This window comes from Burkholderia sp. BCC0397 (assembly GCF_902832865.1).
Lineage (GTDB): Bacteria > Pseudomonadota > Gammaproteobacteria > Burkholderiales > Burkholderiaceae > Burkholderia.
The window spans coordinates 172156-228639 of sequence record NZ_CADFDL010000002.1 but is presented as its reverse complement, the minus strand read 5'-3'; the positions used below and the strand labels follow the sequence as shown (position 1 = coordinate 228639).

The window sequence follows — 56484 nt, the reverse complement described above, 5'->3', positions numbered from 1 at the left end:
GGCAACGAGCCGTGCCCGGATTGCCACGGCACGCGGCTGAACCCGTCGGCGCGCGCGGTCACGTTCGACGCGCATCCGATCGTCGAGGTCGCGCAATGGACGGTGTCCGATACGCGCCGCTGGATCGATACGCTCGAACTGACCGGCCGCGACGCGCAGATCGCGCGCGACATCGTCAGCGAGATCGGCAGCCGCCTCGCGTTCCTCGAGGAAGTCGGGCTCGGCTACCTGAGCCTCGACCGCGCGGCGCCGAGCCTGTCGGGCGGCGAAGCGCAGCGTATCCGGCTAGCCGCGCAGCTCGGCAGCAACCTGCAGGGCGTCTGCTACGTGCTCGACGAGCCGACGATCGGCCTGCATTCGCGCGACAATCAGATTCTGCTCGACGCATTGCGCAAGCTTGGCGACAAGGGCAACACGCTGGTCGTCGTCGAGCATGACGAGGACACGATCCGCCGCGCGGATCACATCATCGACGTCGGCCCGGGCGCCGGCAAGCGCGGCGGCACGCTGGTCGCGCAGGGCGCGGTCGCCGATCTCGCCGCACAGGCCGATTCGGTGACGGGGCGCCTGCTCGCGCAGCCGATGCTGCACCCGCTGCAGCCGCGCCGCAGCGTGAGCCTGCCGGGCAAGAAGGGCGGGGCGGCCGTGCCGGAAGCCTGGCTGACCGTGCATGGCGCCCGGCTGCACAACCTGCGCGACGTCACGGTCGGCATTCCGCTCGCGCGGCTCGTCGCGGTGACGGGTGTCAGCGGCTCGGGCAAATCGACGCTCGCGCGCGACGTGCTGATGACGAACCTGCTCGACGCGGTTGGCCGCTCGGTACTGTCGTCGCCGGCCACGCGGCGTGCGCGCAAGGCTGCGCAGCAGGACGCGCCGGCCGCCAACCGCCGCTCGAGCGTGCTCGCGCGCAGCGCACCGCGGCCGTCGCTGAACGTCACGCATGCGTGGCAGGGCTGCGAGTCGCTGAGCGGCTGGGAGCAGATCGATCGCGTGCTCGAGGTCGACCAGACGCCGATCGGCAAGACGCCGCGTTCGTGCCCGGCCACCTATATCGGCGTGTGGGACACCATCCGCAAGCTGTTCGCCGATACGCTCGAAGCGCGCGCACGCGGCTATACGGCATCGCGTTTCTCGTTCAATACCGGCGACGGGCGCTGCCCGGCCTGCGAAGGGCAAGGCGTGCGCACGATCGGCATGAGCTTCCTGCCCGACGTGAAGGTGCCGTGCGACGTGTGCCACGGGCAGCGCTTCAATCCGGAAACGCTCGCCGTCACGTGGCGCGGCCGGAACATCGGCGACGTGCTGACGATGGAGATCGACGAGGCGGTGGAATTCTTCGCGCCGATTTCGAACATCGCGCATCCGCTGCAATTGATGAAGGATGTCGGGCTCGGCTATCTGACGCTCGGCCAGCCGTCGCCGACGCTGTCCGGCGGCGAAGCGCAGCGCATCAAGCTCGTCACCGAGCTGACGAAGGTGCGCGACGACATCACGCGGCGCGGCCAGAAGGCGCCGCACACGCTGTACGTGCTCGACGAACCGACGGTCGGCCTGCACATGGCGGACGTCGCGAAGCTGATTCGCGTGCTGCACCGGTTAGTGGATGCGGGGCATAGCGTCGTCGTGATCGAGCATGACCTCGACGTGATCGCGGAAGCCGACTGGATCATCGATCTCGGGCCGGAAGGCGGCGTGGGCGGCGGCACGATCGTCGCGGCGGCGTCGCCGGAAGCGCTCGCGCAGGTGAAGGCAAGCCATACCGGGCAGGCGCTGAAGCCGGTGCTGGCGCGAACGGCCAGCGAAGGCGCCGAAGCGGAGCAGCAGGGCGCGGCGCGGGTCGGCTGAACGCGGTGCTTCCGGCGAGCGGCCCCGGTGCCTCATGAGGCATCGGGGCCGCTCCTGGTTCGTCATTCGTCGTTCATGTCGACGCCGCTCATTCCCCCTTCACGCCGATCGTCTCGATGATGGTCTCTAGTTGCGGGCTCATCGGCAGGTTGAGACTCAAGCCCGACGGAAGCGGACGCAGGAACCAGCGCTTGTATTGACGTGCGATCTCGCCATCGGCGGCCAGTTCCTGGAGCGTGCTTTTCACGAGCTGCGCAAGCTGTGGATCGTCCTTGCGGAACATGATTCCGTACGGGTCGTAGGACAGGAAGTCGCCCACCACGTCGTACTGGCCGCCCTTGGCCGCATTTTCGGCGATCAGGCCATACAGCAGCACGTCGTCCGTCGCGAACGCGTCGGCGCCGCCGTTCGCGACGAGCGCGAAGCCCTGCGCATGGTCCGGCACCACCTGTAGCTGGATCCCGAGCCTGAACCGTTCGTTCAGGTCGCGCAGCGCCTTCTCGTTGGTCGTACCGGCCGTCACCGCGACTTTCTTGCCCGCGAGATCGCGGAACGAGTGGATCGGCGCGCCTCGTTTCACCATCACCTTCGTGCCGGCCACGAAGATGATCGGCGAGAACGCCACGCGCTTCTGGCGCTCGAGGTTGCTGGTCGTGGAACCGCATTCCAGATCGACCTTCCCGCTGACCACCGCGTCGATGCGATTGTCGGACGTGACCGGCACCCAGCGGATCGTCAGGCTCCGGTTGATCGCATCCTCGATCGACGATACGAGCGCCTTGCACAGCTCGATCGAATAGCCGATCGGCTGGTTGCGCGCGTTCAGGTACGAGAACGGGATCGACGCGTCGCGATAGCCGAGCGCGATCGTGCCGCTGCCGCGCACCTTCGCGAGCGTGCCGGTCAGTTGGGCCGGCACGAAGGGCTCGACGCGCGGCTGCGTCGACGGCGCATCTTCCGCGCGCGCGGCCGCGCCCGTGGCGAGCAGGCCCGCGAGCGCGAGCGCACGCCAGAATCGCTGCATCTTCATCGCCGAGCCTCCGTCAGACTTCCGTCGGATGTGCGATCGTCGCGTCCTGTTCCGCTTCGATGCGCGCCGCGTTGGCTTCGGCTTCCGCTTCCGACAGGAGCTGGCCTTCCCATTTCGCGACCACCGCGCTCGCGATCGAGTTGCCCACCGCATTGGTGGCCGAGCGGCCCATGTCGAGGAACGTGTCGACGCCGAGAATCAGCAGCAGCCCGGCCTCCGGAAGCCCGAACTGGTGCAGCGTGGCCGCGATCACGACGAGCGAGGCACGCGGCACGCCGGCCATCCCCTTCGACGTGAGCATCAGGACCAGCAGCATCGTGATCTGCGTGCCGAGCGACAGGTGCATGTTGTATGCCTGCGCGATGAACAGCGACGCGAACGTGCAGTACATCATCGACCCGTCGAGGTTGAACGAATAGCCCATCGGCATCACGAAGCTCGAGATCTTGCGCTTTACGCCGAAACGGTCGAGCGCATCGAGGATCTTCGGGTACGCGGCTTCGGAGCTGGCCGTCGCGAACGACAGCATGAACGCTTCCTTGATCAGCGCGAGCAGCTTGAACACGCGAGGGCCGAGGAACACCAGCCCGGCACACACGAGCAATGCCCAGAGCAGGAACAGGCTGAGGTAGAAGTCGCCCATGAACACCGCGAACTTCAGCAGTACCGACAGCCCGTTGACCGCGACGGTGGCGGCCATCGCGGCCATCACCGCGAGCGGCGCGAGCTTCATCACGTAGCCGGTGATCTTGAGCATCACGTGCGACAGCTGGTCGATCGCGGCGATGAGGATCTTGCCGCGTTCGCCGAGCGCGGCGAGCGCGACGCCGAAGAACATCGAGAACACGACGATCTGCAGGATTTCGTTGTTCGCCATCGCCTCGGCGAACGACCTCGGCACCATGTGGCCGACGAAATCCTTCAGCGTGAACTTGGACGTCGCGAGGTTCGCGGATGCGCCGATGTCCGGCAGCGGCAAGCCGAGATTGTCGCCGGGCCGCAGCAGGTTCGCCATCAGCAGGCCGAGCAGCAGCGAGACCAGCGACGCGGTGATGAACCAGCTGATCGATTTCGCGAACACGCGTCCGACCGAGGCCGCGTCGCCCATGTGCGCGATGCCGACGACCAGCGTGGAGAAGACGAGCGGCCCGATCACCATCTTGATCAGGCGCAGGAACACGTCGGAGACGAGCGAGATGTACCCGGCGACTTCGGCGGCGGCCTTCTTGTCCGGAAAGCTCGTGAAGACCATGTAGCCGATCGCGATGCCTGCCGCCATCGCGATCAGGATCCAGACGGCTGCAGCATTCTTTTTTCGCATCGTAAGCCTCCCATGCAGCGGTTTCGCAATCGGGGATGGGAGGACGATACAGGACCAGAATGGCGATGAACAGTGCAACCGGGTCCGGGTTTGCGCTAGCGATGGCGATTGCGCCGGTGGCGCTTCGTGCCTGCGCGCCGGCGCAACCGGATGCTGATTGGTGCGGCGCAGCACATCGCCTGCTCGATGGCCGCCGAGTGGCAGTGACCGGCGCCGCGTCATTCGCCCATGTCCTAATCATGCGCCCGCGGATCCAGCAGGCTCGTGCTGAAATCGCACGCCTGCGCCGCGAGCCCGACGATTTCGGCGGTCAACGAATGGGCGCGTTCGGCGCGATGCAGCGCGACGTAGCGAACCGGCGGCAGTGCCGGCTGCGTGCGCACGATCTCCAGCGCGTCGCAAGCGACGAGATGCGCGACGCACGCCTTCGGCAGATAGCTGATTCCCAGGCCCGACAGCGTGAGGCCGATCTGCGCGAGCAGGCTGTTGCTCGACAGCACGCGCTGAGTCCCGACGCCGTGTTCCTGCAGAAAGCGCGTGTACAGGTGCCCGGTGCCCGACAGGTTCCCCTGCAGGATCAGCGGAAACCGCGCGAGGTCCGTCAACGAAAGGGCGGCCCGGGACGTCGGCACGAATCCGGCCGCGCACATCCACGCGTTGTCGACCTCGCCGACCGCCGTCGCCGTGAACGCGTCCGTCGCATGAATCTGCGGGACCACGATCAGATCGATCGTGTCGGCCGCGAGCCGGTCGCGCAGCGTCGCGGTCAGGTCCACCTCGGCCTCCACGTGCACGCGCGGATACGCGGCCTGGATCGCCGCGATCAGGCGCGGCAGCCACGTCAGCGCGGTCAGTTCGGTCACGCCGATCCGGACATGCCGCACCAGCGCCTCCTTCGAACTCATCCGCTCGACCACGCGGTCGCGCTGCTCGAGCAATGCCTTCGCATGGTCGAACAGCTCCGCGCCCTTGTCGGTGAGCCGCGCGCTGCGATGCGCGCGATCGAACACGGTCAGGTCGAACGCGCGTTCGAGCTCCTGGATCCGCTTCGAGACGGCCGACTGCGTCGTGTTGAGGCGCGTCGCGGCCGCGTCGAACGAGCCGAGCTGCACGATCCAGTACAGCGCTTCCATCTGCTTGAACGTCAGCATCGCGTGTCACTCGATAGATGAATAAAAGCGATATGTTCTCATGTCTAAAAATCGCTTTTTTTACATATTTCGGCTGTTTAAGGTGCTCCCGTTGCGTCGCCTTGGCGAGTGCGTTCACCAGAAAACGCACCGCATCGCACCCATCGTTCAATCGAACCCCCATTTTTGGAGATTGCATGGACACCGTCATCGACTCCCCGCCCGTCGCCGGCGCGGCCCGCAAGCCGCGCGTCGGGCTCGCGTGGCAGATCGTCATCGGCCTCGTCATCGGCATCGCGACCGGGCTCGTGCTGAACCGGTTTCCGCAATTGCGCGACACGGCCGTGTCCGGGTTGCTGCAGCCGGCCGGCGACATCTTCATCAAGCTGGTGCGGATGATCGTCGTGCCGATCGTGTTCACGAGCATGGTGATCGGCATCGCCGGCGTCGGCGACGGCAAGTCGCTCGGCCGCCTCGGCATCAAGACGCTGCTCTATTTCGAGGTGATCACGACGATCGCGATCGTGCTCGGGCTCGTGATCGGCAACGTGCTGCAGCCCGGCGTCGGCACCGACATGTCGCAACTCGGGCACACCGACATTTCCCGTTACCAGCAGGCCACGCAACAGGTGCAGCAGGCGCACCACGGGCTGATGGCGCTGGTGCTCGGCATCATCCCGGACAACATCGTCGCGTCGATGGCGAAGGGCGACCTGCTGCCGGTGATCTTTTTCTCGCTGCTGTTCGGGCTCGGGCTGCAGTCGGTGCCGGAAGAACATCGCAAGCCGGTGCTCGCGATGCTCAAGGGCGTCGCCGATGCGATGTTCAAGGTGACGAACATGGTGATGCGCTATGCGCCGGTCGGCGTGTGCGCGCTGATCGCGGTGACCGTCGCGAGCTTCGGCTTCGGATCGCTGCTGCCGCTGCTGAAGCTGGTCGCCGTCACTTACTTCGCCATCCTGCTGTTCGCGATCGCCGTGCTCGGCGTGACCGCGCGGCTGTTCGGGTTCCGCCTCCTGACGCTGCTGCGCGTGATCAAGGACGAGCTGATCATCGCGTTCTCGACCTGCAGCTCGGCGACCGTGCTGCCGCAACTGATGAAGAAGATGGAGGACTACGGCGTGCCGAAGAGCATCACGACGTTCGTGGTGCCGACCGGCTACACGTTCAATCTCGACGGCGCATCGATCTATCTCGGCATCGGCACGCTGTTCGTCGCGCAGCTCTATGGCGTGCACCTCGGCTGGCAGCAGCAGGTGCTGCTGACGCTGACCATGGTCGTCACGTCGAAGGGCGCGGCGGGTGTGCCGGGCTTCATGTTCGTGATCATGCTCGCGACGCTCGCGAGCGCGGGATTGCCGCTCGAAGGGCTCGCGTTCATTGCCGGCGTCGACCGGATCATGGACATGGGCCGCACCGCGCTGAACGTCGTCGGCAACGCCCTCGCGCCGCTCGTCATCGCGAAATGGGAAGGCCGGTACGACGCGGAAAAGGGCCGCGCGTACGTCGAATCGCTGCGCGGCTGACTGGCGCCATGCACGCATTGCACAACATTCCGAAGCAAACAGGAGCATCGAAGATGAGCAGTTCCCGTGGGGCACTTTTTCCCGACGCGTTGATGCAGCAGATCAAGTCGCGCTTTCATCACGTCGATCGCGACGTCGACGGCCGGGAGCGGCTGTTCTTCGACAACGCGGGCGGGTCGTTCCGGTTGAAGGCGGCAGTGGACGCGTACGCACGGGTCGATGCGCTGCCCGACTGCCCGGAGCGCATCCACGCGCGCGCGCTCGATCTGCAGGCGATCCAGTCGCGCGGCGAGGACGACGTTCGCACGATCCTGAACGCGCAGGGCGGCACCGTGTATGCGTCGCTGACCGCATCGGGCGCGATGTTCGACATGGTGCGCGCGATCATGGAGAACGTGCCGGGCACCAATGCGGTGACGACCGTGCTCGAGCATCCGTCGTCCTACGACGCGATGACGTATTACGCGGAACGGACCGGCAAGACGCTGCGCATCGCGCCGAGCAACCCGGAGACCGGCGGCGTGGACGTCGATGCGATCGTGTCGCTGGTGGACGCGGATACCGCGCTGCTCAGCGTGATGTTCGCATCGAATATCTCCGGCGCGAAATTCGACATCGAGACGATCGTCGCGCGTGCGCGCGAGAAGAAACCCGATCTGTTCATCGTCGTCGACGCGGTCCAGCATGCGCCGCACGGGATCATCGACCTGCAGCGCACGCCGGTCGACGGGATCAACTTCGCGCCGTACAAGTTCTTCGGATGCCGCGGCTCGGGCATGTCGTGGCTGTCGCCGCGTGCGGCCGCGTTGCCGCATCACCGGCTCGCCGCGAAGGAGAGCGGCGTATGGGAACTCGGCAGCCCGGCGCCCGCGCAGTTTGCGGTCGTGTCGGCGATCGTCGATTACGTGGCCTGGATCGGCCGGTATTTCATCGATTCGGACGACCGGCGCACGCTGTTCGTCGAGGGCATGCACCGGATCGAACTGCATGAACGCGCACTGCTCGCCGCGTTGCTCGACGGTTTGCGCGCGATCGACGGCGTCGACGTCTACTGGGATCACGACGACCTGACGAAGCGCGACCTGATCGTCGGGATCGGCTTCGCGCATCTCGAACCGACGCAGGCGGTGCGGGAATACGAGAAGCACGGTGTGATCGTCTATGAGCGCGTCGCATCGAGCCTGTATTCGGGCCGGATGCTGAAATCGTTCGGGCTCGCCGGCGCGGTGCGGATCTCGCCGCTCCATTGTCACGCGCCGGACGATATCGCGCGATTCCTCGCGATCACCGAAGCGCTCGCGGCGCACCGCTGATCGACGACCCGGCCCGGATCATCCGGGCCGTGTCGCGTCCGGCGCGACTTTTCGATCAGGCTGCCGGCGCGACCGATGCGCCCGTGATGCCGTGCCGGCGCAGCGAATCGGCGACGAAGCCCGACGCCTTCATGTCCTCGACGAATGCGGCCAGTTCCGCGGCGGCCGCGTCGCCGCGACTCTTCGACACGCCCATCGCCTGCCGGATCACCATGAAGCGCTCGTCGAGCAGGCGCAGGCCGGGCGTTTTCGCGGCGTCGGCTTCGAGCTGCTGCTTCACGCCGGCCGCCACTTCCAGCTGCTGCTCGACGAACGTCGACACGACGGCCTGCGACGTCGGGGCGCGCACGATCTGCGCGGCCTTCAGTTCGCGGGTGAGGAACAGGTCGTACGCGCTGCCCTTGCCGACGGTCACGCGATTGTGCGGCTGGTCGACGTCCGCGTTGGTGCGGATCGGCGAGGCGTCCGGCACGAGATAGAAGCCTTCGATCAGCACGTACGGCGCGGTGAACGCGACCGTTTCGCCGCGCAGCGGATCGATCGCGAAGAAGCCGAAATCGGCGCGCTCGTCGGTCAGCGCCTGCACCGATTTGCCGGCAGCGTCGAACACCACGAGTTCCAGGTCGGCCGACAGGCGCTCGGCGAATGCACGGGCGAGGTCGATCGATACGCCGAACGGTTCGCCCGTTGCCGGGTCGCGGTTCGCGAGGATCGGGTTGCCGAGGTTGATCGATGCGCGGAGCTTGCCGGTGGGGGTGAAGGCGGAGACGACAGCGGGAGCGATGGGCATGAGCGGACTCGTGGGCGGCGTGGGGTCGGTAGGGTGACGGGATGCGCGACAGCGCGTCGATGTCGAGCTTATCACCCGGGCGTTGGGTGGAGCGTGTCGCGGGGCGTGCCGGCGCCGAAACGTCGCGCCGGCGCGCGGCCCCGTGGTCGGCCGCTGCACCCTGTCCGGAGCCGCATGACGGCCCCGCTATGCGTTCCGGCTCCGGTCGGCAGCGAGATGCGCGGACGGTTCGACCGCAATCGCGATTTTTCCGCGAATGCCGTTGTCGGGGCGCTCCAGCCGGGCATGGGCGAGCGGAATATCGGCAAGCGAATAGACGGCGCCGACGTGCGGCCGCAGCTGGCCGCGCTCGACCAACGCGCTCAACTCGTCGAGCTTGCCGCGGTTTTGCCGCGTGAAGACGAAGTGATAACTCGCGTTCTTGCCCCACGCGTGAAGGAGGTTTTGCGGCTGCGCGATGTCCACGATCGTGACGACGCGGCCAAGCTGGGCGAGTGCGTCGGGGCTGCGCGACAACGTGTTGCCGCCGATGGTGTCGAACACGACATCGACGCCGCGGCCGCCCGTTTCCCGCATGATCGCGTCGACGTAGTCCTCGTGCTGGTAGTCGATGACCCCATCGGCGCCCAGGCTTCGTGCGAACGCGAAGTTGGCTTCGCGCACGGTCGTGAACACCCTGGCGCCGATCGCTTTGGCGAGCTGGATCGCCACGTGGCCGACGCCGCCCGCGCCGCCGTGCACCAGAATGCTTTCCCCCACCCTGAGCGCCGCCCGCACGACCAGGGCTTCCCACGCCGTTCCGCCCACCAGCGTCAGGCTGGCCGCCTCGAGATGGCTCAGCGACGCGGGCTTCTTCCCGACGATGCGTTCGGCCGCGACGTGGTACTCGGCATAACTGCCGGGCCCGTCGAAGATTTGCGGGGTGTACCAGACTTCGTCTCCCGGCGAGAAACTCGTCACGCCCGGCCCGACTGCTTCGACCACGCCGGACACGTCATGCCCGGTGATGGCGGGCAGCGGCACCAGGTCCGGATAGTCGCCCCGTCGGACCTGGTAATCCAGCGGATTGATCGAGGTCGCATGTACCCGGACCAGGACTTGTCCCGCATGCGGCACGGGCGTGGGCACATCGCACAGTTCGAACGCATCCGGACCGCCAAATGACTTGAGTCGCATTGCTTTCATTGCATGTCCTCGTTTCGATAAAAAGGGATATCGGGAATTATCGATATATTGGGGTAAAAAATTACAGCTCCGTGCCGATGCTCTCGGCCAGCGCACGGATGGCCGCTTCGTTGCGCTTGTAGTACGTCCACTGGCCGATGCGCCGGACTTCGACCAGGCCGGCGCGTTGCAGCGTCGCAAGATAATCGGACACCGTCGACTGCGACAGCCCGACGCCTTCCTGAATGCTGCTGACGCAGACGCCCACCGTGTGAACGTCCCCTTCGTCCTGCGGCGGGAAGTGCTTCTCGGGATCCTTCAAACCCCGCAGGATTTCGAGGCGTGTCCGGTTCGAGAGGGCTTTGAAGATGTCGAGCAATTCCATGGCGTGATCATATCGACATTTACCGATATGTCAATACGACCGCTGGCCGCCTCTGCGTGACACGCCGGACGCACCGATTGATGCATGCAATGCAGATATAAGCTGCAATTTGTGCGACTGGTGCTCCGCATTCGCGTAATTAAACTACGCTGACACCACACCGGGAGATCACGATGGTACGTACGGTCAGCATCCATGAAGCGGGCGGGCCCCAGGTATTGCGTATCGAACAGGCTGCCGTGCAACAGCCGGGGCCGGGAGAAGTCTGGCTGGAGCAGGCGGCGATTGGCGTGAATCCGCTGGACGTCAGTCAACGGACTGGTGCCGTCCGGATCGCGTTGCCGTCAGGTCTGGGTCTCGAAGGGGCGGGCCAGGTCGCCGCGATCGGTCCGGGCGTGACCGCGGTCAAGGTCGGCGACCGGGTCGGGTATGCGACCGGTCCGCTCGGTGCGTACGCGACGGGCCGCCTCTATCCTGCCAACCGGCTCGTGAAGCTGCCGGATGACCTGAGCTTCGACGAAGCGGCGGCCGTGCTCTTCAAGGGCATCACGGCTCAATACCTGCTGAAGACGACCTATCCTGTCGGGTCGAACTCGAACGTGCTGCTTTACGGCGCAGCGGGTGCGTTGGGGCAGATCATGGTGCCGTGGGCGAAGGGGCTCGGTGCCTTCGTGATCGGCGTCGTTTCGCGGCAGGAGAGTGTCGAGCGCGCGAAGGCGGCGGGTTGCGACGAGGTGATCGTGTTCGATCCGGCCACGCTGGCCGGCCGGGTGGCCGACGTGACGAACGGCAAAAAGGTCGATGTCGTCTACGATCCCGTCGGTCGCGTGTCGTTCGACGCGTCGCTGGACAGCCTCCGGCCCCGCGGGTTGCTGGTGTCGTTCGGGATGACGTCCGGCGCGCCGCCTGCCGTCGAAGTCGGTGTGCTCAATGCGAAGGGCTCACTGTTCCTGACGCGGCCGTCGCTCGCCGCGCACACGGCGACGCCCGACGAATATCAGGAGCGGGCGCAGGAGGTCCTGCGGGCGATCGCCGACGGTATCATCCAGCCGCGCGTCTGGCGTCGCTATCCGTTGGCCGACGTGGCCGATGCGCATACCGATCTCGAGCACGGCCGATCGCAAGGCGCGATCGTGCTCACGCCCTGAGCGGGCCGCCACGTGCCTGTTCGCCCGGGTCGCCGCCGGACACAGTGTGCTACTGATTTTGCGAGGCCCGAAAGCGGCATGGATTTTCTCGATAGTCGACAGGCGGATGAGCGGGCAACGCTGCTGGCGCTGTGGGAGCATGGCTCGTTTGCCGCGGCCGGGCGCGCGTTGCAACGTCATCCGACCGTGCTCTCGAAGCGGCTCAGCGCGTTGGAGCACCGTCTGGGCATACGTTTGATCGAACGCACCACGAGGCAACTGCGCTTTACCGCCGAAGGAGAGCGCCTCGTCACGCGCCTGCGTCATGCGCTTGGCCTGATTGCCGAGGCCGAGCAGGACGCGGCGCAAGGCGCGGCCCAGGTCAGGGGGCGTCTGCGGATCGCGTTGCCGGCGGCGATGGGGCGCATCTGGCTGAGCGCGATCGTGTCGGAATTCGCGATGGCTTATCCGGGCGTCGTGCTGGACGTCGAATATTCGGAGCGTTTCGTCGACATCGTCGCAGAGGGTTTCGACGCGGCGATCCGGATCGGCGAGCTGTCGGACAGTCGACTGATTGCCAGGAAGCTGTGCGATCACCACCGCATCCTGGCCGCCGCGCCTGCGTATCTGGAGCGGCATGGAACGCCGACAGCGCCCGCCGATCTGGCCGCGCACAATTGCCTCGGCTTTACGGGACTGCACACGTACCCGGAGTGGAAGCTGACGCGGGGCGGCGAGCAACACGCGATCAAGGCACGTTGCGGCATGGTCAGCAACGACAACGAGGCGCTTTTGTCGGCGGCGCGTCTCGGGCTGGGGATTCTCGCGGGCGGCGACTGGCTGATGATGAAGGACATCGACGCCGGCAAGTTGACGAGAGTATTGCCGGATTGGCAGCTGGGTGACGCCGCGGGCGTCTATCTGGTTCGTCCGTCGGCGAAGTACAGCGCTGCGACGACAACCGCATTCAAACAGTGGATCGAGGCGGCGTTTTCGCAGGGCGCACCGTGGCGACGGGGCGGCGCGCGATAGAGCCGGAGACGGTCCACTCGCTAGCGCCGATGGCGCAGTGCGTCGACGATCAGCGACAGGGCCGGCGACGCATCGAGGCGCGCATGTCGGTAGCCGTTGCCGGATTGCATGTGGTCAAGGTCAGACATGCTCGCGAAGGTAACGGATGCATTTCATTCGCAGGCTCGACCGATCCGCCAGGGCGTCCGGCGAAGCGGGCGTCGGGGCCGGTTCGGCATTCGCGAGCGGTTCCGCGAATGCGGCGCTGTCGGCCGGGCGGGCCAATTTCGCGATCTGAAGCGAAGCGTGGCCTATCCAGACGCGATCGCGCCACTCGCATTTCGCGCGATGGATAACCAGCCACGCTTGCAGCGATTCGACGAGCTGGAAGGGTGAAAGCCACTCGCGCGTCTGCCTGCGGGTGACGAGTTGCATGACAACGAGGAAGTAGAGCAAATCTACGTACTTGGTCCGGCCGCGCATAGTCCGTCTTGTGAGGGTCGATACTTGCGATTGCGCCGGTGTCGGCTCACCCCTTAACGCTGAGCGCCTTCTCGATCGCAGCAATCAGTTTGAACGCATCGCTCCGCCCGATCAGCAACCCGCGGCTGGTGTACTCGCACCCGAATGCATAGAAGCTCGGCAGCAGTGTCACCATGTCGCTCTGTTGATCGAAATCGACTTCGCATTTCGTCAGGGGGAAGAACGGAGGCGCCTCGGCCGGCATGTTGTGCACGATGTTCTCCTAGTACATTTTGCGGGGCGGCAACATGCGCTTTGCCCTCAGGCGCTGTCTGGAAACGGCGCTGGCCTTTTTCCGCTTGCGTTCCGTCGTGGGCTTCTCGTAGCCGGTGCGACTGCGCAACTCGCGAATCAGCCCGGTTTTCTCGATGTCGCGTCGGAATCGCCGCAGCGCGACATCGATCGGTTCGTTGAGCTTCAGCGTAATTGTCGTCATGTAGATCCTGTCGGAAAGGTTTGAACGGAAAGCTAGCCGAGCCGTGTCATGACGGCGCTTGCTATCTCGTCGGATTCGAATTCCGAATATCCTGCTCCGATCGATAACGCACGTACCGCGATGAACATGTGCAGCTCTGGTTGGTGGCACATCGCTGAATCGGCGATTCCGGCGGGGACGACAGTATCGAGCCGGGTCACTTCATGTCGTCTGATCAAGCCGAGCAGTTCGTCGATGATCATTTCGCCCTCCAAAATGCCGAAAATGGGTGTTGCCCTGACGAGCCGCTTCAGCTCGGGCTGGAAAAGAACCCCTGCTTGTCGCGATTGTCGTCGATGATGTTCTCGGCATAGCGCACCGACGCACGACGGGCGTCACCGGCGTTGTCGAATGGGGATGCGTCGCCCAATCTGAAAGTCTGACTCTGCGTCAGCGTATCGGTGCTGCCGCGAAGGCAAATCTTGACTGCCGCGTCGAACCCGGCGTCGTAGTTATGCGGGCAGCCATTCAGCGCCGGCACGTGAGGGTAAATCAGTGGATAAATCTCGAATCCACGGTAGACGTGCATGCTCATGAGAAACTCCTGGCGTTCGGCCATGACGAGTCACATGGGCGAACACATCCGGCCAGTATTCCCGTTTGGGGGGGGCGGGCCAGTGGGTGAAGGGGACAACGTTGCAGCGCGAAGGAGGGGCGATGCAGCAAGCGGGCGGGTGGAGGGCGAACGGTCAAAGGACGGCTGATCGCTCGGATGAACCCATCATACGCGCATCGTTTGTTGAACGTCCAATTTATTCCGGGACGCACCGCACATGGTGCGACAGGCGTGTGGCCAGATCGCGGACACGGTGCCGGCGCGTGCATCCCGATCCGTACGCGGCGACCGTCATGCCGTCACACCGTTTCCAGTGTCACGCGGAATCTGCTGTCGGGAAGGACTTCATCGAGCACATCGCCCGGTTCCACGCGCGTTATTGCGCAGCAAGCGGGCGTTTCTTCGCGCGCGATTTCGTGTCGGCGGGCGGCTGGGGCGGCACCCAGTTCAATGCGGTGCCCAGCTTCGGCAGGGTGATGGCTTGCTTGGCACGCGGGGGCGGCTTGTTGCCGCGAGGCTGGCTTCGGGTCATGCGGGTTCTCCTGCTATGCCACTTGCGCGGTTCGGTGAGCACGATGCGCGGCGATCGCGCTCGTGCGATTGAACGTGCGCGCGGCGACCGATGTTCGGGTATCGGCATACGCACAGGGTCGATGGCCGGATGCGAAGCGGACGGCCGCGCCTGCGTCGAGTCGCATTGCCTGCGACCGAGGGCGTGGCACGTGAAGCGGCAGCGATGTGCCGCTCCGTGAACGGGACTGACGGTTCAGCGATTACAGCGGGGTAATGTTCGATGCCTGCAGGCCTTTGGGGCCGTTCTTCGTTTCGAAGCTGACTTTCTGACCTTCCGCGAGGGTCTTGAAGCCGTCGCTGCGAATCTCGGAGAAGTGGGCGAACAGATCGTCGCCGCCGCTATCGGGGGTGATGAAGCCGAAGCCTTTGCTGTCGTTGAACCACTTGACGGTACCGGTATCCATGTTAGATCTCCTGAAAATGAACGAGCGAATGTGCCCCGAATGGACGAGGAAAAAAGAATCAAGGAGGGAGAGGACAACGAATACCGCAGGCTGCGGTCGATGATGAGCAGCAATCGCGCTTCTTGAATACTTCTGCGGCCGACAGTACGCGTCGCCAGGAAATGTGTCAAGCGCTTTCGGCCCTGGGGGCAGAACGCGTGAAGCTTCTTCGGTCGGCGCCGATCGCTTGCCGGCATGCACGTCGCGCCGTGCGATGCGAGGCTCCGGCGGCGACGTCAGAGGGTCGTCAGCAACTGCAGCTGACGTTCGGTCTCGTTTCCCGCGACCAACGAAAAGAACCCGGTCTCGCGACGTTCGACTACCGTGAGCCCCTCGCTGTCGGAGAAGACGTTCCACGCGCTGTCGTCGACATGTGCGATCGCTCCGCGCGTGCGCGCGAATGCCAGCAATAGCGGACTCGCCTGGCGGCGGAGCACTTGACGATCCGAATTCAACACATAGGGCGGCCAGCCGGCCCGAAGGACGAGATAGTAAGGAATGGAGCCGGGATCGATTGTCATTGGTTGGGGCGGTTTCATGTGCGGGCCTGCGTTTGCCGTCCAGCTGCATTCAGAGCGGTGTCGGGAAAGGCGTGCGATGGATCGACGGGAGTTCGCCGTGGCGTGCTTACAGTTTATGCGTTGAACCGCTCGATTCGCAGGATATCGTAACGATGTCCTGTAGCGTCGGTCACGTATCCGGTTTCGGTCGGGAGCTGCCTGCTGCCGAAACGTTGTAGCGATATCTACTGAATTGCAGGGTTCGTGACGGCCAATTATGCTGCCTTCATGAATTCCGTCCCGACTTCGTGGCTCCTGTTGATCGTCAGTCTGCCGACCTCCGGCGCGACTGCCCGCATGCGCATCTGGCGTACCGTCAAGGCGCTCGGCTGCGGCGCGCTGCGGGACGGTGCATACCTGTTGCCGGCGCATGCCGAGCAGGCGGCGCAGTTGCGCGATCTCGCCGACGACGCGCGTAACGGCGAAGGGCAGGCGTGGTTGCTGGACGTCCGCGCGGACGATCCGGCGGACGAAAGCGTGTACAAGTCGCTGTTCGATCGCGCGGGCGATTACGCGGACTGGCTTGCCGAGCTTTCGGAGACCCGCAAGACGCTGCCCGATCTGGCGGGTGCCGATCTCAATCGCCTGCAACGCCGCCACGCTCGTACGTACGAGGCCATTCGAAGCGTCGATTTCTTTCCCGGAGAAACCTCGCTGCGCGCGCATGCGCAATGGCGGGATTTCACCGCCGCGATCGAAGCGTTGCGCTCGCCCGGCGAGCCGCATGCCGCTCAACGCGGCATCCCGCGTCGCGACCCGGCGCAGTATCAGGGCAGGCTGTGGGCGACGCGCCGTCACCTGTGGGTGGATCGCGTCGCCAGCGCGTGGCTGATTCGGCGTTTCATCGATCCGCATGCGCGCTTCGTGTGGCTGGAAAACCTCGCCGATTGTCCGGTCGATGCGCTCGGCTTCGATTTCGACGGCGCCCCGTTCACGCATGTGGGCGATCGCGTGTCGTTCGAGGTGCTGGTCGCGAGCTTTGGACTCGGCGACAACGACGGACTCGTCCGGTTGGGGGCGATGGTGCATGCGCTGGATGTGGGCGCCGCCGCCGTGCCGGAAGCCGGCGGATTCGAGGCCATTCTCGCGGGTGCCCGTAAGCGTCTTGCCGACGACGATGCGTTGCTGATGGAGATCGGCGCCGTACTCGATTCGTTGTACGTGCATTTCCGTGGCAATCGAAAACCCTGACCTTGCTGCCCGCCCGCAACATGAATACACATCGCGACCGCCCGGCCTATACGCTGTGGCAACTGATCCTGTACTTCGCGTGGCTCGGCGCGACGGGTTTCGGCGGGCCGGTTGCGCTCGCCGGCTACATGCATCGGGATCTCGTGGACACGCGCCGATGGATCGCGGACGCGGACTACAAGGAAGGCCTGGCGCTCGCGCAGCTCGCCCCGGGCCCGCTTGCCGCGCAACTGGCGATCTATCTCGGCTACGTGCACTACCGGATCGTCGGCGCCACGATGGTCGGGATCGCGTTCGTGCTGCCGTCGTTTCTGATGGTGGTACTGCTCGGCTACGCATACACGCGATTCGGCGGGCTGACGTGGATGCAGTCGGTGTTCTACGGCGTCGGCGCGGCGGTGATCGGCATCATCGCGATCAGCGCGCGCAAGCTGACCGTGAAAAGCATCGGTCGCGACAAGCTGCTGTGGGCGATCTATCTCGCGCTGGTCGCCGTGACGGTGATCACCGAATCGGAAGCGGCGTGGCTGTTTCTCGCGGCCGGCCTGCTCGTCTGGTTCACGCGCTCGCCGCCCAGGTGGTTACGCCAGCGGCGCGTCAATGCGGTCGTGGCGTTGCCCGTCTCAGCCACCGGCGCGTGGCTTGGCATCGTCGACTGGCCGCAGCTCGCGCAACTCGCCGTCTTCTTTGCGAAGGCCGGCGCCTTCGTGTTCGGCTCGGGGCTCGCGATCGTGCCGTTCCTCTATGGCGGCGTGGTCACCGAGCACCATTGGCTCAACGAGAAGCAGTTCGTCGACGCCGTGGCGGTCGCGATGATCACGCCGGGCCCGGTCGTCATCACGGTCGGCTTCATCGGCTATCTGGTGGCGGGGCTGCCCGGCGCGTGCGTGGCGGCAGCCGGCACGTTCCTGCCGTGCTATCTGTTCACCGTGTTGCCGGCCCCGTACTTCAAGAAATACGGCAGGCTGCCGGCGATCCTGGCATTCGTCGACGGCGTAACGGCCGCGGCCGTCGGCGCGATCACGGGGTCGGTGATCGTGCTGGCCCGACGTTCGATCGTCGACGTGCCCACCGCCTTGATGGCGCTCGCGACGATCGTGTTGCTGGTCAGGTTCAAGAAGCTGTCGGAGCCGGTGGTCGTGGGCGCCGCCGCCGTGATGGGCCTGATCGTGTACCCGCTGTTGCATCACTGACCGTGGAGGCTGCCATGCAATGGATTACGCGACAACGTCCGAAAATCGACAGGGTCGCTTGTCCCTGGCTCATTGCCCGTTTTATCGACGAGACGCCCGAATTTCTGTACGTCCCGCCGGGCGACGTGCTGCGGATCGCCGACGAGACGGGTGCGATCCCGTACGACATTCCGGGGGTGGAATTGACGCACGTCGGCGAGCAATGCAGCTTCGACGCGTTTCTCGACAAATATGGTTTGGCCGACGATCAGGCGTTGCAGCACATGGCCTGCATCATTCGCGGCGCGGATACCTCGCGGCTCGACCTGACGCCGCAGTCCAGCGGGCTTTATGCGATTTCGCTCGGACTGTCGGACATGTTTCCCGACGATCACGAGATGCTGGAGCACGGCCTCGTCATGTACGACGCGCTATATGCGTGGTGCAGGAATTGTCAGGCCGAAGGCCATGCGTGGCCGCCGAAGATGGCGGAGTGACGACGCGGAGAAGGGGATTCGTCGAGCCGTCCGGCGTGGACGCCGGGTTGTTTGCGCGATGAATGAAAAAATGCCCGCGATGCGCGGGCATTTCGTCAACAGTTGCCTTTCTTGGCTTGCCCCGGCGGGCAGAATCCATTTCCCGGCCCGCCTTGCGGCGCGACCACGACCGGTGGGCCAGGAACATAGGCGACGCAGCCGCCGAGCGCACCTACCATGCTCACCGCTGCGAGCCATGCGATAACCCCTTTTTTCACTTCGTTCTCCCGTTGGAAGGAAAGGGCCGTGCGGCCCTCGATGATGCCGTCAGCGCGTCAGAAACTGAAGTTGACGTTGGACTGACTGGTCGTTGCGTTGACGTTTGCCGATTGGGTCGCCCCCGACGCCGCGTCGGCTTCGATCGTGTATTGTCCCGCGGCGGCCGGCGCTGCGGCCAGCGCGATGGGCAGCGAACCCGAGTAGGTGCCGACGATCGGCGCCGCGGCGGGCACGGACAGCGCATAGGCGCCGGTGTCCATGTTCGCGTTGATCGACGTGATCTCGTAGGCGTTCGCGTCGATCGTCTGCAGCGCGCGCACGAAGGCGTTCGCGCTCGCCGTCACCGTACCGCTGACGGTGCTCATCGTCGAGGCCGGCAGCGTGATCGGTGCGGTCGATGCCGACACCGCCGTGGTCGTGTTGACGACCACCGGAACCGAGCGGACGATGCCCGACGCGAAGTTGTTCTGCACGATCACGACATCGTAGTTGCCCTGCGTCGAGCTCTGGATCAGCGGCGACAGCACGAACTTCCCGGAACCGTCGGCCACCGTGCCGCGGACGACCTTGCCGCCTTGTTCGGCATAGACGGTCGCGCCGGCTTCGGCGGATGCGACGTAACCGGAGATCGCGCCGCTCACGACGGTCGGGACCGCGGTGACGACCGGTTTCAGCGCATACGAGCCGTTGCCGCGCTGGACGATCGACTTGCATGCGTTGAAGTCGAGCACGAGATCGACGAGTGTGTTGGGCTGGACCGTGAACGGCTGGATGATCTTGTAGCCGCTTTGCGTCGCGCTCGGCGTGGCGAGCGGCTGTTCCGCGCCGCCGGTCGGGACGACCGAGTTCGCGAGCGTGTTGCCCTGATTCTGCGCGAGCACGAGCCGAACTTGCTGATACTGGCCGGCGGGCAGCGCGGTCTGGCCGAGATCGGCGAGCACGCCGTTGGTCAGCGACAGCAGGTCGATTTTCTGCGGCGTCGCGAGGGCAACGGTCGACCAGCCAGCGTCGTTGTCGGCGGCGTTCGCGTTGGCGTTGACACGGACTTGCGAGACGGTGACGTACACGTGATCGAAGCCGCACGATGGCGCGTCCGTCATCGCGACGTGCAGCGTACCGGTTTGCGTGCCGCCACCGTCGTCGCCGCCGCCGCAAGCCGCGAGGACGAATGGGACGAAGGCGGCGCACAGGGCGCTCTTGATGATGTTGTTCATATGTCACCCCCAAGTGGGATCGTTATTGTGGGTGACGGAAGAATAGCGGCCCCGTAGCTCACTATTTGGGTTTCTTTGAAACGGACGGTAACAATTTGTTCGATTGGTAAATCTTTACCGGAATTGCTTCGTACGAAGCGGGACAAGCGCTTTTGTCATACGTTAGTGGCGCTTTTGGCGCAGAGATCTATCTCAGCGTCTTACGCCAGCAGGTACCGCTGCATGATTGGAGTGACGTCGGTGTAGCTGCGGCGGTGGGTGGCGTGTTCATCTGACGGCGAGAAATTGCTTTGCCAGCGCGAGTTTGCCCGCGGCCCGGATGGACCAGCATGAAGTCGACCATCAGGGCAGGCGGCTTGCTGGCTGTAACACTGAGTTGTCGGCAAAGCAGAGCCGTTGGTGACGGCAATCTGGCAAGATGCTTCGACTGACCGGAGACAGGGTGTCCCATGCACATCGCGATCGTGACCTTCCAGGGCTTCAACGAGCTCGACTCCCTCATTGCGCTCGGCGTGCTCAATCGAATCAGGAAGCCCGGCTGGCGGGTGACCCTGTCTTGCCCGGAGCCTTCCGTCACGTCGATGAACGGGGTAACCGTGCAGGCGCAGTCGACGTTGGCGGACGCTTGCACGGCCGATGCCGTCATCATCGGGAGCGGTATTCAAACCCGGGAGGTCGTCAATGACGCGGCACTGATGGAGCAACTCGAGTTCGACCCTGCCAGGCAGCTTATCGGCGCACAATGTTCGGGCACGTTGATTCTGGCGAAGCTCGGCTTACTCGGCAAAATCCCGGCCTGCACGGATCTCACGACCAAACCCTGGGTGATCGAAGCTGGCGTCGATGTCCTGAATCAGCCGTTCTTCGCTCAAGGTAACGTCGCCACGGCGGGTGGCTGCTTTGCTTCGCCGTATCTGGCCGCGTGGCTCATTGCGCGCCTCGAAGGCGAGGACGCTGCGCGGAGCGCGCTGCACTACGTCGCACCAGTCGGGGAGAAGGACGAGTATGTTTCCCGCGCACTGACGAACATCAAGCCTTACTTGCCGTAGCTCGACGGGAAACGGCGTAGCCTCCATCGCAGTGAGCCGCGATCAGCGAGCTGACAGGCCGCCGCGGTATTCTTCACCGGCGTCATCTCCGGCGCGGATTCACGCTGATCGGGCTGGATAGCGCGTTCCTCGTTACTAGCCCGGCCCGTCGCTGGCGGCCGCGAGAAGCGGCACGACCAGATCGCTGATCGGCGTCGGAATGCCATGCGTTCGTCCGTATCGCTGCACGACGCCATTCCGGCAGTCCCATTCGAGAGGGCGATTGCCTTGCCGGTCGGCAAGAATCGACGTTCCCAGATCGGGCGGAAAGCCATGGAATCCATCGACGATTTCCTGCGGCACTTCATCGCCCAGCTTCGCGCCTTCCGCACGCGCGACCGCGAGACATTCCCGCAAGTAGGCGAGCGACAGTTCGGTGATGTCGCTTCGCGAGAACATGCCGGCGCGGCGGCCGGTCAGCACCATGAGTCCCGCCACGGCGTTCTGCAACAGCTTTCGCCACGCGAGCGAGATGAAATCTTCCGCCACCTCGGGCGAGCAGCGCGTGCCGCGCAAAGCCGAGACCACCACGTTGCTCGCCGGCGTATCGGGCAGGGTGAGCCGAGGCTTGCCCCGCAGCCACACCGACGCGCCCGATTCGCGCTGCGCCGGAAACCAGACGACCGACGGCACGACCTCGGCGCCGGCCGCATACGGTGCGAAGGCGGCTTTTTGCTCGACGCCGTTTTGCAGCACGCAGACGACGGTATTCGCATCACATAGCGCGGCGACCCAGGGCGCCGCGCTCGCCACCTGCGTCGCCTTGACCGCGACGAACACGAGATCGACCTTTTCCTTGACCGCTTGCGGATCGGTCAGCACGGGCCCGGGCACGACGATCTCGCCGCCATCGAAGCGCAACGTCAGCTGCTCGTGCGCCGAGCGGCCGCAGATCACCGGCGTGCGGCCGGCTTCGTGAAGGGCCGCGGCGACGGTCGTTCCGATTGCGCCCGGGCCGATGAGGGCGACGGTCGGGTAGTCAGACTTCGTCATGGTGTTCTTCCTGTTGAGTCATCTGCCAGATGTGGGCGCAGGGCGAGGGCGAGCGGAAAAATCGCCAGGGCGGTCAACGCGGTCGCATACGTGGCGCCGTGCACGCCGATCCTGTCGCCCAGGAAACCGTAGAGAACGGGCGATATCGCGCCCGAGGCGATCGTCCCAGTATAGAAAATCGCGAATGCGCGCTCGGTGCGCTCGGGCGCGGACATCTCCGGGACGGTTCCGTACAGCACCGATGAAGTGCCGTTGAGCATCATGCCCAGGATCGGCAGCAGCACCATGGTAAGCGCCAACGGGAGATATATCACCGCGATGATGCACGCAGCCGTACCGCCCTCCGTGAGCAGCACCGTCCTCACCGTACCCATGCGCGCGCCGAGCCAGCCACACATGAATTTGCCGGCCGCGCCCCCAATGAAAACGAGTGCAAGGGCCGTTCCCAGCAGTTGAGGCGAGACGCCCTTTGCGTTGAGCAGGAAAGGCAGAAAGGTAAGCAGTCCCATGCGTACGGCCGTATCGAGCACGCCGATGGAAAACAGCGCGGGGAATCCGCTTCTCCCCGCGCCATCGCGTTGAGCGGACGCTTGCTCTTTTGCCGGCGTCTTTCCGGCGCCGCGTGGCACGGCGGGAAACCAGAGCGCGATGACGGCGGCCACGACGCAGCCCAGTCCGGCGACGATCCATAGTGCATGACGCCACGGCATCATGGTCACGAGCAGCGAAATGGCGGCCGGCAGCGCTGATTTCCCCAGATCGCCGGAAAAGTTGTAGATGCTCAGCGGGCCTCTCGCGTCGCGCCCGTAGATGCGGGAGACGGCGCCCGATGCGATCGGATGCTGCGTGCTGGATCCGCCGCCCGAAATCGCCAGCGCGACGCCCAACCCGAGCAGTCCACCCGACATGCCCGCGAGCGCATAGCCGAGCGCGGCGAGCAGCGTACCGATTGCGAGCGTCGCGCGGCTGCCCAGACGTTGCGCGAGACGCCCGGCGGACAACTGCAGCGTCGCCATCGTGCCGGCATAGATGCCGCGCAGGATAGCCAGGGCCGCAAAGTCGAGCCCGAATTCCGACTGCCACACGGGTAGCAGCGCGTAGATCATGTCCGTATAGCCATCGTGCATGGCGTGCGCAATGCAGGACAGCCACAGCACGCGCGGCCGCGATGGCGCAGTCTCCGGCACGACGGGAGGGGAAAAAACCGGCAAGCGCATTGTCATTCTCTCCGTACGAGCGGTGAATGGAAGCCGCTCGCGGTATGGTTTTCAGGCTCGACGTGTCAATTTTATGACCGGGATGCCAGCCATTTCAATTGAGCTAAAATCCCGTCAACAGAGAGAAAAAGTCACGTCATGAACGAAAGCCGAGGTGCCGCGAAGCACCGGGACGAGTTGCCCCCGCTCAATGCGCTGCGCGCTTTCGATGCGGTCGCGCGGCACGGCAGCTTCGCCGGTGCAGCGGCGGAACTGCACGTCACCCACTGGGCCGTAGGGAAACAGATCAGGCTGCTGGAGGACTGGTTCGGCCTGCCGTTGTTCGACCGTCGTCCGCGCGGCGTCGTGCTGACCGACGAAGGGGCCGCATTGCTGAATGACGTCAGCCACGCGTTCGAGCGCCTCGGTACCGCGGTGGTGCGGCTGCGCCACAACCCGTTCACGCACCGGATATCGGGCGTCGTGCGGGTGAACGTGCCGATGAGCTTTGCGCTTTGCTGGCTGTTGCCGCGGCTCTCCGATTTCCATTCGCGGTACCCCGACATCGACGTCAGGGTGTCGACGACATCGCGCAAGCTGCGCTATGTCGCCGACGCTTTCGATATCGGTGTTCGCTCCGGTCCCGAGCAAGGCGCGGGCGTCGTGTCGCGCCCGTTGATGCCCGACCTGCGCGTGCCGGCCTGCAATCCCGCCTTGCTGCGCCAGCATCCGATACAGGGCGTGACCGACCTGCGCCATCACACGCTGCTGCATTCGGCCACGACGCGCTCCGCGTGGTCGCACTGGTTGAAGGAAGCGGGCGCTGCCGATCTGCGGGCCGCGCGCCATGTCGAATTCGATCACGTGAATCTTCAGCTTGGCGCGGCCCTCGAGGGGCTCGGCGTGGCGCTGGCGTCGCTGCCGCTGATCGGGCGCGATCTCGCCGAGGGGCGCCTCGTGTGTCCCATCGCATCGCCTGCGTGGCGTGCCGACGACTACATGCTGGTGACGAACGCCGATCGCGCCGACGATGCGGCCGTGTCCGCGTTCGAGGCGTGGATGGAAGGCATGGCGAGTCAGGAGGGTGGCTAGGTTCGCCGATCAGATGCCGCGGCACAACGCCGGAGTAGTGCGGCCACTACTCCGGATTTGCGCGTCGGCGATCAGAAGCCGTGGAACATGCCGATGTTGACCTGAACCTGGTTGCCACCCGATGAGGTGTTGCCAAAGTCGGCAGCCGAAGCCTGCGCGCCCTTGGCATGGACGTAGGCGCCCATCGCGTACAGCGCGGTACTCTTCGACAGCGAGTACGTTGCGCCCAGCGACATCTGGTGGATCGAGGCCATCGTGCGACCTTCGGCAGCTTGCGTGGGCGTCGCTGCGGAACCGTAGACATACGTGTAACCCGTCGCCAGCGACAGCGCCGGCGTGACCCGGTACTGCAGGAGCGCACCCAGCACGTTGAAGTGGATCGACGGCTGGCCATCGTTGCCCTTGTACTGGGCGTTCGAGTAGCGCAAGCCGGCCGTGTACGGACCCACCTCGTATTGCGCGGCGACTTGCGCGATGCCCGCGCTCTTGAACGCATTGCCGCCGTTGTAGCCCGAACTCGGATAGCCGAGCGCGCCACCGAAGCTCGGTTGGGCGGTTGCGTTCAGCCATCCGTTCTCGCCCTGGTTGGCCGCACGAAAGTAGCCGCCGGCGACCGTCAGGCCGCCTTGAGCGTAGGTCGCGGCCGCCGACCACGATTGCCCCGAACCCGTTGCACCGGCCACGCCGCCGAACGAGTACGCGGCTTCAGCCTGGAAGCCGTGGATGATCGGCGAAATGTACTTCACCGCGTTGTTCTGGTTCGTCGTGTTGTCGTTGTTGTCGACGTCGCCCGGCGTCGAGAAGGTCGACGCCGAAATGGCGTCACCCGTCAGGACCTGAACCATTTCCGTCACGGCGTCGAGCTGGCGCCCCATGCGCAACGCGCCGTACTGATTGGACGCGAGGCCCACGTAAGCCTGGCGGTTGAACAGCGAACGCGTGGAGCCGATCGGCCCTTGGCCGCCTATGCCGCCTGTCGCGATGTTGAAACCATTCTCGATCTTGAATACCGCCTGGAGGCCGCCGCCGAGATCCTCCTGCCCCCTGAGGCCCCATTTGTTCGAACCCGCGGCGCCGCCATCGAGGCCGAACCTGCTGTGGCCATTGATGTTCGACGTGTAGCCGATACCTGCATCGAGCATGCCATACAGGGTGACGGACGACTGTGCCATTGCTGCCGAAGATGCTGCGAAGGCGGCAACAGCGATAACGCTGATGTTGATTTTTTTGTTTTTCATCTGCATTTCACTGTCAGGAGTGGGTTTCGGGATGGATTGAAGCGGCTTTTTTCGTATTCGAATGCAGGTGACGGCGCACGGCCTGCGCGTCGTCTCGGTCGCAACGGCCGGCGTCATGTTCTACAAATCGGCATGCCAAATTCGCTCATTTCGTGATCCTTACAATTTTCCTTGCTCCGTTGGCGAAACCGGACCATGCTCCACCTTCGACAAAAAACGGGCTGGAAATACCGGCCATCCTTGCGGACTGACCAAGCGTCCGGTTCAGCTACTGGCGACGTGCGCCAATACAGCCTGGCCGCACTTTGCAAGTGTAAAAACCATATCAGGAACATAAATTCCCGTCAAAATTTGTTTGATATAAGTTAATCTCGTCTGATTGCTGGGCGCCTTACGGGATTTCCCTTATAAGAATTGGCAGGACGACGTGTTACCGAAGTCCGCGCCATCACGCTGATGATGTCGGCAACGGTAAGCGAATGCGGGCTAGGTGGGTGTGAGGGCGATATCCAACTGCAGGGGCCGCCACGACGACCGATAATCAGAGAGGAAAGTATCGATTGGCAGGTCTCGTTGATTGCGTAGCGCCGGCCGAATTCGGTCGTTCGACAAGTCGAGATTCATCGCTGAAAATCGGTCGCCAAGGTTCGTTCTTGGTAACCGTTTCATTTGCTCCCGGATTGCAATAATCGAAACGGAAAAGGCGATTGTTGAATATCCGTCCATATTGGCCGGAAACTCGCGAGACAAGCGAATGGCGCTACTGTTCGGCGGTGCGCTGAATGACGCAGGCGTTGCGACAGCCGTCGTCGCCCGCGATCTCGATCTGCGCGCGGGCGAACCGGCTAATGCGGATGCTGGGGAACGGGTGTTTCCGGGCCGGCAGCCAGCGCCTGGTATCGGCCCCCGATTGCGATCGAGCGTCGGTCGCAGCCGAAATCAGCCCTCGATCTTGCGCTGCATTAGATAGAATTTCATATCGTCGCGGCCATGCATTGAAATCGGTATCGGATCGCGATCAAAGCCGAGCATTTCATAGAATTGGTATGCCGATTCGCGCGCCGTACACCAGAGCAGGGTGCCATGCTGTTCGCGGACATGGCGAAGGGACAGATTGACCAGCAGGCGTCCGAATCCCAGGCCACGTACCGACGGATGGACGGCCATGCCGCGAAGGCGCCACGCTTCAGCGTTCGAAACGCCGGATTGCTCTTCTTTACACACCGATGCCACGGCAACGATATTCTCGTTGTCACGAACGGCAAAATGCATTGTCGTTGGGGCGTGGTCTCCGTGTAGAGCGCTTCCCTCTTCATCTCCAGCCATCAAGACTGCGGCCCTGAGGGGATAGGTTTCTTCCGCACGGACGGCGCAGATGGTAAAGCGCACATCTTGTGAAGTCATATAATTATCGGCTCTCTTCGTGACGCAGATTTTCTTCCAATTCTCTTTCGGCATGCCTACTCGCAAAATTAGCAGTTGCCGGGCATGGCCAGTAAGGGTAATTTCCTATCAGTTTCGTTTTTGAATCATACGCTAACTGCGATCACAGATGACGTCGAAAGTCTCGACAGATGCAGAACTGGCCTACGACGAGATCCGGTCGAGGATCTTTGACGGCCGCCTTGCGCCTGGGCAGAAAGTATCCCACCGAGGTCTGGCGGACGAACTGGGTTTCGGCCAAATGCCGGTGCGCAGCGCATTGCATTTGCTCGAGTCCGAAGGGCTGGTCGTCGTGATCGAAAAGAGTGGCACCTATGTCGCGTCGCCGACTACCAGCGATCTCCGCGAAATTTTTGAAATGCGGCTGGCCCTGGAGAGTACCGCAGCGTTTCTTGCAGCGAGATCGGGCGTAACGGCAGGTCTTTGCGAGGCGGCAGCAAAAATGCAGGAACTGGTTGACCGAGACGTCTCGGACATCATGCTCGAGCAACGTATCGGTTGGGTGTTTCATCAAGAGTTGTTTGCTGCCGCACGGAACGTACGAATCTCATCGGCGTATGGTCTATTGCGGGCCCAGACCCTGGCCCTGAACGAAATCCCGCGCGGCGACGCGGAAACCGTTCGGCGCGGCACGATCGAGCACCTGAATATCTTTGACGCAATCGAAGCGAACGACGGCGAGCTTGCACGTCAGCATATGTGGAATCACATCGTTGACGGTACGCCGGCACGAATAAAACTGCTAAAGGCACGGCATGAACACGAAAAATAAAGGGCTTTCCCTCCCGATGCAAATGTTTGGCGGACTGGTCCTGGGCGTCGCTTGCGGCGTGTTTGCGCCAGGCTTTGCCGCGAAGCTGGGCTTTCTGAGCACGATGTTCGGCCACGCGATCAAGATGGTCGTCATGCCGTTGATCTTCCTGTCGGTCACGGTCGGGGTCTTTCGTGCGGGCAGGCTTCGCGAGCGGCTCGGAAAGGTCGCCCTGTCCAGTATCGGCTTCTTCGTTTTCATGACTGGCTTGGCTGCATCGTTCGGCCTGCTGCTCAACTTCGTATTTCGACCGGGTCTCGGGGCAAGCGTGACTCACTCTGGATCGATGCCCGCAGCGCTCGCGTCCAGCATCGACTGGACGAAATTCCTCGTTGATCTGATCCCCGCCAACATCGTCGCTGCGCTTTCTGCCGGGAATTCTCTCCCGGTGCTCGTTTTCGGCGTCATTTTCGGCGCGGCATTGTCGGCTGCGCCGGAGCGTGCCGAGCCTGCGATCGCCGTTTTCGAGGCGCTGCTGTCGGGGCTGTTCAAGATGATCCAGTGGGTGATCGCATGGTCGCCGCTCGCGATCTTCGCCGCGATCGCGCAGTTGTTGTCAGCCAAGGGCTTTGCGGGTGCGCACTCGCTTGTCGAGCTTCTGGGCGTGGCCTATCTCGGCATGGCGGTTCTGGCGGTCGTACTCACCATCGTCATTCGCGTCGCCGGTCAGTCGCCGCTCGCCGTGCTCAGGAAGGTGAAGGAACCACTGATCCTCGGTTTCACGACGCGTTCGTCTGAAATTACCTATCCGTTGCACCTGAAGAAGCTGGTTGAATTGGGCGTGCCCTACGGCGTGGCGTCCACGATTTTGCCGCTGGCCTATATTTTCAATCGCGACGGCGCGGTGCTCTACACGGCCCTTGCGGTCGGTTATCTGGCCGACGCCTATCACCTTGTCTGGTCCTGGCCGCTGGTGATCACGATCTTGATCTTGACGATCATCACCATCGACGGCGCAGCCAATGTGCCCTCCGGCGCGATCGTCGCCATCACCATCGTGCTCACGTCGATCGGGTTGCCGGCCGATGCGGTGCTGCTGCTGTTGGGCGTTGACGCCTTTTTCGACATGGGGAGAACCGCCCTCAACGTCTACGGAAGCACGGCGGCCGCTGCTGTTGCGGTGAGGCTGTCCGGTTCGGACAGTATGGCCGCAGAGCCCGTGACTCGTCAGGCGAGCGTGTAGGTGCTCCGGAAGCGACGGGCGCTGCGCGTTTCAAGGTTGCGTGTGCCCATTGCAAGACGCTGGCGTACGTCCACTCGAGCATCCAGGCACGACGAGGAGACGAGACTGGATGAGCGAGCGTCTTTATCAATTTACAGTTAGTAGAACGGCGTATCGTTGCAGGAGAAACATGATGATTGGTTCAGAATCCGCAGATTTTTTCATGCTGCGCTTGGGCACGCCGCATCCGTCGTGGACATTCACCGATGACAGCAACATGATCGGTATCGTCGATTGCGACGGGGTGATGAGTGCCATGTTCGAGCTGGATCGCAACCAGGTCGCACGGATTAGAAGATTGGGCCAATCGGTGGAGAGAATCAGGTGTACGTGCGAACGCGCTGGCCGGGAGCTGCACTTTTATCTCCATGGCAGGCAGGTGTCCCAGGGCGTGTGGGTCGGGGTTGCGTCCGCCGATCCTGACTATCTGCCGACTGAAGCGATGATCGCAACATGGGAAGTACCGAAGCTCGTCGATGCGTTCAGGTTGACGGGCGTGGATGCAGACCTGGTCGCATCGGTTAGCCTGGCCTAAACTGCGATCACAGATTGTCGTGCAGGCTCGAGCCGGGGAGTCCCGATCGGCGGGGCCGATCGTTTGACATGCCCGTCTGTCTATACGCGTACGCCGTTCAACGCACATGGTTCTGGCACACATCAACCTCGGATCGCCAGAACCAATTTGCTGGTCAGTTCATCGGCCAGCGCTTTTTATTCATTGAGCCGATCGCATCGGTTCGTTTGCTGCACGCCCTCCGATCAAGGAGAGGCGTGCCGCGCTGAAGTCCCCGTCGAGCGAAGACGTCCGGAGTCAGTTCACGCGAGCGCAAGGCGAGCGGAGCGCATCAAGGCGCCCTGGGGAGATCACTCGTCCTCAATGCCGGGTGGTTCTGCACCGCCGAGCCGAGCGCTTGCTTCCCCATGCATCCCGCCAGCCAATGACAATGACTGTGACCTTCTTCCCCGTCACGCACGACGACGCCGACACCCTCGTCGCGATCCGCATCGCCGCGATGCGCGACAGCCTCGAACGCATCGGCCGTTTCGATCCGCAGCGTGCGCGCGACCGGTTTCTCGCGTCGTTCGACCCGGCGCTATGCCGTTTCATCGAAGCCGAGTATTCGCGTGTGGGCTTCTACACGCTGCGCCCGATGGCGGATCACTGGCTGCTCGACCACCTGTACGTCGTGCCCGCGCATCAGGGGAAGGGCATCGGCGCCGCCGTGCTGCGCGAGATCCTTGCCGAAGCCGACGAACACCGGATGCCCGTTCGCATCGGCGCATTGCGCGGCAGCGACTCGAACCGCTTCTACGAACGGCACGGCTTCGTGCGAACCGACGAAGCGGAATGGGACATCTACTACCGGCGCGAACCGGGCGCGGCAACGACGTAGCATTCGCGTGATGCATTCCGCTTGAAATCGACACGCACGCATTAGCGTTTCCACCGATGTGGAAAACGCGGAATCGGCCGATGTTGCAGAGAGGGTGTGAATAATTGATCCGAGGCCGATTATGACGACATCTGCAACAAACGACGTGAATGCCGCGCCGTCCGAAACCGCGGACGCGACAGCAGCATCCGGCGAGGCGGCCCGCGTACCGTCGATCCTGCTGGTCGACGACGAACCGAACGTGCTGTCGGCGCTCAGGCGCGTGTTCCGACCCACCGGCTACGACATCGTGACCGCCGACAGCGGCGAGGCCGCGCTCGAGATTCTGGCGTCGACCGAAATCGACCTGATCGTGTCCGACATGCGGATGCCGCACATGAGCGGCGCGGAATTCCTGGCGCGCGCGCGGGTGCTGTACCCGGACACGATGCGCATTTTGCTGACCGGCTATGCGGAGATCGCGTCGGTCATGCAGGCCGTCAATGAAGGCGGCGTATATCGCTACCTGAACAAGCCGTGGGACGATCACGACCTGCTGCTGACCATCGAGCAGGCGCTGGAGCAGCGCCGTCTGCGTCGCGAAGCGGCCCGGCTGGCGGCGCTGACCGAAGCGCAGAACGAAGCGCTGCGCCGTTTCAATACCGACCTCGAAACGCAGGTTCGCGCGCGCACCGAAGAGCTCGGCCAGACGGTGATGTTTCTCGAAGCGGCGCAACGCGACCTGAAAAGCAGCTTCACGGCGATGGTTCAAGTGTGCGCGAGCATGATCGAGCTGCGCTGCGGGGCTGCGAGCGGGCATGCGATGCGGGTCGGCGAGATCGCGCGCCGGCTCGCGCTGGCGGCCGAGATGAGCGAACTGCACGCGCAGGACGTCTATTTCGCGGGGCTGTTGCACGGCATCGGCAAGCTGTCGCTGCCGGACGAAGTGCTGCACAAGCCGCTCGCGCGGATGACGACGGACGAGCGCCGCGTGTTCCAGGAGCATCCGTTGCGCGCGCAGATGGTGCTGACGCCGGTCGCCCAGTTGCACAAGGTCGCGTCGATCGTGCTGCACCAGTACGAGCGCTTCAACGGCCGCGGCACGCCGGACGGCCTGGTCGGCGACGCGATCCCGGTCGGGTCGCGGATCGTCGCGATCGCGCGCGATTTCGAAGGGCTGCGCAACGGCGAAATCGGTGCGCCGCATTCGATCGAGCAGGCGATCGACGTGTTGCGCTCGCAGGCGAGCGTGCGTTACGACCCGCAACTGGTCGCGCGCTTCATCGAGTTGATGCAGGATCCGGCGAGTCTCGGCATCGCGGCGTCCGTCGCGGAAATCCGCTCGGTTCAACTGCGTGAAGGGATGCAGCTCGCCGACGATCTGCGCACGCATCGCGGCGTGTTGTTGATGACGAAAGGCAGCGTGATGTCCGCGCACCAGATCGAGCTCGTGCGCCGCTTCGAGACGCGGGAGGGCACGCCGTTCGACATTCTCGTGCTGGCCCGTCCGGCGGGGCAGGCGCACGCTCCCAACGCAGGTGCGCCGCCGGCCTGACATCGAAACGTCGGCCTGATGGCCGCGGTGCGCGCGACTGCCCGCACCGCGGCGATGCATTCAACCCGTTCCGGGCGCTCGATCATGCATGGCATCTACAACCTTCCGCTCGTCCTGCTGTCGCTCGCGATCGCGACGCTGGCCTCCTATACGACGCTCGACCTCGCCGCGTTCATTTCGCTGCTCGACAATCCGAAGCTCAAGCGCGCATGGCTGGGCGGCGGCGCGGCGGCGATGGGTACCGGAATCTGGTCGATGCATTTCGTCGGCATGCTCGCGTTTTCGTTGCCGGTGCCGCTCGGCTATGCATGGCAGGAAACCGGCGCCTCGCTGGCGATCGCGGTGCTCGTATCGTATTTCGCGCTGACCGTCGTCACGCGCGCACGGCTGGCCTGGTGGCGGCTGTGCGCGGGCGGCGTGCTGATGGGCGGTGGGATCGCCGGCATGCATTACACGGGGATGGCCGCGATGCACATGCAGCCCGGCATTCGCTACGATGCCGCGCTGTTCGCCGCGTCGATCGGCATCGCGGTGATCGCGTCGACGGCCGCGCTATGGATCGCGCAGGCGTTGCGCATGCAGCAGGCACGCTACGCGACCGCGCAGCGCATCGGCGCGGCCGTCATCATGGGCATCGCGATTACCGGCATGCACTATACGGCGATGGCGGCCGCGCATTTCGCGCCGGATGCGCGGTGCGGCGCCGCGAACGGGGTCGACGCGCCGTGGCTCGCGACGACGGTCGCGTTGTTTACGATGGCGACGCTGATCGTCACGCTTCTGGTGTCCCGTTTCGATGCGCGCACAACTTTCCTGCGCGGAATGACCGACACGCTCGAACGGCTCGTTCGGTTGAGAACCAGCGAACTCGAACGCGCGCTGCATAGCTACGAGCAGACGACGCAGATGCTGCAACGCACGCGCGAGAACATGGCGACCGAGATCGACGAACGCAAGGCCGCGCACGCGCTGCTCGAACAGGAGAAGGACGAACAGCGGCGCTTGCTGCATGCGCTCGAGGAAACGCACGAGCAATTGCTGCAGTCGGAAAAGCTCGCGTCGATCGGTCAGCTCGCGGCCGGCGTCGCGCACGAGATCAACAATCCGATCGGCTTCGTCAGCGCGAACCTCAATACGTTGAAGACGTGGGTGCGCAGCCTGCTCGACGTGGTCGCGGCGCATGAAGCCGCGTTGCCGCAGCTCGATCCGGCTACCCGCGACGCGCTGACGGTCGTGCACCGCACGGCGGATCTCGACTACGTTCGCGACGAGATCGCGATGCTGATCGACGAGTCGATCGACGGCGCGCTGCGCGTGCGGCGCATCGTGCAGGACCTGCGCGATTTCTCGCGCCCGGCCAGCGACGAATGGAGCGTGGTCGATCTGCATGCGGGCCTCGAGAGCACGCTCAACGTCGTCCACAACGAACTCAAGTACAAGGCCGACATCGTGCGCGATTACGGCGATGTCCCGCACGTCGAATGCCTGCCGTCGCAGTTGAACCAGGTCTTCATGAACCTGCTGGTCAACGCGGCGCAGGCGATTCCGGAGCGCGGCGTGATCACGATCCGCACGTCGAGCGACGGCGATCAGGTGTCGATCGCGATCAGCGATACCGGCGCCGGCATGACGCCCGACGTCGTCCGGCGGATCTTCGATCCGTTCTTCACCACGAAGCCGGTCGGGCAGGGCACGGGGCTCGGGCTGTCGGTATCGCACGGCATCGTCGAGCGCCATCGCGGCACCATCGACGTGACCAGCGAGCCGGGGCGCGGCACGACCTTCCGGATACGGTTGCCGGTTCGGCGTGCCGGCGACCGCGCGAACGTGGCAGCGCTGGAGCAACGGGCATGACGACATGGCCGCGGCCGGCGCGGGTGCCGTGTGTCACGCCAATCGCTTGCGGCGCTGACGACGAAAGAAATGCCAGAACATCGCGGTCGCGTCCGGCCCCGTGGCGGAATGGAACGGCTCGCCCGGATCGCCGCCGCTCCATGCATGCCGCAGCCCGCGCACGACGCAGACCCTGACGATCAGCCGTCCACCCTTCAGATAATCGATGTAGTCCGCATCGTCCTGCGCGTAGCTGCGTTGTTCGCCGACGCGGATCGCACCGTGTTCGTCGACGAGCCGGTTGAGTCGCGCGAACGCGATGCCGAGCTGCGTCGCGTTCCGGTCGGTCACGACCGTATCGAGTGCGCCGTGCACGACGAGAGCCGGCATGCCGGGATAGGACGCGACGTCGACGCACGCGTCGAGCGCATCGATCGGATCGTCGCGGATGCCACGACGCATCAGGCTCATCGCGGCCATCGTCGACGACGGCGGCGCGATGGCCGGGCCCGAGTGCAGGCCGACCGCCGCGAAGCGGTCGGGATACCGTAGCGCCAGCGCCGCGGCGAGCCCGGCGCCGGCGGACATGCCGGCCACGTAGATCCGATCGCGATCGAAGCCGTGGCGCTGCACGATGGCGTCGACCAGCGACGCAACGGCCGCGGCTTCGGACTCGGTCGCGTCGCCATGCCAGTGCCAGCAGCGATGCGCGTGGGCCGTCTTGGCCTGCTCGGGAAACAGCACGGCGAACCCCGACCGCTCCGCGAGACGGCACATGCGTGTGCCCGCGGCGAACGATTCGGCGGTCTGCTTGCAGCCGTGCAGCATGACGACGGCCGGCATGCCCGCTGTCTTGGCAGGTGCGGCGGGAAGATACAGCGCGTACGCAAGATGGTTCACGAGCCGGCCGGCGCTCGGGCCGGCGGAATGAAACGAGCGGAGCCAGGTGCCGGGTGGCCGGGCTGACGGGGCGCGGGTGGCGTGCGCGGTGCCTGTCCGTTTGGCGGCAGGGGCGATGACGGCCGGCTTGACGGTCCGTTGGGCGACCTTTTTGGCGGCCTTTTTGACCGCCGGCCGCGACCTGCCGGCCTGCTTCTTCGGGCGCGCGCCGGTCGCGAGGGAGAACAGGTCGAGAGGCCGCAACCAGAGGCTGGATTTTTTCCTGGGCATGTGCAATTTCGTGCCGGCGGCCGGCCGTGGCAGGAAAATGCGGCCGAATCCGGCGTCGGAATGAAAGTCGAATGAGCGCGGCGCAAGGTTCGTGCTGCCGGTGCCGCGGCAATCGGACAGCGTCGCACCGATTATCGGCGATGCTAGCCGCCCGACGTGACGTGCGTGCGAATTGAAGTTCGCTTCGGTCCTGTCTTTACCGCCGATCCGGTAGCGTATCGTTCAAAGGCACCGAATGCCGCGCCCGGTGGTCGACATTGGCCGGCTGACTCGGTCGATTGAAGCTGCCGCTCGGCACCACCGCCCGCGCAGCCGGAAACGACGACGGCGACGATCGAATCGCCGGCTAACGCCGTTATTCACGTGATATCGTGCGATTCGACTGAAGCGTACACCGTTCATTTCGTTGTGAGGGGCGACATGCGGCTTGCTGATTTCATCGTACGGAACATGGAACCGATCCTGGTGCAGTGGGAAGCGTTTGCCGCCACGCTGTTACCGGCCGCGAGGAACATGAACTCGCTCGGGCTACGCGACCACGCGCGCGAGATCCTGACCGCCGTCGCCAAGGACATCGCGACGCCGCAAACGAGGCAAGCGCAATACGAAAAATCGCTGGGGCGCGCGCCCGAGCCGGTGAATACCCGGGAGACGGCCGCCCAGACGCATGCCGTCCTGCGCGCCCGGGGGGCTTCAACATCAACCAGTTGGCGGCCGAGTATTGTGCGCTGCGCGCCAGCGTGCTGCGCTTGTGGATCGACGCGAGTCAGCCGGGCCCGGCTGATATGGACGACGTGATTCGCTTCAACGAGGCGATCGATCAAGCGCTGGCGGAATCCGTCGCTTTTTTTACCGAACAGGTCGAACAGGCTCGCAACTTGCTTCTCGGCATGCTGAGTCACGACATGCGCACGCCGCTGCAGACCATCCAGCTCACGGCGTCGTATCTTGCTGCCCTCCATGCGGGTGAGGAAGTATCGGATGCCGCCGCTCGGCTGATCAGAAGCGGTGGTCGCATGCAGGGCCTTCTCGATGATCTCTGCGATTTCAATCGAACCCAGCTCGGGCTGGGCATCAACGTCGTTCCCAGCGATATCGATCTCGCGCACGTGCTCGTCAATGTGGTGGACGAGTTGCGGGCAAGTCATCCCGATCGCGAAATTACCGTCGATATGCGCGGTGATCTCCGGGGTGATTGGGACGACCGCCGGATGCAGCAGTTGCTGAGCAATCTGGTGGGCAATGCCGTCAAGTACGGGGCGCGCGATACACCGGTGCGGGTGGTGGCCGCGTCGATCGGCGCGGACGTGCTCGTCGAGGTCGGCAACAGCGGGCCGGCGATCGATCCGCGCACGCTCGACCGCATTTTCGATCCGCTCGAGCGCGGGGACGATCGTCCGCGAAGAACGGGTGACGATGCCGGCCTGGGGCTCGGCTTGTTCATCGCCAGGGAAATCGCCAACGCGCATCGCGGCCGGATTGACGTGCGGTCCGATCAGACCGAAACGGTATTCGCGGTGCGGTTGCCGAGAGGCGTGTGAGGCGGGGAGTGTGGACCCGGGGACGGGTTGACTTTCAGGCGGTTCGACTTGGGGGTTTGTCGGACAGGCACTGCTGCATCATTGGAGTGACTGGTGCAGGTGCTGCGGTGGGTTGGGTGCTCATGTGACCGGGAAAAGTTGCTTTGGCCGCCCGAGTTTACCAGTGGGTCGGGCGCGTCTGCGCGAAGTTCGCCGTTTGGCCAGGTGCAGGGGGAATCGGCAGCGACGGGCCTTTCCACCTAGCTCGTGGGCGTAGAGCTGCGGGCACAACCCGCAACGTAGTGCTAACCCCGACATGCCGTTTGCGGCCGACAGTCTAGATTGTGACTGTATGGGCGCTGCCTCAGGCGTCGGTCCCGTGCTTGGTCGGAAGGCTTGTCATGACTGTAAAGTTCAAAGAAATGTCGAAGCGTGCCAAGTTGATACTACGTGTCACTGGGGTGCTCGCTTTTTTCAACTTCTTCGCTTTCTGGTGCGCCGCTGTCTACCTGGGCGGTGACGCCGTGAACGGTTATGTGCGCGATCTGCATTACTTTGTTTGCGCACATGGCTCATGCCATGAGGTCGCCCACTCGATTTGGAAGTACAGCTATTGGCATGCAATAGCTGCTCTTTCAGGTATCGCATTGATATTCATCGAGATTGCGATTCTTATAAATTCCGGAGACATCGTCATTGATTGAGGCGTCGCGGTCTAACGGCCGATCCCCAAACAGGGTGAGCGTAGGTCGTGGCGTAGCTTTGTGTGCTGAGGCTTGTCAGACAAGGCGCAGGTACTGCTGCATCATCGGTGTGACGGTTGCAGGTGCTGCTGCGGGTCGCGTGCGCATGTGACCGGGAAAAGTCGCTTTGGTTGATGAGTTCACCGTAGCCCGCATGCGATCGCTTGAAATTCGCCATCCGACCTACGGTCGCGATGGCGAGAGGCCGCGACTGGACAGAAACGGTCATCGTCGTAGGACCTATCCGTGATTTCGTGGGCGAGGCATATCATGAGGTGTAAAAGTCATGGATATGCCGATGAAGAAGAAAAGGCAAACTGTAGCGCGTCAGGCAGTGGCCCGAGGGCCGCTGCCTGAACTGCCCAAGGAACTGCTGGACCAACTGGTCAAGGGGCCGATGACGCCGGCCGAAGTGCAGGACCTGATGTTGGCGTTCAACAAGGCAGTCATCGAACGTGCGATGGGCGCCGAGATGAATCTGCATCTGGGCTACCCGCCGGGCCAGGCCAAGCCCGTAGGGCAGGCCAACGAGCGCAACGGCGCCAGCGGCAAGACGGTCATCACGGATCGCGGCCCGGTTCGTGTCGAAGTCCCCCGTGACCGTGACGGCAGCTTCGAGCCGATCCTGATTCCCAAGCACGAGCGTCGTTTCACCGGCTTCGACGAACGCATCATTGCGATGTACGCGCGCGGCATGAGTGTGCGCGAGATTCAGGCGTTTCTGGCCGAGAGCTACGGCACCGAGGTGTCTCCCGACTTCATCAGCTCAGTCACCGACGAGGTGATGGCCGAGGCGCTGAGCTGGCAGAGCCGCCCACTCGAGGCGATGTATCCGGTCGTGTTCTTCGACGCGCTGCGGGTCAAGATTCGCGACGACGGCGTGGTCAGCAACAAGGCCGTCTATCTGGCCTTGGGCATCCAGGCCGATGGCCAGCGCGACGTGCTGGGCCTCTGGATCGAGCAGACCGAGGGGGCCAAGTTCTGGCTCAAGGTGTTCAACGAACTCAAGACTCGCGGCTGCCAGGACATCCTGATCGCTGTGGTCGACGGCCTGAAGGGGCTGACCGAGGCGATCGGCACTGCCTATCCCAAGACGACTGTCCAGACCTGCATCGTGCATCTGATCCGCAACAGTCTCGAGTACGCTAGCTACAAGGACCGTAAGGTACTCGCCGCAGCACTGCGCCCGATCTACGCGGCCGCCAGCGAAGACGCCGCGAGACAGGCGTTACAGGACTTCGCTGACGGCCCCTGGGGCGAGAAATACCCGACCATCGTGCAATCGTGGCAGCGTGCATGGGAGCACGTCGTACCGTTCTACGTGTTCCCGCCAGAGATTCGACGGGTCGTGTACACCACGAACGCTATAGAAAGTTTGAATATGCAGCTGCGCAAGATCATCAAGACGCGCGGCCACTTCCCGAATGACGAGGCGGCGATCAAGCTGCTCTGGCTGGCGCTGCGCAATGTGCTGGCCAAAACGGTACGCACTGCCTTCGACTGGAAATCAGCGATGAACCAGTTTGCTATCCTGTTCGGCGAGCGGTTTACGCAGGCGCGCGGATAACCTGTTGTTCAACCGCCTCGCCCACAAAAATGCGGACAGGTTCTCGTCGTAAAGCCGGTTAAGTGGACGAGAGTTCCGTAGCCTTGGCCAACTCCGCCATCGCTTGCTTTGCTGAATGAAGCATTTCATCGCCCATGCGACTGGCGAGTTCCGCCCTGGCCCGGTTCCACACCGGAAGCGCATCGACCATGAGTCGACGCCCGGATGTCGTCAGCGCAAGCCGCTTTCCAGCACGGCCGCGTCCGCCTGTAGCGCTGACTAGATCTCTGCTCTCCAGGTTCTGAACATTTCGGCTGAGGGTAGTCGGATCGACCCCGGCACTGTCGGCAAGATCGACGAGCGTCGCTCCCTCGGCCGCACCGATCCCAACCAGGAGGCTGAATTGCTCGGCCGTCAGTCCGAGCGGTTTGAAGCGGGCATTGTAGTAACGCGTGAGTGCACGCGCCGTTGCTCGAGCCTGGAAGCCCGGACACTCCGCAGCGACGTCCTTCAAAGATTCTGGATCGAAACCGTTCACGTGTACCTCCTTGACAGTCCTGTTCTTGCATAATACTGTATATGCATTATTAGTGAGGGCACAATGCCAGCATACGTACACGTCAACCTCCGCGTCATCGATTTCGCCAAGCAGGCTGCTCTCGCTCCACGCTTTCAAGCGGCGCTCACAGAGGCGGGCGGGAAGATCCTGCATTTCGGTCCTGTTGCGCAGAGTCTGGAAGGGGATGAGGCGCCGCTGCCGATGGCCGGCGTGTTCGAGTTTCCGACGCTCGCTCAAGCGCTGGCCTTCTACAATTCCGAGCGGTATGCGCCAATCAAGGCTGAACGTCGGGAAGCCCAGCAAGCGCGGATGTTCATAGTCGAAACGCCCGCTTGAGTGACCGCGTTCGGCAGGCGTGACGGCCCGGAATGGGTCGGCATCCGCCAGTCGGCTGTCACCCGATGCCAATCGACCGGGGTCGACTGCGGATTCAACCCGTCGTCGGCGACAGCCGAAGGGGTCGGGCGGCATCCGGCCAATATGAGACATCCGGCAGGAGCGCGTCAATTGTCGTCAATCGCAACCTCGACGCATCGCGCACTGGTCCATGATCGCCGTTCGTTCGCTCGTGCTACGATTTGCGGTGCCTGCCTGACAAACGAAAACAGGCATTGACCAATCCGTAGCGAACTGCAAAAAACCCCACTCAAACAATGTACGCAGCTGCCTGGCCTCCCTCGAAAACGCACTGAAAGCCGGTGTCGATGCAGTGATTGCATCCGCCTCGGCATTCGTCCCGGACCTGTTGTCAATAACAGTCCGGGGATGTCGCTCGAATCGACTTATCGCGTCTAGATTCGTGCGATTGCATTTTCACGAGACCACAACATGCGTATTTTCAATGCGATGGCGGCTCACGCCATCCCGCTCGTCCCCCGTTCGCTGATCCGTAAGATTTCGCGCCGCTACATCGCTGGCGAAACGCTTTCCGATGCCTGCGCGCGCGTCCAAGCGCTCCATGCAGCAGGCTTCCGAACGACCGTTGATGTGTTGGGCGAGACTGCATCGACGGCAGCGCAGGCGGAGTCGATGACTCGCGACTATCTCGATCTCGTTCAAGCGCTTGGCGCGCAAAACGAACCCGCCGAGCTGTCGATCAAACTGACCGCGCTGGGGTTGCATCTCGACGAAGACGCATGCATGGCGCGCGTCGTGTTAATTCTACGAGCGGCGGCGGCGCAGGGAATCAGCGCGTGCATCGACATGGAGGACATCAGTTGCACCCAGAAAACACTCGACGCGTTCTTGAAGCTCGAAGCCGACGCATATCCAATCGGAATCGCGCTGCAAGCGTATTTGACGCGTACGAACGATGACATCGTTCCGCTCAAGGCTCGCAAGAGCCGCATGCGCATTTGCAAGGGAATTTATGCAGAGGCAAATGAACATCTCGTCGCCGGTGCATCGAGGGATCGGACAGCGATCAACGCGCACTTCGTTCGGCACGTTTCGAGCGCGATTCAGGCGGGATCATTCGTGGGCATTGCAACCCACGACGCACGATTGATCGATTCGCTAACCAACTGGCTGCAACGCGAGCAGGTCGACAGGTCAGGATTCGAGTTCCAGATGTTGCTGGGGGTGTGCGAACCGCTGCGTGACGCTTTGCTTTCGGAAGGATTTAACGTGCGCATCTATGTGCCATATGGTCATGACTGGTATGGCTACAGCACCCGGCGAATCAGGGAGAACCCACGAATTGCCGGATATATTCTGTCGGCGATGATACGTCGCGATCGGACTCGCTAGCCGTTACAGCACGCACCGTGGATCGGGACCGACCGGATCGGTGGTCCCGGTTCGAACGGCAGCTTCCGAGAGGGCCGATCGACCGCTGCGGACCGCAAACAGCCGTTCGCATCTCGCCGCAATGGTCATTCAGCGCCGCAGCCATTCAACCGGACACATGGCTGAAGGTCACGGCAGCGAGACAATTAGCACTCCAGTACGAAGCATGCGACCGGCCCACAGTTGCCCACCGACGCGACGCAGCACATCGCCGCGCCGGCGGGCGTCCTGCCGTCAATGCGTGTCGGTGAACCGCGGGTCGATATACGCGTCGACATCCTGCGACTGCTTGTACACGGCGTTACGCACATTGAACGCATTCGCATTGCGCGTCGAGCCGTAGATCGAATCGAGCCCGTCGCCCTTGCGGAACACCCGCTTCGCGGCCGCCTCGTCGAGCAGATGCGTGCCCTTCAGCAGCGGAAGGTATTGCGCCGGCGCGAGCCCGACGCGCGCCGACATGATCTTGACCGCGTCGGCCTGCGTCTTCGGATCGTTGATGTACGCGACGCAGCGATACCAGACCTTGACCACCTTCGCCCAGTCGGCCCGGCGCGCGGCGAGGCTCGCCGGCGCGACGGTGATCGCATCGTAGATCAGCCCCGGTGCATCCGCCGACGTGAAGATCGCGCGTGCGCCCGGCGCGCGCTTCAACGCCTCGCCGGCGTTCGGTTGCCATGCGGCCACCGCCGCGATGTCGGTCGACGAACCGAGCACTTGCGGCAACTCGTTGGTTTTCGCATTCACGAGCGTGACGTCGCTGTCCTTGAGCCCGTGCTTCTGCAGCGCGGTTTCGAGCAGCAGGTGGTCGACCAGGCCGAGCTCGACGCCGACCTTCTTGCCCTTCAGCGCTTCGACGGTGCGCAGCGGCGGCTTCGCGACGATCATGTCGTTGCCGGCCGAATAGTCGGTCAGCAGGATCATCACGTTCTTCGCGCCGGATGCGCCCGTCACCAGCGCATCGCCGTTGGTCGCTGCGACCGCGTCGAGCTTGCCTGCGGAAAACGCGTCGAGCGACGCCGAATAATCGAACCATTCGAAATCGACGTCGACGCCGGCCTCCTTGAACCAGCCCTTGTCGAGCGCGACCTGGAAGGCGACCCAGCCGGGCCAGTCGCTGTAGCCGATCTTCAGCGGTGCGGCAGCCTGCGCGGCAGGCGCCGCCCATAGCACGGCAGTCGCGGCGGCGGCGCCCAATGCATGACGGATGAAACGGAAGGACGACAGGCGGCGGAACGCCGGGGCGGGACGGGTCATCGTTGTTCTCCAGGAGACCGGGATCGGGATCGTCGATACGGACCGTGCGCGAGCGCACCGTCCGACTGCGTGACCGGTTCCTGCAGATGCGGAACGAACAGGCGGCCACGGAGAGGCGCGACGGCCGTTGCCATCGCCGATCTCCCGGGCTTTTGTCCCGCCGTGTAGCACGTGCGCATCCGGTCTTGCGACCGGACGAATCCGCGCCGGGCTGCTCTCGGACCAGACGTTCGATGATGAACCGGAACCCTAGCACCCCTAAGATGCGACGCCGCCGCACCTCTCGGCGTCATGCCGAGCGAGAAGCGTGCCAACGGCGCGCGGCAATGCGATTCAACGTCGGCGCAGCGGGCGCTGAAGTTCGATGAAGCGGGCGGCGAACAGCGCGTGCAGTGCGCGCCGGAGCAGGTCGAGCTTGTTCATGAAGGATCGGGTGTGAGGTGACGATGCATGGGTTCAGCAATGCCCGTGCCATCGCGGATCGCACGGTGCGCGAGCCCGCGACGCGCACTGCGCCGGTGCGCGGTTGCGTGTGCATGGTGCGCCGCGCGCCCGCCGCGAGGGCAAGCGAATGCGTCCGCCATTCGGATGCTCTCGCGGCATCGCGCCGCCGGGCCGCGTCGTGCGGTCATGGGGCGGCGGCTGGCACGCAACTCGCTTGTTCGACGCTCGAGAGGTGCGAAGCAATTTGCATCATCTTCAGGATCGCTAGGGTTCCGGTCGTGCGGCGTGCGCCGCGCGATGCCTGGTCCGAGAGCAATCCGGTCTTGCCTTCGCCTCGATGAGAGGAAACGGCGAGGCTCCACGGAGGGATAAAAGCCCGGGAGGTCGCGATGTCGTTCGGTCGCCCTCTCACGCCTTTTATCCAACCGACCCCGGAGCCGCCATGTCGCCGAGCCCCCAAGCCGTCCTTGCCCCGCCGCCACACGTCGCGTGGGAAACGCTGATTCCCGCCGGAACCCACTGGTCCGGCATCCTGCGCCGCGGTCTCGCGCTGCGCGTCGTCGATGTCGACGGCGGCGCGAACCTGTCCGCCGTCTTTCATCGCCAGGAAGACCTGCTCGAACGCTACAACATGGCCGATACGCTGAAGGCGCAACACACCGCGCATCTGACGCGCGGCCATGCGCTGTATACGGACATGGGGCGCGTGATCGCGTCGATCACGGCCGACACGCTCGGCTGGCACGATCCGCTCGGCGGCGTCGGCGATGCGCGGCTGTTCGCGCAGAAGTACGGCGCGTCCTCATACCAGGCCGACCGTAACGCGATGATCCGCAACGGCCGCGACAGCCTCGTGCTCGAGCTCGCGAAATACGGGCTGTCGGCGCGCGACCTCGCCGCGAACGTCAATTTCTTCAGCAAGCTGGACACGCGCGACGACGGCGCGCTCGATTTCGTCGCCGGCCATTCGCCGGCCGGCAGCGCGTTCGACCTGCGCTTCGAGATGAATACGCTCGCGGCGTTCTCGACCGCGCCGCATCCGCTCGATCCGCGTCCGGACTACGCGCCGAAAGCAGTGAAGCTGATCGCGTACCGCGCGTATCCGGCCGACGGCGCCGCGCCCGACGACGACCCGTGCCGGCACGCATGCGCGGAGAACACGCGCGGCTTCGCCAATACCGACCGTCTGTTCGCATGAGGAGCGAGACCATGCCAATCATCGAAAGCCGACTCGACCCGCGCGACGCGATCCACGACATCACGCTGAAGGCGGGCGACCCGTGGCTGCACGACCTGAAGCGCGGGCAGACTTTCCGCATTCTCGACCTGGAAGGCAACCAGGCCGTCGACACGCTGTTCTACCGCACCGACGCTCCCGAGGAGCGCTACAGCGCGCAGGACACGATCCGCGCGCAGCGCAACCTGTACCTGAGCGCGGGCAGCGTGCTCGTGTCGAGCCGCGGCAACCCGATGGCGACGATCGTCGCCGACACGTGCGGCCGTCACGACACGCTCGGCGGCGCGTGCGCGGCCGAGAGCAACACGGTGCGCTATGCGCTCGACAAGCGTTACATGCACAACTGCCGCGACAGCTTCCTCAACGCGATCGCACACTGCACGTGCGGCGCCGGCGCGCGGCTCACCAAGCGCGACCTGGTCGGCAACGTCAACTTCTTCATGAACGTGCCCGTCACGCCGCTCGGCGGCCTCACGTTCGAGGACGGCATCTCCGCGCCCGGCAAGTATGTCGAGATGCGTGCGGAGATGGACGTCACGGTGCTGATCTCGAACTGCCCGCAACTCAACAATCCGTGCAACGGCTACAACCCGACGCCCGTGCGCCTGATGGTGTGGGAGGCGGAATGAACAGCCCCCACGCTCACTTGCTTTGCATGGGGCCGGAGTACGCGCTGAAGCGCTACTCCGGGCCGACACGTTCGCTGCCCCCCGAGGGGGCGGTTGCCGTCCACGGCCGGCTTTGCAAAGCCGGCCGGCTGCGCGGGCGCGGAGCGATGCTCCGCGAATTCCCCGCTACGCCCTTTGGGGCGGCCCGGCAGGAGGCAACATGAGATTCGCCAAAGTCCTCGTCGCGAATCGCGGCGAAATTGCCTGCCGCGTGATCCGCACGCTGAAGCGCCTCGGCATCGCATCGGTCGCGATCTATTCGGATGCCGATCGCGACGCGCGCCACGTGGCGCTCGCCGACGAAGCCGTGCGTGTCGGGCCCGCACCGGCGGCCGACAGCTATCTGAACGTCGCGGCGATCCTCGCCGCCGCGCGCGAGACCGGCGCGCAGGCCGTGCATCCCGGCTACGGCTTCCTGTCCGAGCACGCGGGCTTTGCCGACGCATGCGAAGCGGCGGGGCTGCGCTTCATCGGTCCGCGCGGCGATCACATGCGCGCGTTCGGCCTCAAGCACACCGCGCGCGAACTCGCGGCCGCGCACGGCGTCGCGCTGCTGCCCGGCACCGGGCTGCTCGATGACATGGAGACGGCGCTCGCCGAAGCCGACGCGATCGGCTATCCGGTGATGCTGAAGAGCACCGCGGGCGGCGGGGGCATCGGCATGTCGCTGTGCCGCGATGCCGCGCAGCTCGGCGCGGCGTTCGAATCCGTCGTGCGGCTCGGCGCCGCGAATTTCGCGCATGCGGGCGTCTATCTCGAGAAGTTCGTCGAACACGCGCGGCACATCGAAGTGCAGATCTTCGGCGACGGCCGCGGCGGAGCAATCGCGCTCGGCGAACGCGATTGCTCCGTGCAGCGGCGCAACCAGAAGGTGATCGAGGAAACGCCCGCGCCCGACCTGACCGGCGCCGAGCGCGACGCGCTGCACGCGAGCGCGGTGCGGCTCGCGCGCGCGGTGGGCTATGCGTCGGCCGGCACGGTCGAATTCGTGTTCGACGCCACCGCGCGGCGGTTCTATTTCCTCGAGGTGAACACGCGGCTGCAGGTCGAGCATTGCGTGACCGAGGCCGTGACGGGCGTCGATCTCGTGGAATGGATGATCCTGCAGGCCGAAGGCGACCTGCCGCCGCTCGACACGCTCGCCGTCGCACCGCATGGCGCGAGCATCCAGGTGCGGCTCTATGCGGAGGATCCGCACAAGCAGTTCCAGCCGAGCGCCGGGCTGCTCACGCACGTCGCGTTTCCCGACAACGTGCGGGTCGACGGCTGGATCGACGCGGGCACGGAGATCAGCGCGCATTACGATCCGCTGCTCGCGAAGCTGATCGTGCGCGGCGACACGCGGCGCGATGCGCTGGCCGCGCTGCGGGCCGCGCTCGACCATACCGAGCTGTACGGGATCGAGACCAACCTCGACTACCTGCGTGCCGTCGTCGGCTCCGACACGTTCGCGCGCGGCGCGCCGACGACCGCCTTCCTGTCGCGCTTCGCGTTCGCGCCGCACACGATCGACGTACTCGACGGCGGCGTGCAGACCACCGTGCAGCAGGCGTCCGGGCGCGTCGGCTACTGGAGCATCGGCGTGCCGCCGTCGGGTCCGATGGACGATCGCGCGTTCGACCTCGCGAACGCGCTGCTCGGCAACGCGCGCGACGCAGCCGGGCTGGAATTCACAATGGTCGGCGCGACGCTGCGCTTCAATACCGCGACGCTCTTCGTGCTCGGCGGCGCGCCGCTCGCGGCCACGCTCGACGGTGAACCGGTGCCGTTCTGGCAGGTCGTGCGCGCCCGAGCGGGCGCGGTGCTCAAGCTGGGCGGCGTGACGGGCGCGGGCGTGCGCGCGTGTCTTGCCGTCAAGGGCGGGCTGCAGGTGCCCGACTATCTCGGCAGCAAGGCGACCTTCACGCTCGGCCAGTTCGGCGGCCATGCCGGCCGCGCGCTGCGCAAGGGCGACGTTCTGCATCTGCACGCGGACGCCGGGCGCGGCGACGCCGGTGCGACGCTGGCCGCGGCCGACATTCCCGCGCTGACGCATGCATGGGCGCTCGGCGTGCTCGACGGCCCGCATGGTGCGCCGGATTTCTTCACGGCGGACGACATCGCGATGCTCTACGGCACGCAGTGGACCGTCCATTACAACTCCAGCCGCACCGGCGTGCGGCTGATCGGCCCGAAGCCGCAATGGGCCCGCGCGGACGGCGGCGAGGCGGGGCTGCATCCGTCGAACATCCACGACAACGCGTATGCGATCGGCGCCGTCGATTTCACTGGCGACATGCCGGTGATTCTCGGCCCGGACGGGCCGAGCCTCGGCGGCTTCGTGTGTCCGGTGACGGTCGTGCGCGACGAGCTGTGGAAGCTCGGGCAGTTGCGGCCGGGCGATACCGTGCAGTTCGTGCGCGTGGGCGTGTCGTCCGGGATATCGGCCGGGAAACCGGCTGCTGCGACCGTGGATGCGACGCGTGACGTTGCCGCTGCTGCATCCGGCGCATCCGGTTCATCCGGCGATTGCGTGCTGAATCGCGACCCGTCCGCGGGCGGCGGCATCGGCGTCGTCTACCGGCGCTCGGGCGATCGCAACGTGCTGGTCGAATACGGGCCGCTCGTGCTCGACCTGAACCTGCGCTTTCGCGTGCACGCGCTGATGTGCTGGCTCGACGCGCACCGGCTGCCCGGCATGCTCGACCTGACGCCGGGCATCCGCTCGCTCCAGGTGCAGTTCGATGCGCGGACGCTGCCGCTTGCCGCGCTGCTCGCGCATCTGCAGGCCGCCGAACGTGAACTTCCCGACGTGGCCGACATGCGCGTGCCGAACCGCATCGTCCATCTGCCGCTGTCGTGGGACGACCCGTCGACGCGCGTCGCGATCGAGCGCTACATGCAGTCGGTGCGGCCCGATGCGCCGTGGTGCCCGAGCAATATCGAGTTCATCCGGCGCATCAACGGCCTGGCGAGCATCGACGACGTGAAGCGCATCGTGTTCGACGCGCGCTATCTGGTGATGGGCCTCGGCGACGTCTACCTCGGTGCGCCCGTCGCGACGCCGCTCGATCCGCGGCACCGGCTCGTGACGACCAAGTACAACCCCGCACGCACCTGGACGCCGGAGAACGCGGTCGGCATAGGCGGCGCGTATCTGTGCGTGTACGGGATGGAAGGGCCGGGCGGCTATCAGTTCGTCGGCCGCACCGTGCAGATGTGGAATCGCCACCGCACCACGCGCGAATTCGAGGCCGGCAAGCCGTGGCTGCTGCGCTTCTTCGACGAGATCCGCTTCTACGAAGTCAGCGAGGCCGAGCTGAGTGCGCTGCGGGCGGATTTCATCGCGGGCCGCGCGACGCTGAAGATCGAGGAATCCGTGTTCGATCTGCGCGCATACAACCGCTTCCTGCACGACGAAGCGGAATCGATCGCCGCGTTCAAGGCGACGCAGCAGGCCGCATTCGACGCGGAGCGCGAGCGGTGGCGCGCGGCCGGCCACGCGGAATACGTCGGCGACGCGGAGCAGGGCGATGCGCAAGCGGACCGGGTCGCGGCCGCGCTCGACGACACGCAGCGAGCGATCGCCGCGGACGTGTCGGGCAGCGTGTGGAAAGTGCTGGTCGAAGCCGGCGAGCGCGTGACCGAAGGGCAGGTCGTCGCGATCGTCGAGTCGATGAAGATGGAGGTGGCGGTGACGGCAACGGAAGACGGGACGATCGAGACGATCGATTGCGCGCCAGGCGCTGCGGTGGTGGCCGGCCAGCGGCTGATGGTGATGAAGGCGGGCGCCGCCGAGGAGGTCGCATGAGCACGACGGAACGTTCGATCCTGCCCGGGCTGCACTCGATTGCCGCGCTGCGCGTGCGCTACGCGGCGGGCTACTTGACGCCGCATGCTCTTGTCGACGCGATCGCCGCGCATGTCGCCGCGGGCGACCCGCACCATGCGTGGATCCGGCCGCTGACGCGCGACGAGATGATGTCGTATGCCGACGCGCTCGCCGGGCGCGACCTCGCGTCGTTGCCGCTTTACGGCGTGCCGTTCGCGATCAAGGACAACATCGACCTCGCCGGCATCCCGACGACGGCAGGCTGCCCCGCCTACGCGTACACGCCGGCCCGCAGCGCGCCCGTCGTCGAGCGATTGATCGCGGCCGGCGCGATTCCCGTCGGCAAGACCAATCTCGACCAGTTCGCGACCGGGCTCTCGGGGCAACGCTCGCCTTACGGCGCGTGCCGCAATGCGCTCGATCCGCGCTATGCATCGGGCGGCTCGAGTTCCGGGTCGGCCGTGGCCGTCGCGCTCGGCGTCGCAACCTTCTCGCTCGGCACCGACACGGCCGGCTCCGGGCGCGTGCCGGCCGCATTCCACGGGCTCGTCGGGCTCAAGCCGACACGGGGCGTGCTGAGCACGCTCGGCGTGGTGCCGGCCTGCCGGTCGCTCGATTGCGTATCGGTGTTCGCGCGTTCGGCGGACGATGCGCGCACCGTGTTCGCCGCTGCGCACGGCGTGACGGAAGACGATCCGTACGGACGCGCCTGGCAGCCGCTGTTGGGCGCGGACGGATTGCGCGCGCACTCGGCGCGGCCGCTCGGGGAATTGCATTTCGGCACGCCGCGTGCGGATCAGCTCGAATTCTTCGGCGACGAATCGTATCGCGCGGCCTGGGGCGCGGCGCTGGAACGGCTGCGCGCGACCGGCGCGCGGGTCGTCGAAATCGACTTCAGCCCATTCTTGGCCGCCGCGCGGCTGCTGTACGACGGCCCGTGGGTCGCCGAGCGGCTGGCCGCGATCGGCGCATTCGCCGCGCGGGAGCCCGATGCGCTGCATCCGGTGATTCGCGAGATCGTCGGCGGCGCGGCGCGCTTCAGCGCCGCCGATGCGTTCGCCGCATTCGACCGGCTTGCGGCGCTGCGCGTCGACGCGGCCCGCGCGTGGGACGGCCTCGACGCGATCGTGATGCCGACCTCGGCGACGACCGCGACCGTCGAGGCGCTCGAAGCCGATCCGATCGCGATCAATTCGCGCTTCGGCTACTACACGAACTTCGTGAACCTGCTCGACCTGTCGGCGATCGCGGTGCCTGCGGGCACGTGCGCAACCGGGCCGCATGCGGGCTTGCCGTTCGGGATCACGTTCGTCGGCCGCGCGCACGACGATGCGCGGCTGCTCGATCTCGCACACGCGTGGGGCGACGGCGCTGCCGCGGTCGGCGACGTTCGGCCGCTCGCAGCCGCGATGTCGGCGCGTGCCGCCTCCGTGGGTGTCGTGCGGGTGGCCGTCGTCGGCGCGCATCTTCGCGGCGAACCGTTGAACGGGCAGCTCACGCAGCGTGGCGCGCGCTTCGTCGCCGCGACCACGACCGCGCCGGCCTATCGGCTCTATGCGCTGTCCGCCGACGCAAGCGGCGGCGTCGCGAAACCGGGGCTCGTGCGCGTGCCGGACGGCGGCGTGCCGATCGCGGTCGAGGTCTGGGAGATGCCGGTCGAGGCCTACGGCAGCTTCGTCGCCGGGATTGCGGCGCCGCTCGGCATCGGCACGCTGACACTCGCCGACGGTTCGCGCGTGCAGGGCTTCCTGTGCGAGAGCGTGGCGCTCGGCGATGCGCAGGACATCACGCAGTTCGGCGGCTGGCGCGCTTACCGCGCGCAGGCGGCCAGCGGCGCACTGCAATGAACGCACGGTCGCGCGATGCCGCGGTATCCGCGCGACCGGCACCCGAAACGATACGGAGATTCCGATGACAACGACCCGCAACACGACCGGATGGCTCGCGGTGCGCCGCGAGCTGACGACACGCGGCAAATGGACGCTCGGGCTGGCGTCCTTCCTGCTGCCGTTCGCCGTCTGGTGCCTGATCAGCTATGTCCCGTTCGTCTGGCATCCGCAAATGCGCATCACGAATCCGGGCAGCGTCGACTATTTCCAGGCCGGCATGCAGATCGACCGCGACGTGTTCGACGACGAGCTCGCGCATGCGCGTGCGACGCACGCGGCGGTGCCCGAGGGCGTGCGCGCGAATCCGGTCTACCTGCCGGCACCGCACCAGGTATTGCGCGCGTTCTACACGGCGTTCACGACACCGCCCGCCTCGCGCGACGGCGTGTGGCTGCACGAAAGCCTGTGGCACAGCATCCGCATCATCTTCTGGGGTTTCGTGATTTCGTCCGCGATCGGCGTGCCGCTCGGCATCGTCTGCGGCACCTTCAGTGCGCTCGCGCGGCTGCAGGAGCCGTTCCTGGAGTTCTTCCGCTACCTGCCCGCGCCGGCGTTCGGCGCGCTGATGGTCGCGATTCTCGGCATCTATGACGCGCCGAAGATCGCGATCATCGTGATCGGGACGCTGTTCCAGCAGGTGCTGATCGTCGCGAACACCACGCGCGAGCTCGAATACGGGCTGTTCGAGGCCGCGATGACGCTCGGCACGAAGAAGCTGAAGCTGCTCACGCACGTCGTGATTCCGGGCGTGCTGCCGGACCTGTATCGCGATCAGCGGATCCTGCTCGGCTGGGCGTGGACTTACCTGATCGTCGCCGAGCTGGTCGGCACGAGTTCGGGCATCACGTGGTACATCAGCCAGCAGGCGCGCTACCAGCATTTCGACAACGTGTATGCGGCGATCCTGATGATCGGGATCATCGGCCTCGGCACCGATATCGTGCTCGGGCTGCTCGGCCGCCGGCTCTTTCCGTGGGACCGCACGCTGAAAGCGTGAGCGTCGCCCGCACGTATCCATCGACCGATTTCCGCAGAGGGCATCATGCAGAACCCGCAAGCCGTTCCCGATTACCTGATTCAATCCGACGCGGTGCGCGAGCGCTTCGCGCGACTGAAGGCCCGCGACGTGATACTCGACGTGCGACACGTCGGCAAGCGTTTCACGACGCCGCAGGGCGAGTGCATCGCGCTCGACGACATCAGTTTCCGCACGCACCGGCGCGAGTTCGTGTGCGTGATCGGCCCGTCCGGCTGCGGCAAGTCGACGTTGATCCGGATCCTGGCCGGGCTCGACGCACAGACGAGCGGCGAAGTGCTGCTGGACGGCAAACCGGTGGACGGGCCGGGCGCCGATCGCGGGATGGTGTTCCAGGGCTATACGCTGTTTCCGTGGCTCACGGTGAAGAAGAACGTGATGTTCGGCCTGCGCATGAACGGCAGCAGCAGCGGCCAGGCCGAGCGCGAGGCGCTGCAGTGGCTCGATCTCGTCGGGCTGACGCGTTTTGCCGACGTGTATCCGCACCAGTTGTCGGGCGGCATGAAGCAGCGCGTGGCGATTGCCCGCGCGCTCGCGAACCGTCCGCGCATCCTGCTGATGGACGAACCGTTCGGCGCGCTGGATGCACAGACGCGTGCAAGGATGCAGACGCACCTGCTCGACATCTGGCGCAACATCGACGTGACGATCCTGTTCATCACGCACGACCTCGACGAGGCGATCTTTCTGGCCGACCGGATCCTGGTGCTGAAGGCGAATCCGGGCGGGGTGCAGGAGCTGATCGAGGTGCCGGTGCCGCGGCCGCGCGATTATTCGCAGGTCAATACGCCCGAGTTCATCGCGACGAAGGCGCGGCTCGAAGCGCTGATTCATCCGAAGGAGGCCGCGACGGCCGAAGACGACGGCATCAAGCCGCACATGATCCGGATGACGGACGTTGCGGATAACGTCGAATAGCGTAGAGCCAATTCATTCCGTCACGCCAGAACCCGTGTCGTACCAGGCCTCCGATGTCCAGGTTGACGACTTCATTGACGGTTGCACCAAAATAATGTCGTCAACTCGCGTGCGTCCGAATTAATTTTGTCAGCTTGCGGAGTAAGCCTAGACTGCCCACGATAAGCTCATGAATTTCTGATCGATTCCTCGGCTTTCGAGACAAAGCGATGAAGTTAACCATTGCGTACATCGAAGAACCGCCGTTCGGCTGGACCGAAGCGGATGGCACCGCGACTGGTGCCGATCTCGAGCTCGCGGAGACGATCCTCCGGCAGATTGGCGTCACCCGAATCGAGTATTGCCCGATGACGTTCAGCGAATTGCTGCCCGGCGTTGAAGCAGGGCGCTGGGACATGAATGTGCCGCTCTTCGTGACACCGCAGCGTGCCAATACCGTCGCGTTCAGCGTGCCGGTGTGGGGGATCGGAGACGGTTTTCTGGTTCGGCCCGGAAACCCGAAGGCGCTCAGGAGCTATGCATCGATCGCGGAACGTCCTGATGCGCGTCTCGGCATCATTGCCGGACAGGTACAGCATGATTCCGCGATGGCGTCAGGCGTGAGCCGGCGGCAAATCGTCGTCTTCGAACAGCAGGCCGACGCGATCGCGGCCGTTCTCTCCGGTGTGATCGACGCCTATGCGAGCACGGCTTTGGGGAATCGAATCGCTGCGAGCCGGATAGGCAGCTCGATGATCCAGGACGTCGCGCACGAGTCGGATGTCAACGGCAGCCAGCGGACGCCTCCGCTGGGTGCGTTTTCATTCAATCGGGGAAACCGGGATCTTCTGATGGCGGTTAATCAGCAACTTCGTTCCTATCTCGGCTCGCCGGACCATCGCGCGCGCATGGCGAGATTCGGGCTGACCGCTCGCGAGATCGATCCAGCCGTCTTGCAGACAGGATAGGTCGGCACTCGGCCGCGAGCGGTCATTCCTGCGCGTCGTAGTTCGGCAGTTCGGCCGTTCGAGCGTCGGCTGTACCCGGCAACCGCCCATTCGACTCGGCGAAATGCCGGGAAATCGAGCTTCATCAGTCAAAGCTGATCAGGTCCTTGAAGATCAGGTGTCCCCAGCTTTTTCCGCGCGCATGCACGAGCCATCCCCCTTCCGACAGCCCGCCAAGCCGGATCGGCGCGAAACCGAGTTTTTCCGCAAGCGCGCCCACCTCCGCCGCGGCCTCGTCATCGTCGCTCGCGAGAAACACGACTCTCCTGCCACCGTGGACGGCCGGGTCCTGGCCAAGGACGCCAGCGACCAGATGGTTGAAGCCTTTCACCAGCCTAGCGCCGGTGAATGTTTTCGCGACGAAGGCCGAGGACGGGAGACCGTCCAGTTCGTCCAGCGGAGCCTGCGTGTTCATCGCGTCGATGAGGGTCTTTCCGTTCCAGTCGGCCAGCGCTTTTGCGACCGCCGGGTGCGACTCGAAACGAACCGCCAAAAAGATGACGTCCGCCTTGACGGCTTCCGCCAGCGTCGTGGGAATGATCGTCGGTCCGATCGCGGCCGCGTCGGCCGCAAAGCTTTCCGGGTCGCGCGTGGTTGCAACGGCCACTTCGATGCCGTTGCGGGCGAACGCCTTGGCAAGCGCGTGACCGATCTTGCCGAAGCCGATGATGGCGTAACTCATATGTTTCTCCTTCGTTTCCCGGTGCGCTCAGAGCTTGTAACCGCCGCTCGCCTCGATCGTCTGGCCGGTCACCCAATGGCCGTCATCGGACGCCAGAAACGCGACGACGGCGGCGATTTCCGAAGGCTCGCCGAAGCGGCCCAGCGCGATTTGCGCCTCGGCCGCCTTGACGAGTTCGGGATTCTCGCGAAAGGCGGCGTTCGCATCCGTGCGCGTGAAGCCCGGCGCCACGGCGTTCGCGGTGATGCCGCGCGGCCCCAGCTCGATCGCGAGCGTATGGGTCAGGGTGTTGATGGCCGCTTTCGCCATCGAGTAGACGGGCGCCGCTGTGACGGGCTTCGTGGCGGCAGCGGAAGAAATATTGACGATGCACCCGCCATCGGCGAGGCGATCCAGCGCGGCCTGAATGATGAAGAAGGGCGCGCGGGCGTAGACGGCCATCAGCGTGTCCCAACTCTCCGGCGTCGCGTCCTTGAAGCCAAGCCAACCGGAATTGCCGGCGTTGTTGACCAGGATGTCGAGGGTTTTGCTGCCGTTGCGCCGGGTGAATTCGTCGTCGAGTTTTTCGAACAAAGCCGGCACGCTCGCCGGGTCGACGAGATCCGCATGGATCGCAAACGCGGTGCCGCCCGCTTTTTCGATGGCCGCGATCGCCTCGTCCACGCCGGATTTGCTGGCGTTGTAGGTCAGTGCGACTGTCGCCCCGTCCCTGGCAAGACGTTCGGCGATGGCGCGGCCAATGCCGCGTGATGCCCCGGTAACGAGCGCGGTCTTGCCCTTTAGCGATTGAGTCATGGGGTGCTTCTCCTCAGAGTTGTGCCAGGCCGCCGTCGACGGCGACCTCGCTGGCGGTCATGAAACTGCTGTCCGACGATGCAAGAAAGGCGGCTACCGCCCCGATTTCTGCCGGATCGGCCATGCGCTGGAGTGGCGTCATCGCGCCGTAGGCCTTCTGGCCCGCTTCGCCCAGCGCTTCCTTGGCCAGTTCGGTCGCCGTCGCCCCGGGCGACAGCACGTTGACCCGGATGCCGGTGCCCTTCAGGTCCTCCGCCCAAGTCCGGGCGAGGTTGCGTACCGCGGCCTTGCTCGCGCTGTAAGCCGTGAATCCCGGCGCTCCCGTGGTGCCGGCGCTCGAGCCGGTCAGGATGATCGACCCGCCCGAGCCCATCAGCGGCAGCGCCTGCTGGACCGTGAAGATCGTCCCCTTCACATTGGTGTCGAACGTGTCGTCGATGTGCTCGGCGGTGATCTGGCCGAGCGGAAGCGGGCTACCGGTTCCGGCGTTGGCGAAGACGATGTCGAGGGTGCCGCGCTCCGCCTTCACCGCCGCGTAGAGCCGGTCGAGGTCGGCCGGATCGGAGACCGAGCCCTTCACCGCGCGGGCATTCGGCCCAAGGTCGGCCACCGCCGCGTCGAGCGCCGCCTGCCGGCGGCCGAAGAGGAAGACGAACGCGCCTTCCTCGATGAAGCGCTTTGCCGCGGCGCGGCCGATGCCGGTTGCGCCGCCGGTGATCACGGCGGTCTTTCCATTCAGTCTGTTCATGTCATGCATCCTTCGAAACGAAAGCGACAAACTCGATTCTGGCGCGCTTGATTCATGAAGCCAATTGACTGAATATCTATAAGTACCATCTACTTTTTAGATACCTATGCTGGACAACGTCACCATCAATCAACTTCGCGCGTTCGTCGCCGTGTGTGACCAGGGGAGCTTTTCCGGGGCGGCAAGGGAACTGAGGCGTGCACAGTCGGCGATCAGTCACGCGATCGGCGCGCTCGAGAGCGCCTTCGACGTGATGCTGTTCGAGCGCAACACGCGCAAGGCGACGCTCACGGCCGCCGGCCGCAGCCTGCTGCCCGATGCGCGCGGGGTGATCTCACGCACCGAGGAAATGAAGATGCGTGCGGTCGCGATTGCCGAAACCGGCGTCCCGCAGGTGTCGATCGCCGTGGACACCTATTTTTCGCGTGCGCACCTGATTGAATGCCTGCGCACGCTGCAGGCGGAGTTTCCGACGGTTGCAATCAATCTGCGCATGACGACCATGCAGGGCGGCGAGCGTCTGGTTCTCCAGGGCACGTGCGCATTGGCGATGACGATCACGGACGTGCCCGAGCTGAGCCCAGGCACCATCGAACGGCATCACTTATGTGATGCGCAAATGGTGACCGTATGTGGGCCATCGCATCCGCTGGCCGCCATGGCGGGGCCTATCCCGCGCGAGGAATTCGGCCGGCACATCCAGCTCGTCGTCACCGACAATCAGCCCGATGCGGAAAAGA

Annotated in this window: 53 protein-coding genes, 1 pseudogene and 2 riboswitches (2 of these 56 cut by a window edge); of the genes and pseudogenes, 29 read left to right on the top strand and 25 right to left on the bottom strand. The window is 64.8% G+C overall.

Annotated elements, in window-relative coordinates:
* Positions 1-1845: the 3' end of an excinuclease ABC subunit UvrA gene (gene uvrA / locus HWX03_RS06135; protein WP_175870675.1), read on the top strand. It extends 4050 nt beyond the left edge of the window; only the last 1845 of its 5895 coding nucleotides appear in the window; its start codon lies off the left edge, out of view; the stop codon is at positions 1843-1845.
* A gap of 88 nt (positions 1846-1933) precedes the next feature.
* On the opposite strand, the gene HWX03_RS06130 is transcribed toward uvrA, so the two are convergent.
* The 3 genes from HWX03_RS06130 to HWX03_RS06120 form a co-directional block, all read right to left on the bottom strand.
* Positions 1934-2875, bottom strand: coding sequence for an amino acid ABC transporter substrate-binding protein (locus HWX03_RS06130; RefSeq protein ID WP_175870674.1), 942 nt, complete (start codon positions 2873-2875; stop codon positions 1934-1936).
* 13 nt (positions 2876-2888) lie between these two features.
* A complete protein-coding gene (locus HWX03_RS06125; RefSeq protein WP_175820959.1) occupies positions 2889-4196 on the bottom strand; it encodes a dicarboxylate/amino acid:cation symporter in 1308 nt (435 codons plus the stop codon).
* Between the two features lie 233 nt (positions 4197-4429).
* The gene (locus tag HWX03_RS06120; protein WP_175870673.1) at positions 4430-5347 is read right to left on the bottom strand and encodes a LysR family transcriptional regulator; all 918 of its coding nucleotides are present in this window, start codon (positions 5345-5347) and stop codon (positions 4430-4432) included.
* A 176-nt stretch (positions 5348-5523) separates the two neighbouring features.
* Here HWX03_RS06120 and gltP point away from each other — a divergent pair, with 176 nt between their 5' ends.
* Positions 5524-6852 (top strand): glutamate/aspartate:proton symporter GltP, encoded by a 1329-nt coding sequence (gltP, locus tag HWX03_RS06115; protein WP_175820961.1) that lies wholly within the window; start codon positions 5524-5526, stop codon positions 6850-6852.
* Between the two features lie 53 nt (positions 6853-6905).
* Entirely contained in the window at positions 6906-8165 is a 1260-nt protein-coding gene (locus tag HWX03_RS06110) for an aminotransferase class V-fold PLP-dependent enzyme (RefSeq protein WP_175870672.1), read from the top strand.
* A 55-nt stretch (positions 8166-8220) separates the two neighbouring features.
* Here the strand turns inward: HWX03_RS06110 and HWX03_RS06105 are convergent, their stop codons facing one another.
* The 3 genes from HWX03_RS06105 to HWX03_RS06095 form a co-directional block, all read right to left on the bottom strand.
* Positions 8221-8955: an ABC transporter substrate-binding protein gene (locus tag HWX03_RS06105; protein WP_175870671.1), complete on the bottom strand. Its 735-nt coding sequence runs from the start codon at positions 8953-8955 to the stop codon at positions 8221-8223.
* 186 nt (positions 8956-9141) lie between these two features.
* Positions 9142-10140, bottom strand: a complete 999-nt coding sequence (locus HWX03_RS06100) for a zinc-dependent alcohol dehydrogenase family protein (RefSeq protein WP_175870670.1) — start codon at positions 10138-10140, stop codon at positions 9142-9144.
* 61 nt (positions 10141-10201) lie between these two features.
* Positions 10202-10504: a metalloregulator ArsR/SmtB family transcription factor gene (locus tag HWX03_RS06095; RefSeq protein WP_175820965.1), complete on the bottom strand. Its 303-nt coding sequence runs from the start codon at positions 10502-10504 to the stop codon at positions 10202-10204.
* A gap of 173 nt (positions 10505-10677) precedes the next feature.
* Here HWX03_RS06095 and HWX03_RS06090 point away from each other — a divergent pair, with 173 nt between their 5' ends.
* Both HWX03_RS06090 and HWX03_RS06085 read left to right on the top strand, forming a co-directional pair.
* A complete protein-coding gene (locus HWX03_RS06090) occupies positions 10678-11652 on the top strand; it encodes a quinone oxidoreductase (RefSeq protein ID WP_175870669.1) in 975 nt (324 codons plus the stop codon).
* A gap of 78 nt (positions 11653-11730) precedes the next feature.
* Positions 11731-12663: a LysR family transcriptional regulator gene (locus tag HWX03_RS06085; protein WP_174432601.1), complete on the top strand. Its 933-nt coding sequence runs from the start codon at positions 11731-11733 to the stop codon at positions 12661-12663.
* 120 nt (positions 12664-12783) lie between these two features.
* Here HWX03_RS06085 and HWX03_RS06080 read toward each other — a convergent pair whose 3' ends face one another.
* The 8 genes from HWX03_RS06080 to HWX03_RS06045 all read right to left on the bottom strand — a co-directional run bounded on the left by HWX03_RS06080 (position 12784) and on the right by HWX03_RS06045 (position 15750).
* Complete coding sequence (locus HWX03_RS06080; RefSeq protein WP_174432600.1) at positions 12784-13098, bottom strand: hypothetical protein; 315 nt, start codon at positions 13096-13098, stop codon at positions 12784-12786.
* Between the two features lie 73 nt (positions 13099-13171).
* A complete protein-coding gene (locus HWX03_RS06075; protein ID WP_174386755.1) occupies positions 13172-13378 on the bottom strand; it encodes a hypothetical protein in 207 nt (68 codons plus the stop codon).
* A gap of 9 nt (positions 13379-13387) precedes the next feature.
* Complete coding sequence (gene rpsU / locus HWX03_RS06070) at positions 13388-13600, bottom strand: 30S ribosomal protein S21 (RefSeq protein ID WP_174432599.1); 213 nt, start codon at positions 13598-13600, stop codon at positions 13388-13390.
* Positions 13601-13632: 32 nt separating this feature from the next.
* A complete protein-coding gene (locus tag HWX03_RS06065) occupies positions 13633-13842 on the bottom strand; it encodes a hypothetical protein (protein ID WP_175870668.1) in 210 nt (69 codons plus the stop codon).
* Between the two features lie 47 nt (positions 13843-13889).
* Positions 13890-14174 (bottom strand): hypothetical protein, encoded by a 285-nt coding sequence (locus HWX03_RS06060; RefSeq protein ID WP_174386758.1) that lies wholly within the window; start codon positions 14172-14174, stop codon positions 13890-13892.
* A 397-nt stretch (positions 14175-14571) separates the two neighbouring features.
* Positions 14572-14727, bottom strand: a complete 156-nt coding sequence (locus HWX03_RS06055) for a hypothetical protein (protein ID WP_174432596.1) — start codon at positions 14725-14727, stop codon at positions 14572-14574.
* A 241-nt stretch (positions 14728-14968) separates the two neighbouring features.
* Positions 14969-15172, bottom strand: coding sequence for a cold-shock protein (locus HWX03_RS06050; protein WP_174386760.1), 204 nt, complete (start codon positions 15170-15172; stop codon positions 14969-14971).
* Between the two features lie 275 nt (positions 15173-15447).
* A complete protein-coding gene (locus tag HWX03_RS06045; RefSeq protein ID WP_244107235.1) occupies positions 15448-15750 on the bottom strand; it encodes a hypothetical protein in 303 nt (100 codons plus the stop codon).
* Positions 15751-15999: 249 nt separating this feature from the next.
* On the opposite strand from HWX03_RS06045, the gene HWX03_RS06040 reads away from it, so the two are divergent.
* From HWX03_RS06040 to HWX03_RS06030, 3 genes are read left to right on the top strand one after another with little or no spacing between them, the layout of a single operon-like run.
* Complete coding sequence (locus HWX03_RS06040; protein ID WP_175870667.1) at positions 16000-16962, top strand: chromate resistance protein ChrB domain-containing protein; 963 nt, start codon at positions 16000-16002, stop codon at positions 16960-16962.
* A 20-nt stretch (positions 16963-16982) separates the two neighbouring features.
* Positions 16983-18155: a chromate transporter gene (locus HWX03_RS06035; protein WP_175820970.1), complete on the top strand. Its 1173-nt coding sequence runs from the start codon at positions 16983-16985 to the stop codon at positions 18153-18155.
* A 14-nt stretch (positions 18156-18169) separates the two neighbouring features.
* Complete coding sequence (locus tag HWX03_RS06030; protein WP_175820971.1) at positions 18170-18631, top strand: chromate resistance protein ChrB domain-containing protein; 462 nt, start codon at positions 18170-18172, stop codon at positions 18629-18631.
* A gap of 314 nt (positions 18632-18945) precedes the next feature.
* Here HWX03_RS06030 and HWX03_RS06025 read toward each other — a convergent pair whose 3' ends face one another.
* Positions 18946-20103 (bottom strand): DUF4382 domain-containing protein, encoded by a 1158-nt coding sequence (locus HWX03_RS06025; protein ID WP_175870666.1) that lies wholly within the window; start codon positions 20101-20103, stop codon positions 18946-18948.
* Between the two features lie 449 nt (positions 20104-20552).
* On the opposite strand from HWX03_RS06025, the gene HWX03_RS06020 reads away from it, so the two are divergent.
* The gene (locus tag HWX03_RS06020) at positions 20553-21152 is read left to right on the top strand and encodes a DJ-1/PfpI family protein (RefSeq protein ID WP_175870665.1); all 600 of its coding nucleotides are present in this window, start codon (positions 20553-20555) and stop codon (positions 21150-21152) included.
* Between the two features lie 135 nt (positions 21153-21287).
* Here HWX03_RS06020 and HWX03_RS06015 read toward each other — a convergent pair whose 3' ends face one another.
* Positions 21288-22184, bottom strand: coding sequence for an oxidoreductase (locus HWX03_RS06015; protein WP_175870664.1), 897 nt, complete (start codon positions 22182-22184; stop codon positions 21288-21290).
* Positions 22181-23401, bottom strand: coding sequence for an MFS transporter (locus HWX03_RS06010; RefSeq protein ID WP_175820975.1), 1221 nt, complete (start codon positions 23399-23401; stop codon positions 22181-22183). The genes HWX03_RS06015 and HWX03_RS06010 overlap by 4 nt, the downstream gene beginning before the upstream one ends.
* Positions 23402-23539: 138 nt before the next feature.
* Here HWX03_RS06010 and gcvA point away from each other — a divergent pair, with 138 nt between their 5' ends.
* Positions 23540-24472: a transcriptional regulator GcvA gene (gene gcvA, locus HWX03_RS06005; protein WP_175870663.1), complete on the top strand. Its 933-nt coding sequence runs from the start codon at positions 23540-23542 to the stop codon at positions 24470-24472.
* 71 nt (positions 24473-24543) lie between these two features.
* Here the strand turns inward: gcvA and HWX03_RS06000 are convergent, their stop codons facing one another.
* On the bottom strand, positions 24544-25710 hold the full coding sequence (locus HWX03_RS06000) for a porin (RefSeq protein ID WP_175821475.1): 1167 nt from the start codon (positions 25708-25710) through the stop codon (positions 24544-24546).
* Positions 25711-26649: 939 nt separating this feature from the next.
* The gene (locus tag HWX03_RS05995) at positions 26650-27114 is read right to left on the bottom strand and encodes a GNAT family N-acetyltransferase (RefSeq protein WP_175871129.1); all 465 of its coding nucleotides are present in this window, start codon (positions 27112-27114) and stop codon (positions 26650-26652) included.
* A 148-nt stretch (positions 27115-27262) separates the two neighbouring features.
* Here HWX03_RS05995 and HWX03_RS05990 point away from each other — a divergent pair, with 148 nt between their 5' ends.
* The 6 genes from HWX03_RS05990 to HWX03_RS05965 all read left to right on the top strand — a co-directional run bounded on the left by HWX03_RS05990 (position 27263) and on the right by HWX03_RS05965 (position 33968).
* Entirely contained in the window at positions 27263-27925 is a 663-nt protein-coding gene (locus HWX03_RS05990) for a GntR family transcriptional regulator (protein WP_175870662.1), read from the top strand.
* A complete protein-coding gene (locus HWX03_RS05985; RefSeq protein WP_175870661.1) occupies positions 27909-29147 on the top strand; it encodes a dicarboxylate/amino acid:cation symporter in 1239 nt (412 codons plus the stop codon). Before HWX03_RS05990 ends, HWX03_RS05985 begins: the two co-directional genes overlap by 17 nt.
* A 169-nt stretch (positions 29148-29316) precedes the next feature.
* Positions 29317-29721, top strand: coding sequence for a hypothetical protein (locus HWX03_RS05980; protein WP_175871128.1), 405 nt, complete (start codon positions 29317-29319; stop codon positions 29719-29721).
* A 409-nt stretch (positions 29722-30130) separates the two neighbouring features.
* Entirely contained in the window at positions 30131-30580 is a 450-nt protein-coding gene (locus HWX03_RS05975) for a GNAT family N-acetyltransferase (RefSeq protein WP_175870660.1), read from the top strand.
* Positions 30581-30701: 121 nt separating this feature from the next.
* Positions 30702-32114 carry an HD domain-containing phosphohydrolase gene (locus HWX03_RS05970; RefSeq protein ID WP_175870659.1) on the top strand — a complete coding sequence of 471 codons (1413 nt, stop codon included), beginning with the start codon at positions 30702-30704 and terminating at the stop codon, positions 32112-32114.
* An 84-nt stretch (positions 32115-32198) separates the two neighbouring features.
* Positions 32199-33968, top strand: coding sequence for a histidine kinase (locus HWX03_RS05965; protein ID WP_175871127.1), 1770 nt, complete (start codon positions 32199-32201; stop codon positions 33966-33968).
* 33 nt (positions 33969-34001) lie between these two features.
* Here HWX03_RS05965 and HWX03_RS05960 read toward each other — a convergent pair whose 3' ends face one another.
* Positions 34002-35117, bottom strand: coding sequence for an alpha/beta fold hydrolase (locus HWX03_RS05960; RefSeq protein WP_175870658.1), 1116 nt, complete (start codon positions 35115-35117; stop codon positions 34002-34004).
* 420 nt (positions 35118-35537) lie between these two features.
* On the opposite strand from HWX03_RS05960, the pseudogene HWX03_RS05955 reads away from it, so the two are divergent.
* The 3 genes and pseudogenes from HWX03_RS05955 (at position 35538) to HWX03_RS05945 (ending at position 38947) form a co-directional block, all read left to right on the top strand.
* Positions 35538-36658, top strand: a pseudogene (locus HWX03_RS05955) (sensor histidine kinase).
* Positions 36659-37038: 380 nt separating this feature from the next.
* Complete coding sequence (locus HWX03_RS05950) at positions 37039-37341, top strand: hypothetical protein (protein WP_175870657.1); 303 nt, start codon at positions 37039-37041, stop codon at positions 37339-37341.
* A gap of 337 nt (positions 37342-37678) precedes the next feature.
* Complete coding sequence (locus tag HWX03_RS05945) at positions 37679-38947, top strand: IS256 family transposase (RefSeq protein ID WP_152857373.1); 1269 nt, start codon at positions 37679-37681, stop codon at positions 38945-38947.
* A 58-nt stretch (positions 38948-39005) separates the two neighbouring features.
* On the opposite strand, the gene HWX03_RS05940 is transcribed toward HWX03_RS05945, so the two are convergent.
* Positions 39006-39464 carry a MarR family winged helix-turn-helix transcriptional regulator gene (locus HWX03_RS05940; RefSeq protein ID WP_175870656.1) on the bottom strand — a complete coding sequence of 153 codons (459 nt, stop codon included), beginning with the start codon at positions 39462-39464 and terminating at the stop codon, positions 39006-39008.
* A 63-nt stretch (positions 39465-39527) separates the two neighbouring features.
* Here HWX03_RS05940 and HWX03_RS05935 point away from each other — a divergent pair, with 63 nt between their 5' ends.
* Complete coding sequence (locus HWX03_RS05935) at positions 39528-39821, top strand: DUF1330 domain-containing protein (RefSeq protein WP_174432578.1); 294 nt, start codon at positions 39528-39530, stop codon at positions 39819-39821.
* A gap of 492 nt (positions 39822-40313) precedes the next feature.
* Positions 40314-41234: a proline dehydrogenase family protein gene (locus tag HWX03_RS05930; protein ID WP_175870655.1), complete on the top strand. Its 921-nt coding sequence runs from the start codon at positions 40314-40316 to the stop codon at positions 41232-41234.
* A 273-nt stretch (positions 41235-41507) separates the two neighbouring features.
* Here HWX03_RS05930 and HWX03_RS05925 read toward each other — a convergent pair whose 3' ends face one another.
* Positions 41508-42530 carry an ABC transporter substrate-binding protein gene (locus HWX03_RS05925; RefSeq protein ID WP_175870654.1) on the bottom strand — a complete coding sequence of 341 codons (1023 nt, stop codon included), beginning with the start codon at positions 42528-42530 and terminating at the stop codon, positions 41508-41510.
* A gap of 139 nt (positions 42531-42669) precedes the next feature.
* Positions 42670-42794, bottom strand: a riboswitch (guanidine-I (ykkC/yxkD leader).
* Positions 42795-43227: 433 nt separating this feature from the next.
* Positions 43228-43359, top strand: a riboswitch (guanidine-I (ykkC/yxkD leader).
* A gap of 57 nt (positions 43360-43416) precedes the next feature.
* Here HWX03_RS05925 and HWX03_RS05920 point away from each other — a divergent pair.
* The 7 genes from HWX03_RS05920 (at position 43417) to HWX03_RS05890 (ending at position 53480) form a co-directional block, all read left to right on the top strand.
* The gene (locus tag HWX03_RS05920) at positions 43417-44172 is read left to right on the top strand and encodes an urea amidolyase associated protein UAAP1 (RefSeq protein WP_175870653.1); all 756 of its coding nucleotides are present in this window, start codon (positions 43417-43419) and stop codon (positions 44170-44172) included.
* An 11-nt stretch (positions 44173-44183) separates the two neighbouring features.
* On the top strand, positions 44184-44840 hold the full coding sequence (locus tag HWX03_RS05915; protein ID WP_175870652.1) for an urea amidolyase associated protein UAAP2: 657 nt from the start codon (positions 44184-44186) through the stop codon (positions 44838-44840).
* 199 nt (positions 44841-45039) lie between these two features.
* Complete coding sequence (gene uca, locus HWX03_RS05910) at positions 45040-48669, top strand: urea carboxylase (RefSeq protein ID WP_175870651.1); 3630 nt, start codon at positions 45040-45042, stop codon at positions 48667-48669.
* A complete protein-coding gene (gene atzF / locus HWX03_RS05905; RefSeq protein ID WP_175870650.1) occupies positions 48666-50537 on the top strand; it encodes an allophanate hydrolase in 1872 nt (623 codons plus the stop codon). Before uca ends, atzF begins: the two co-directional genes overlap by 4 nt.
* 64 nt (positions 50538-50601) lie before the next feature.
* On the top strand, positions 50602-51576 hold the full coding sequence (locus HWX03_RS05900) for an ABC transporter permease (RefSeq protein WP_175870649.1): 975 nt from the start codon (positions 50602-50604) through the stop codon (positions 51574-51576).
* Positions 51577-51621: 45 nt separating this feature from the next.
* Positions 51622-52533, top strand: a complete 912-nt coding sequence (locus tag HWX03_RS05895) for an ABC transporter ATP-binding protein (RefSeq protein WP_174428855.1) — start codon at positions 51622-51624, stop codon at positions 52531-52533.
* Between the two features lie 209 nt (positions 52534-52742).
* Positions 52743-53480, top strand: coding sequence for a transporter substrate-binding domain-containing protein (locus HWX03_RS05890; RefSeq protein ID WP_175870648.1), 738 nt, complete (start codon positions 52743-52745; stop codon positions 53478-53480).
* A 124-nt stretch (positions 53481-53604) separates the two neighbouring features.
* Here the strand turns inward: HWX03_RS05890 and HWX03_RS05885 are convergent, their stop codons facing one another.
* The 3 genes from HWX03_RS05885 to HWX03_RS05875 are packed head-to-tail and all read right to left on the bottom strand — an operon-like array spanning position 53605 to position 55744.
* Positions 53605-54201: an NADPH-dependent F420 reductase gene (locus HWX03_RS05885; RefSeq protein ID WP_175870647.1), complete on the bottom strand. Its 597-nt coding sequence runs from the start codon at positions 54199-54201 to the stop codon at positions 53605-53607.
* A gap of 27 nt (positions 54202-54228) precedes the next feature.
* A complete protein-coding gene (locus HWX03_RS05880) occupies positions 54229-54996 on the bottom strand; it encodes an SDR family oxidoreductase (protein WP_175870646.1) in 768 nt (255 codons plus the stop codon).
* 13 nt (positions 54997-55009) lie between these two features.
* A complete protein-coding gene (locus HWX03_RS05875) occupies positions 55010-55744 on the bottom strand; it encodes an SDR family oxidoreductase (RefSeq protein ID WP_174386797.1) in 735 nt (244 codons plus the stop codon).
* Positions 55745-55850: 106 nt separating this feature from the next.
* Between HWX03_RS05875 and HWX03_RS05870 the strand changes: the two genes are divergently transcribed.
* Positions 55851-56484: the 5' portion of a LysR family transcriptional regulator gene (locus HWX03_RS05870; protein ID WP_175870645.1), read on the top strand. It continues 290 nt past the right edge of the window; only the first 634 of its 924 coding nucleotides appear in the window; its start codon is at positions 55851-55853; its stop codon lies off the right edge, out of view.

Coding starts and splice junctions, on each gene's coding strand:
- HWX03_RS06130 (WP_175870674.1), bottom strand. CDS start 2,875: ATGAAGATGCAGCGATTCTGGCGTGCGCTCGCGCTCGCGGGCCTGCTC.
- HWX03_RS06125 (WP_175820959.1), bottom strand. CDS start 4,196: ATGCGAAAAAAGAATGCTGCAGCCGTCTGGATCCTGATCGCGATGGCG.
- HWX03_RS06120 (WP_175870673.1), bottom strand. CDS start 5,347: ATGCTGACGTTCAAGCAGATGGAAGCGCTGTACTGGATCGTGCAGCTC.
- gltP (WP_175820961.1), top strand. CDS start 5,524: ATGGACACCGTCATCGACTCCCCGCCCGTCGCCGGCGCGGCCCGCAAG.
- HWX03_RS06110 (WP_175870672.1), top strand. CDS start 6,906: ATGAGCAGTTCCCGTGGGGCACTTTTTCCCGACGCGTTGATGCAGCAG.
- HWX03_RS06105 (WP_175870671.1), bottom strand. CDS start 8,955: ATGCCCATCGCTCCCGCTGTCGTCTCCGCCTTCACCCCCACCGGCAAG.
- HWX03_RS06100 (WP_175870670.1), bottom strand. CDS start 10,140: ATGAAAGCAATGCGACTCAAGTCATTTGGCGGTCCGGATGCGTTCGAA.
- HWX03_RS06095 (WP_175820965.1), bottom strand. CDS start 10,504: ATGGAATTGCTCGACATCTTCAAAGCCCTCTCGAACCGGACACGCCTC.
- HWX03_RS06090 (WP_175870669.1), top strand. CDS start 10,678: ATGGTACGTACGGTCAGCATCCATGAAGCGGGCGGGCCCCAGGTATTG.
- HWX03_RS06085 (WP_174432601.1), top strand. CDS start 11,731: ATGGATTTTCTCGATAGTCGACAGGCGGATGAGCGGGCAACGCTGCTG.
- rpsU (WP_174432599.1), bottom strand. CDS start 13,600: ATGACGACAATTACGCTGAAGCTCAACGAACCGATCGATGTCGCGCTG.
- HWX03_RS06065 (WP_175870668.1), bottom strand. CDS start 13,842: ATGATCATCGACGAACTGCTCGGCTTGATCAGACGACATGAAGTGACC.
- HWX03_RS06060 (WP_174386758.1), bottom strand. CDS start 14,174: ATGAGCATGCACGTCTACCGTGGATTCGAGATTTATCCACTGATTTAC.
- HWX03_RS06055 (WP_174432596.1), bottom strand. CDS start 14,727: ATGACCCGAAGCCAGCCTCGCGGCAACAAGCCGCCCCCGCGTGCCAAG.
- HWX03_RS06050 (WP_174386760.1), bottom strand. CDS start 15,172: ATGGATACCGGTACCGTCAAGTGGTTCAACGACAGCAAAGGCTTCGGC.
- HWX03_RS06045 (WP_244107235.1), bottom strand. CDS start 15,750: ATGAAACCGCCCCAACCAATGACAATCGATCCCGGCTCCATTCCTTAC.
- HWX03_RS06040 (WP_175870667.1), top strand. CDS start 16,000: ATGAATTCCGTCCCGACTTCGTGGCTCCTGTTGATCGTCAGTCTGCCG.
- HWX03_RS06035 (WP_175820970.1), top strand. CDS start 16,983: ATGAATACACATCGCGACCGCCCGGCCTATACGCTGTGGCAACTGATC.
- HWX03_RS06030 (WP_175820971.1), top strand. CDS start 18,170: ATGCAATGGATTACGCGACAACGTCCGAAAATCGACAGGGTCGCTTGT.
- HWX03_RS06025 (WP_175870666.1), bottom strand. CDS start 20,103: ATGAACAACATCATCAAGAGCGCCCTGTGCGCCGCCTTCGTCCCATTC.
- HWX03_RS06020 (WP_175870665.1), top strand. CDS start 20,553: ATGCACATCGCGATCGTGACCTTCCAGGGCTTCAACGAGCTCGACTCC.
- HWX03_RS06015 (WP_175870664.1), bottom strand. CDS start 22,184: ATGACGAAGTCTGACTACCCGACCGTCGCCCTCATCGGCCCGGGCGCA.
- HWX03_RS06010 (WP_175820975.1), bottom strand. CDS start 23,401: ATGCGCTTGCCGGTTTTTTCCCCTCCCGTCGTGCCGGAGACTGCGCCA.
- gcvA (WP_175870663.1), top strand. CDS start 23,540: ATGAACGAAAGCCGAGGTGCCGCGAAGCACCGGGACGAGTTGCCCCCG.
- HWX03_RS06000 (WP_175821475.1), bottom strand. CDS start 25,710: ATGAAAAACAAAAAAATCAACATCAGCGTTATCGCTGTTGCCGCCTTC.
- HWX03_RS05995 (WP_175871129.1), bottom strand. CDS start 27,114: ATGACTTCACAAGATGTGCGCTTTACCATCTGCGCCGTCCGTGCGGAA.
- HWX03_RS05990 (WP_175870662.1), top strand. CDS start 27,263: ATGACGTCGAAAGTCTCGACAGATGCAGAACTGGCCTACGACGAGATC.
- HWX03_RS05985 (WP_175870661.1), top strand. CDS start 27,909: ATGAACACGAAAAATAAAGGGCTTTCCCTCCCGATGCAAATGTTTGGC.
- HWX03_RS05980 (WP_175871128.1), top strand. CDS start 29,317: ATGATGATTGGTTCAGAATCCGCAGATTTTTTCATGCTGCGCTTGGGC.
- HWX03_RS05975 (WP_175870660.1), top strand. CDS start 30,131: ATGACTGTGACCTTCTTCCCCGTCACGCACGACGACGCCGACACCCTC.
- HWX03_RS05970 (WP_175870659.1), top strand. CDS start 30,702: ATGACGACATCTGCAACAAACGACGTGAATGCCGCGCCGTCCGAAACC.
- HWX03_RS05965 (WP_175871127.1), top strand. CDS start 32,199: ATGCATGGCATCTACAACCTTCCGCTCGTCCTGCTGTCGCTCGCGATC.
- HWX03_RS05960 (WP_175870658.1), bottom strand. CDS start 35,117: ATGCCCAGGAAAAAATCCAGCCTCTGGTTGCGGCCTCTCGACCTGTTC.
- HWX03_RS05950 (WP_175870657.1), top strand. CDS start 37,039: ATGACTGTAAAGTTCAAAGAAATGTCGAAGCGTGCCAAGTTGATACTA.
- HWX03_RS05945 (WP_152857373.1), top strand. CDS start 37,679: ATGAAGAAGAAAAGGCAAACTGTAGCGCGTCAGGCAGTGGCCCGAGGG.
- HWX03_RS05935 (WP_174432578.1), top strand. CDS start 39,528: ATGCCAGCATACGTACACGTCAACCTCCGCGTCATCGATTTCGCCAAG.
- HWX03_RS05930 (WP_175870655.1), top strand. CDS start 40,314: ATGCGTATTTTCAATGCGATGGCGGCTCACGCCATCCCGCTCGTCCCC.
- HWX03_RS05925 (WP_175870654.1), bottom strand. CDS start 42,530: ATGACCCGTCCCGCCCCGGCGTTCCGCCGCCTGTCGTCCTTCCGTTTC.
- HWX03_RS05920 (WP_175870653.1), top strand. CDS start 43,417: ATGTCGCCGAGCCCCCAAGCCGTCCTTGCCCCGCCGCCACACGTCGCG.
- HWX03_RS05915 (WP_175870652.1), top strand. CDS start 44,184: ATGCCAATCATCGAAAGCCGACTCGACCCGCGCGACGCGATCCACGAC.
- uca (WP_175870651.1), top strand. CDS start 45,040: ATGAGATTCGCCAAAGTCCTCGTCGCGAATCGCGGCGAAATTGCCTGC.
- atzF (WP_175870650.1), top strand. CDS start 48,666: ATGAGCACGACGGAACGTTCGATCCTGCCCGGGCTGCACTCGATTGCC.
- HWX03_RS05900 (WP_175870649.1), top strand. CDS start 50,602: ATGACAACGACCCGCAACACGACCGGATGGCTCGCGGTGCGCCGCGAG.
- HWX03_RS05895 (WP_174428855.1), top strand. CDS start 51,622: ATGCAGAACCCGCAAGCCGTTCCCGATTACCTGATTCAATCCGACGCG.
- HWX03_RS05890 (WP_175870648.1), top strand. CDS start 52,743: ATGAAGTTAACCATTGCGTACATCGAAGAACCGCCGTTCGGCTGGACC.
- HWX03_RS05885 (WP_175870647.1), bottom strand. CDS start 54,201: ATGAGTTACGCCATCATCGGCTTCGGCAAGATCGGTCACGCGCTTGCC.
- HWX03_RS05880 (WP_175870646.1), bottom strand. CDS start 54,996: ATGACTCAATCGCTAAAGGGCAAGACCGCGCTCGTTACCGGGGCATCA.
- HWX03_RS05875 (WP_174386797.1), bottom strand. CDS start 55,744: ATGAACAGACTGAATGGAAAGACCGCCGTGATCACCGGCGGCGCAACC.